Genomic DNA, 56,526 nt, shown 5'->3' on the forward strand with positions numbered 1-56,526 from the left:
CAGGGGACTGAGTCCGCGCGTGCCGGGCCAGGGCGCCCCTCCCCACATCACCCCGGCCAGCGTTGCAGAACTGGGGGAATGGGGCGTCCATTCGCCCACTTCTGTCACGCTCGGTGGGGCATCTGGGCGGTTCCCTTTCCGCGGCCCCTCGCACGGAGCGCCGTGGCAGGATCATCTCGTGACCGATGACGCCCCCACCCGCCCGGACCCCCTCGCCGCAGCTCCCGTCGTGGGAGCTCCCGAGCCCGCAGTGTCCGATCCCGCAGCGCCCGCAGCAGCGTCCGACGCCGCAGATCCCGTCGTGGTCTCCTATGCCGCGCACCGCGACCGGGTCCACGCCGTGGCACGCGCGATCCACGCCGACCCCGAGACGGCCTTCGAGGAGCACCGCGCCCACGACCGCAGCGCCGACCTGCTCGAGGAGGCCGGGTTCACCCTCGAGCGCGGCATCGCCGAGCTGCCCACCGCCTTCCGTGCCACGCTCGGCACCGGCTCCCTGGTGGCCTCGCTGTGCGTCGAGTACGACGCGCTGCCCGGGGTCGGCCACGGCTGCGGGCACAACCTCATCGCCGGCGCCTCCCTCGGCGCGGCCCTCGCGCTGGCCGGCGCGGTGGACGAGCTGGATCTGACGCTCCAGGTCATCGGCACCCCCGCTGAGGAGCACGGCGGAGGCAAGCAGCTCCTCATCGAGCGGGGCATCTTCGACGGGATCCACCTGTCGCTGATGACCCACCCCACCCCGCACACCGACACCTATGACGTGCTCGGCTCGACCAGCCAGGCCGTCGGCCGCTGGCGCGCGACCTACACCGGGCGCGGCGCCCACGCCGCCGCCAACCCCACCGACGGCATCAACGCCAACGACGCCGCGGTGATCGCGCAGGTCGCGGCCGGTCTGCTGCGCCAACGGATCAAGGACGGCCAGCGCCTGGCCCTCGTCCCGCAGCAGAGCGGGGTCACCAACATCGTCCCCGAGACCGCCGTGATCGACCTCGAGTGCCGGGCGCTGACGATGCCCGAGTTCGAGCAGCTGCGCGATGCGCTGTTCGCCTGCCTCGAGGGCGGGGCCGTCGCGACCGGTGCGTCGCTCGCGATCGAGCAGACCGAGCCCGTCTACGAGCCGCTGCGCCAGGACGAGGTGCTCGGCGCGGCCTGGAACGCGGCGATGCAGCGCCTGGGCAGGCCGCTGAACGGCTCCCTCGGCGTCATGGCCGCCTCGACCGACATGGGCAACGTGACCCAGCGGGTGCCCGGCCTGCACCCCTTCGTCGGCATCACCGGCGCCGGCGGCGCGCTGCACACCCGCGAGTTCGCCACCCATGCGGGATCCGAGCAGGGCTACCGCCTGATGGACGATGCCGCGATCGCGATGGCCTGGGTGATCCGCGAGGTCGCCGCCACGGCGGAGTCCCGCGCCGCGATCCTGGACCGCGCCGCGCAGCTCGCGCAGGCGATGGGCGGGCCGACGGGGGAGAGGGCCTGAGCCTCTGACGAGCAGTCCGGGCGGCGCCCGGTCGAAATGCCGCCACCACCAGGCCGAGGCGGGACCTGGGTCCCGCCGGCGCGGGCCTGCGCATACCTATCGTGGGCTCTGCGCCTCCTCCCGGGAACGGGAGTCGAGGCCCGCGGGACCCGGGTCGGCAGGGGAGAGCGGACTCGGAAACAGGGCGGCGGGCTCGGTCCGCCGCCCTGTGCCCGTGGACCCGCGCGGTTCGGCGCGGGGCGGGAACGGCTGGCCGCCGACGAGTACTGGTGTCATACGACGTGCTCTGCCGATATCGGCAGAGCGTGACGCTGGGCACCAGTAGCCGTCACGCACAGCGCGCCGCCCCATGAGCCACCCCACAGACCCTAATGGTTGAACTTTCTATCAACATGGGGGAGGGTGGTGCCATCAGACGCTTCGCGAAAGGATCGCCATGACCTCTCCTCTCACCGTGCCCGGCCCGTCCGCCGTCGGCGACCAGCACCTGTCGGCCGATCTCGCGATGGACGCCGTCACCCTGCGGGTCGGCGACCTCGAGCTGATGAGCTCCTACTATGAGAACGCCTTCGCCCTCACCCCGATCGAGGAGAAGGCGCGCACCAGTGGCGAGATCCACCGCGTGCTCGGTCGCGGCGGCGTCCCCTTCGTGCGGCTGGTCGCAACCCCCGGTCTGCCCGCCGTGGACCCCGGCCAGGCCGGCCTCTTCCACACCGCCTTCCTCTTCGAGGACCAGGCCTCGCTCGCCGGCACCGTGCTGCGCGCCGCCGAGGACCCCCGCTCCCGCTTCGCGGGCACCGGCGACCACCTCGTCTCGGAGGCCTTCTACTTCACCGACCCCGAGGGCAACGGCATCGAGCTGTACTGGGACCGCCCCCGCGACCAGTGGCAGTGGACCAACGGCGAGGTCGCCATGGACACCACGTTCATCGACCCGAACCGCTACCTCGGCGAGCACCTCACCGAGGAGGTCCAGGCCGATCCGGGCCTCCGTCCCGGGATCGTCGGCCACGTCCACCTGCAGGTCGGTGACGTGGACGTCGCCCGCCAGTTCTACATCGACACCCTCGGCTTCGAGGTCACCGTCGGCAACCATCCCGGTGCCCTCTTCGCCGCGGCCGGCGGCTACCACCACCACGTCGCGATGAACACCTGGAACAGCCGCGGCGCGGGCCCGCGCGCCGCCGGCCTGGGTCTCGCGGACGTCGCCATCAGCCTGCCCGCGCGCGAGGATCTGGACGCGCTCACCGGACGTCTGCGCATGGCCGGGCTGAGCTTCGCCGACGACGGTCGCTCCGTCTCCGTGAAGGACCCGTGGGGCACCCCGGTCACCTTCAGCCTGCCCGGCACCAGCACCGAGGAGCTGCTCACCCGCTGAGCACGCACCTCGCACGGCACGAGCCCGGGCGCACCGTCATGGTGCGCCCGGGCTCGTGCATCGGCGGGAGGCTGCGGCGCCGGCAGTCAGGCCGCGGCACCGCCGTCGCTCAGACGCGATTCAATCGCAGACGCCGTCCGGCCCGCAGGTCGCGCCGCCCTCGAAGGAGCCGCCCAGCAGGGAGGTGAGAGACGTCAGCGGGGCGGGGGAGTCTGTCTGCGCCGTGCTCGCCGGTGCATCCGAGGTCGCGTTCGTCGCCGTGCCGTCGGCCGCTGCGGTGCTGCGCGCCGCGGCGCTGTCCGTGTGCGCCCCGGACTTGACGGCCCCGTCGGCCGCGCCGTGCCGCTCGCCGCTCATGCCTGCTCCCGCTCGGCCCGCGCCTCCTCGGCGATCTGCCGCAGCGCCTGGCGGAACGCCTCAGCGGGCAGCGCGCCGGGCGCGGTGTACTTGTCGTTGAACAGGAAGAACGGCACCCCGCGAGCGCCCAGGGCGGCGGCCTCGCGCACGTCCTCGTCCACCTGTGCGTCGTGGGTGTCACCGGCGTGAGCGGCGCGAGCCACTGACTCCTCGAGCCCGGCCTCGACGGCCCGGGCGATCACCACCTCCGCGTCGAAGGGGTCGAGGGCACCGGTGAAGTAGCCGCGCTGCAGGACGAGGAAGAAGTCCGTGGCCGCGTCGACGCCCTGCGCCTCACCCACGGCCTGCATCACCCGGTGCACACCGCGGGTGTTCGCCATCGGACGCCCGGTCACGTACTCGCGCCCCATCTCCTGCGCCATCTGCTGGATCTGCGACTCCATCTCGCGCACCTTCGCCTCGTCCATCCCCTTCGCTTCGACGAGATGGGTGACGTTGTCCTTCACGCTGTCGGTGGGGGAGGTGGGGTCCAGCTCGAAGGAGTGGGCGCGCAGATGCACCTGGCCGGTCAGGCCCTCCGCCTCGATCGCGTCCAGCAGGCGGGACTCGCCGATGTAGCACCAGGGGCACACCACGTCGGTCCACACGTCGACGGTGATCAGGGGCGTGGTGGGATCGCTCGGGGCGGCCCGGTGGCCCGGGGTCTGGGTCATCGTGCTCTCCGTCGGTCGGCGGGGCCCGGTGGCTCCCACCGGTATCATTGAAAACTGTACTGCGGAGCGGTCGCGAGGGGTGGCGCACCGGGCGGTTTCCGCTCACGGCGCAGGCTGAGGAAGTCCTCATCGTCGTCTCACCGGCAGTTCACCTGCACAGGGGATGATGGACCCGTAAGGAACGGTGCCAGACTGGAGCGCTGCCACCTCGTGGCGGCCGCGCCCGGCGCCGGACCCCGCCCCGCCCTCTCGACGTCCAGGACCGCCATGATCATCACGAGCCACCCGGCCGAACGCCCGGGCGCCGCCCTCGCCGCGCCGCGCAGGGTCGGCCCGCAACGCCAGGAGGAGCAGAGCGCATGACCTCGAGAGCCACCCCCGAGACCCCCGTCGAGGACGCCGCCGAGAACGTCGCGGCCGGCGCCGAGCCCGCGTGGATCGAGGTCGGATCGCCCAAGCGCCGCACCGGGCCGCCCGCGTGGTCGGATGAGATCCCGCGCGATGCCTGGGGCGGCCGGGACTCCGCCGACCAGCCCGAGCAGTCGGACGCACCGGCCCGCTTCGAGGTGATGGAGGTCCAGGAATCGGCCGACGGCGGCTCCGCGCAGGCGCCCGAGGGCGCCACTGCGGCCGACGGGGATGACGCCGACAGGGATGACGCGACGGCCGACGAGGTCGTCGATGCAGCCGACGAGGACGTGTCGGGTGGTGCGCAGGCCCCCGCGTCGGACTTCGACGTCTGGGTCCAGGAGGCCGCCGAGGCGGCCGAACCCGACGAGCCCGCCGAACCCGCGGAGCACACCGAGAACACTGCACCCGCCGAGCCCGCCGACCAGGCTCCGCCCGCCGCGCCCGGTGAGGACCCCGAGTCCGGGGACCGCTGGCAGGTCGTCTCCGAGCAGGCACCCGCGCAGCCGTCGGACGAGACCGCGGTGTTCTCTCCCACCGCCGCCGCCGCGCAGAGCCCCCTGGATCTCGCCGAGGACTCGTCGGCACCGGCGGAGACTGCGCCCACCGCGCCGATCCCGCTCGCCGACGATCCCGCATCCCGCTCCGAGCGCTCGCAGCCGCACGCCCCTCGCACCGAGCCCCGCACCAAGGCGTTCCCGGTGCCGATCGATGATCTGAAGACGATGCCGAAGGCGTCGCCGACCATGCCGAACAACGCCGTGGTGGCCGATGCTCCGCAGGCCGACGCGCAGGAGCCCCCGCACTCGCAGTCTCCCCCTGCGCAGGCTCCGCACTCGCCGGTGGCGCAGCCGCAGGTCGCGCCCGTCCGCGAGACCACCGTGAGCGACGAGACCGACGGAACCGACTCCGCAGCTCCCACCACCTCCGCCGAGGCCGCCGAGCCTCGCAAGGCCGGCACCCTCAGCGGCGCCCTGGACCTCGTGCTCCCGCACCTCGCGCCCTACCGCGGCTCGCTCATCGCGGGCCTGATCGCGCTGGTGCTCAGCGTGTGGTCCCTGGTCGCGCTGCCCTTCCCGCTGAAGTACTCGATCGATGCCGCGCTCGCCGCCGCCGGTGCGGGATCCACCGCGCCCGACGGCATCGGCGCCGACCCGAGCACCGCCCTGTTCCTCGCCGCCGGAGCGCTCGCCGTCCTGGTCGCGGCCCAGGCCGGGTTCCGTGCTCTGTCCGTCTCCGCTCTGAACCGCATGGGCGCTAGGGTGGCGACCGACCTGCGCGGCAGGCTCCTGAACCACCTCCACCGCCTCAGCCCCGGCCGCGACATCGACGACCTCGGCCGCAGCGCCTCCCCGCTCATCGAGGACGTCGCCCGCCTGCGCGACCTGGTCTCCCACACCGGCCCGCGGATCGTGACCGGGCTGCTTGCGCTCGCCTCGCTGCTGATCATGCTGCTCGTGATCGAGCCGCTCGCCGCCGCGATAGTGCTGGTCACCGCCGCGCTCACGGCGCTGGCGGCCCGCGCCGCGCTCGCCCACCAGCGCCGTCGCGAGGCCGCCGCCGCTGCGGACGAGCTGCTGCTGGCCGAGACTGCCGACGAGCTGCTCTCCGCCACCCGCACCATCCAGTCCTACGGCCTCGAGGAGCGCGCCGCGCAGAGCCTCGGTGAGCTCGGCGCCCGCACCGGGGGCTCCCGCTCCGCGGCTCGGCGCAGCGCGGCCGTGGGCAGCTTCCTCACCGAGCTGATCACCGGCCTCGGCGTAGGAGCCGCACTGCTGTTGGGCGGCTGGCGGATGAACGCCGGCACCATGACCCCCGGCGAGCTGACCATGGTGGTCGCCGCCGTGCTGATCGCCGTGCTCCTCGCACGCGAGGTGGTGCGGCACTCCGTGGGCCTGCGTGCCACCATCGCCGCCGGCGACCGGGTGGGCGAGCTGCTCGAGCACCGCGCCGCGATCACCGAGCCCGGCCGCTCCCAGCAGATCGGCGCCCTGCGCGGCGAGGTCGTGTACTCGGCGCTGAGCGCCCAGGGCCGGCGCGGCCCGCTGTTCGACGGGGTGTCCCTGGTGATCCCCGCTGGCCAGCACGTGGCCCTGGTGGGCCGCGACGGGGACGAGGCCTCCGCCCTGCTGTCCTACCTGCTGCGCTTCGACCAGCCCGACTCCGGCCGCGTGCTGCTGGACCGCTACGACACCCGCGAGCTCTCCCTCGCCGACCTGCGCCGCGGCCTCGCCGTGGTGCAGCGTGAATCGGCGCTGTTCAGCGAGAGCGTGCGCGAGAACATCCGAGTGGGTCGGCCGGGCGCCACCGACGACGAGATCGTCGAGGCCGCACGCCGCAGCGGAGCCGATGAGTTCATCACCCTGCTCCCCGACGGCTACGACACCCACCTGTCCCGCCGCGGCGCCGCCCTGACCGATGGGCAGCGGCGTGCCATCGCGATCACCCGCGCCCTGCTGCGGGACGCCCCCGTGGTGCTGCTCGACGATGCCGACGCCGACCTCGCCCCCGCCGAGCGGGACCTCGTCCAGCGGGCGCTCGCGGCGCTGACCGACGGCCGCACCACGCTGCTCAGCAGCCAGGAGCCCGAGACGATCCTCGCCGCCGACAGGGTGCTGTGCTTCGAGTCCGGGGTGCTCGCGGAGGACGCCGCGCCTGCGCAGCTCGCCGAGGATCCCGACAGCTGGCTCTCCGTCTGGCTCCACACCGCAGCGGAGACCGCAGGCTGAGAAGGCCGGGGTGGACCGGCGTGGACCGGCGTGCCGGTTCGGTCGCGGTGACGCGGGCTGCCGGCTGCCGGGTGCCGGGTGCCGGGGCTGGCGTGCGGGCGCCGGGCGCCGGGGCTGGCGTGCGGGTGCCGGGGCTGGCGTGCGGGTGCCGAAGTTCAGCCTGGGCGTTCGTCGGGTTCAGCATTGCCTGCCCAGCCTGGGCGTTTTCTGCGTCCCGCGCGGCCTCTGCGACCTTTGCGGCCTGTTGGTGGTCGAGTACTGGCGTATGGGCGATATGTATGCCGATATCTCCGCAGAGGTCGCCAGAGCGCCAGTACTCGTGAGCACCTCTGACCTGCCCGGCCCAGATCGGTCCGGCCCGGTCTCGGCCCTGCTGAGCCCAGCCCGGCTGCGGCTTCGCTGAGCCCGGTCCAGCCTTTGCCCCGCTGAGCCCCAGCCCGGCGGCGGCCTCGCCGAGCCCGGCCCGGTCTCGGCCAGCCCCGGCACGGCCTCGGCCAGCGGGGACCTGACCGGGACGGCCGGGCTCAGGTGTCATCGTGGACTGCCAGGTGAGCTGCTTGAGGGTCGATCACTGGACTGAGCGGTCAGCACGCCCGTGGGGGCCTGTTGGTGGTCAGGTACTGGTGCATGGGCGATGGGTATGCCGATATCTCCGCAGAGGTCGCCAGGACGCCAGCACTCGTCAGCTCCTCAGGCCGGCCCCGATCAGCACACCCTGGCGCGCCCCGATCAGTCCTCCCCAGCCCGGTCCACCCCAGCCACCCCTACCCGCGATGAGAGGCGTCTCATCGACGCCTCATGGCCACCTCATCGCCACTTGGCACCCTTCTGATCGTCACCGAACGACCAGGAGGCCCCGATGGACACTACGATCGCGCTGTACTCCCACGACTCCGTGGGTCTGGGCCACGCGCGGCGCAATCGCGCCCTCGCCTATGCGCTGGCGGAGCACCTTCCCGCCCTGACCGGTGGCAGCGTGGGCGGCCTGCTCATCGCCGGCCACGCCGATGCCAGCCGTGACCCGCTCCCCGAGGGCTGGGACTGGCTGGTGCTGCCGGGCATGACCCGCGTGCGCGGCGGCTACGGCCCCCGCACCCTCGGCATGGACGCCGAGGCCCTGCGCGACCTGCGCAGCGCCACCATCGACGCGGCCCTCACCGCGCTGAACCCGGACCTGTTCATCGCCGATCGCCACCCCTTCGGCATCGACGGCGAGCTGCGCCCGGTGCTCGCGAACCTCCGCGCCCGCGGCACCGCCACCGTGTTGGGCCTGCGCGACGTGCTCGACACCCCGCGCGTCGCCGCCGCGGAATGGGACGCGCTGGGCGGGGCCGAGCACGTGGCCTCCTACCTCGACAAGGTGTGGATCTACGGCGACGACCGCGTCTACGACCTCCGCCTGACCGGCGAGCTGCCCCCGGCGCTGGCCCGCCTGGCCACTGCCACCGGGTTCCTCGCCCACGGCCGCCCCGCGGCGCGCGTCTCCACGATGCCCCGCGCCTCCCTCAAGCCGCCGCCCCCTTACGTGCTGACCGTTCTCGGCGGCGGCTCCGACGGGGCGGACCTCGCCCGTCTCGCCGCGGTCTCCCATCTGCCCGGGGGGCACAGCCACCTGCTGATCACCGGCCCCCAGATGCCCGATCACCAGATCGACGAGATCCGTGAGCTGGCCGCCGCGACCAGCGAGGCGACCCGTGTGGTGCGCAGCGCCCCGGATGTTCCCGAGCTGATCGCCGAGGCCGCCTCGGTGGTGTGCATGGGCGGGTACAACACGATGGCCGAGGTCATGGCCACTGATACGCCCGCGCTCGTGGTGCCCCGCAGCCGTCGGCGCCAGGAGCAGCCCCGCCGCGCCCGCGCCCTCGCCGCCCTCGGTGCCGTCGAGACCCGTGACGCGGGAGAGGTCACCGCCGAGCAGATCACCGACTGGTGGGCCCGCTCGGTCACCGGCCGCACCTCCCGCAGCCACATCGACCTGGGCGGCCTGGGCGTGGTCGCCCACCTCGCCGCGCAGCTCCTGCCCGCCGCCGCCCCCGCCCCCGTGTCCGTCACCGCTCTCCAGGAGGTGTCACGCCATGTCGGCTGACCGTCCCCACCGCATCGGCTACGTGCTGAAGATGTACCCCCGCTTCTCGGAGACGTTCATCGTCTCGGAGATCCTCGCCCGCGAGGCGGCGGGGGAGGAGATCGTGATCTTCTCGCTGCGCCCGCCGAATGATGCCCGCTTCCACCCGGAGCTGGCCAGGGTGCAGGCCCCCGTGATCCAGGTGGGCCGCTCCTCGAGCCCGCGCCGCCTGTGGGAGGTGTGGGGTAGGGCGATGTCCGCCCCGGACCTGGCCCGCGGCCTGTCCGCGCAGCTCGATGAGCTGGTGGGCGCCGGCGTGGACGATGCCGAGCAGGCGCTCGAGGTGGCGATGCTCGCCCGCGAGCACGGCGTCACCCACCTCCACGCCCACTTCGCCTCGATGGCCACCACCGTGGCGCGCCTCGCCGCGCTCGTGACCGGCCTGCCCTACTCCTTCACCGCGCACGCCAAGGACATCTTCCACCGCGACGTGGAGGATGCGGACCTGGCCCGCAAGCTGCGCGACGCCGACCACGCCGTCACCATCAGCGAGTACAACCGCCACCACCTGGTCGAGCGCTTCGGCGCCACCACCACGGCCCGTCTCGAGCTGGTGCGCAACGGGCTCGAGCTCGAGCGCTTCCCCTTCCGCGGCCACGCCGAGATCGGCGAGGTGCCGCGCCTGCTCGGCGTGGGCCGCCTGGTCGAGAAGAAGGGCTTCGACCAGCTCATCGACACCGTCCACGCGCTGCGCGCCGAGGGCCGCGAGGTGCACGCCGACATCATCGGCGACGGACCCCTGCGCGAGGACCTCGCCGCCCGCATCCAGCAGCTCGGGCTCACCGAGCACGTGCGCCTGCTGGGCCCCCGCACGCAGGAGGAGGTGCGCGGCCTGCTCACGCAGGCGGATCTGTTCGTCGCCCCCTTCGTGATCGGGGCCGACGGCAACGCCGACGGCCTGCCCACCGTGCTGCTCGAGGCGATGGCCACCGGCATCCCGTGCGTGGCCGCCGCGGTCACCGCCGTCGGCGAGGTGATCATCGACGGCACCACCGGCTGGCTGGTCCCCACCGGCGACACCCCCGCCCTGATCGACGCCGTGCGCGAGGCGCTCGACCCCGCCACCGACCGTCTCGCCCGCACCACCGCGGCCCGCGAGCTGGTCGCCGCGCACTACGACTCCCGCGGCCAGGCCCGAGCCCTGCGTGCGCTCGCCGAGCGCTCCGCCCACCGCAACATCCTCACCGAGCCGATCGCACTCGCCGACCTCGATGCGGCACAGGCCGTCACGGGCCAGGCCCCCAAGGGCCGGCGCCCCTCCGCGCCGACGCTCTCGCCGGCGGCATCCCCGTCGGCCGGCGTCGCCACCGCCCCCACCGGAAGGAGCCGCTCATGAGGATCGCCTACGCACTGCTGGACCCCGGCATCGGCGTGTTCGGCACCAAGGGCGCCTCCGTGCACGTCCAGGAGGTCATCCGCGCACTGCGGGCCGACGGGCACGACGTGACCGTGTTCTGCGTGCGCACCGACGACGCCGTCCCCGCCGACCTCGCCGACCTCGACGTGCGCCGCCACCGCCTGCCGCGCGGGCTCGACGCGGGCGAGCGCGAGCAGGCCGTCGCCGCGGCCTCCCGGGAGATCGCCGACGAGATCGCGCGCGGCGGCTTCGACCTCGTCTACGAGCGGTACTCCCTGTTCGCCGATGTCTCCGCACGCCTGTCCGTCCCGCAGGGGGCGGCCGACGGGACCACCCCGTTTTCGCCGATCCCCTCGATCCTCGAGGTCAACGCGCCGCTGATCGCCGAGCAGCGCCAACACCGCAGCCTGATCGACGAATCAGCGGCCCTCGCCGCGACCCTCCGCCAGCTGCACGGCGCGAGCCTCGTCTCCTGCGTGAGCCGGGCCGTGGCCGAATGGGTGCTCGACGAGGGCGCCGACCCCGCCCACGTGGTCGTCACCCCCAACGGCGTGAACCCCCGCCGCATCACCCCCGGCCGCAGGCCCGTGACCGCTCCAGGCCCGGAGGCGCCCGTGACCGTCGGCTTTGTGGGCACCCTGAAGCCCTGGCACGGCACCGACCTGCTGCTGCGTGCGCTGGCCCGTACCCGGGAGAACCTGCGCCTGGACATCTGCGGCACCGGCCCGCAGCAGGAGGAGCTCGAGCAGCTCGCCGCCGAGCTCGGCATCGCGCAACGGGTCCGCTTCCGCGGCGCCGTCGCGCCCGAGCAGGTGCCCGCCGTGCTGCACGAGATCGACATCGCCGCCGCCCCCTACCCGGCCGGCGAGCACTACTTCTCCCCGCTGAAGGTGTACGAGTACCTCGCCGCGGGCCTGCCCACCATCGCCTCCCGGATCGGCACCATCCCCGCGCTGCTCGAGGACGGGCAGCTCGGCGTGCTGGTCGCGCCCGGGGACGTGGTGGACCTCGCGCGCTCGCTCGACGAACTCGCCGCGGACACCGCCCACCGCGCCCGCCTCGGCGCGGCCGCCCGCGAGGCCGCCGTGCGCGAGCACGACTGGCGGATCCGCTGCCGCGAGCTGCTGCAGCGTCTGGAGGAACCGGCGGAGGTGCTGACCTGATGGCCGTCGGCACGTCCCGCACCGGCACCTCCTCCGACACCGACCGCCCCTCGCTGCTGCGCCGGCTCGTCGGCACCTCCGCCGTGCCGAAGAAGGAGCGCCTGGACCCGTCGGCCCTGCGCCGCACCCTCCAGGTGGCGCGCCCGCACCTGCCCCGCCACCTGCTGCTGTGCCTGGTGGGGATGGTGGGGCTGCTGCTCGACGTCGCCTTCCGGGTGCTCGAGCCGTGGCCGCTGAAGTACGCGGTGGACGCCGTGACCTCGGCGCTCGGCGCGGACCTCCCCGCCGACGCCTCGCCCTTCGGGCTGAACATCGAGCAGACCGTGATCGCGGCGGCGCTCGGCCTCGCGGTGATCATCGCGGGCCGCGCCGGCTCGAACTACCTGGCCACCGTATCCTTCGCGAAGGTCGGTGCGCGCATCGCCACCGAGCTGCGCACCCGCGTGTTCGACCACGTCCAGGCGCTCTCGCTGCGTTACCACTCGCGCGCCTCGATCGGCGACACCTCCCAGCGCCTGGTGGGCGACGTGGGCCGGCTGCAGGACGTCGCCGTCACCGCCGGGCTGCCGCTGATCGGCAACCTCATCACCCTCTCGGTGCTGCTGGTGGTGATGGTGATCCTGGACCCGATCCTCTCCGCGATCGTGATCGCCACGGGACTGGTCTACCTGCTCCTCTCACGCCGCTCCTCGCCGAAGATCGTGCGCGCCTCCCGCTCCACCCGCAAGGGCGAGGGCTCCCTCGTGGGCGCGGCCGCCGAGGCGCTCGGCGCGATCCGCGTGGTCCAGTCCTACGGCCTCGAGAAGACTGTCGCCCACGAGTTCGCCGGCGGCAACGAGCGCGCCATGAAGGCCGGGGTGAAGGCCAAGAAGCTCGCCGCCGGCCTCGAGCGCGCCACCGACGTGCTCGTGGGCATCGCCCAGGGCGCCGTGCTGGTCGCGGGCAGCCTCCAGGTGCTGCGCGGCGCGATGACCCCCGGCGACATGGTGCTGTTCCTGACCTACCTGAAGATCTCGATGAAGCCGCTGCGCGACATGGCCAAGTACACCGGCCGCATCGCCCGCGCCTCCGCCTCCGGGGAGCGCATCGCCGACCTCCTCGATGAGGAGATCGAGATCCGCGGCCCCGAGTCGCCGGTGCCGATGCGGAAGGTGCGCGGCACCGTCGAGTTCTGCGGCATCACCTCGCCTGACGGCCACGGCCGCCCCCTGTTCCAGGACCTGTCGCTGCGGATCCCCGCCGGTCAGCACCTGGGCATCCTCGGCCCCTCCGGCGGCGGCAAGTCCACGCTCGTGTCCTACCTGCTGCGCCTGAACGAGCCGCAGCAGGGACGGATCCGAATCGGCGGGTACGACACCCGCTCGGTGAGCCTCGACGACCTGCGCCGCCACGTCGCGATCCTGCCCCAGGAATCGGTGCTGTTCACCGAATCGGTGCGGGACAACATCCGCTTCGGCCGGCGCGACGCCTCCGACGCCGAGATCGAGGAGGCCGCCCGCCGCGCCGGCGCGCACGACTTCATCATGGGCCTGCCCGAGGGCTACGACACCGTGCTCGGCAACCGCGGCGACACCCTCTCGGGCGGGCAGCGCCAACGGATCGCGATCGCCCGCGCGATGATCCGCCGCGCCCCCGTGGTCGTGCTCGACGAGGCCACCACCGGCCTCGACCCCTCGGCGAAGGCCCAGGTCAACGAGTCCCTCAGCGAGCTCGCCCGCGCCCGCACCACCATCTCGATCACCCACGACGCCACCACCGTGGCGGGCCTGGACCGGGTGCTGTGGCTCGAGGACGGCCAGATCCTCGAGGACGGCAGCCCCGCCGAGCTCGCCGCCGATCCCGACTCCCGCTACTCGCGCTGGATCATCGAGCAGCGCGCCGCAGAGCAGGACGACGACACCCCGCAGCCCCTCGACCAGGAGGTCCGGTGATGGAGACGACCCCCACCGCCCTGCAGCTCCTCCACGACCACGCCCGCCTGCCGGGCGCCGGCGCCGTGCTGGAGGCCCAGCAGCTGTCCGCCCTGCTCGGCAGGGACGTCCACCTGGACCGGGTGCGGATCAAGCCCGGCGCCTCGGTGCTGGTCTCCCACCGCGCCCCCGCGCGTGAGCACGGGCCCGACGGCGCCGGCCGCGCGGTCGCCGACGTCGGCTGGGCCCAGCTGGTCGCCTCCGCCGACAAGCGCGAGAACGCGCTGCGACGCGCCGCCCGCAGCGGCGTGCGGATCGACGAGCACACGATCGCACCCGAGGGCCCGTACCTGCTCAGCGGCGGCCTGGACTCCGATCCGCAGCTGGGCCGCGAGATCCACCGCCTGCTCGGGCGCCTGCGCGGCGCCCCGCTGCGGGTGCTCAGCTACAACCCCGCCCGCCACGCCGTGCTGCTGCTGCCCGGCAGCCGCGAGGTGCTGCGGGTCTCCGCGCAGCCCCTGGACGACCTGCTGAGGGTGGAGGGCTGCTGGCGCGAGCTGGGCCTGCCCACCGTCCCTCAGCGCCGCTGGCGCGATCGCCCCGGCGTGCTGATCGGGGAGCAGTGGGGCCACGGCGACCTCGCCCGGCTCGCGCACCACCCCCTGTCCATGCCCGCTGCGACCCGGCTCGGCGGGATCATAGCCCGCCTCCACGCGGCCGACGTCACCGGCCGCGACCTGCCCGAGGCGCGAGTGGGCGAGCTGATCCCGGTGACCAGCCGGGCCGTCGCCGACCTTCTCCCCGCCAGCGCGCACCGCATCGAGCGGCTCTCGCAGCGACTGCGCGAGATGCTCGAGACGGGCGGTGACCGGGTGCTGATCCACGGAGACCTCTCACCCGACCAGGTGCTCGTCTCCGTCGACGAGACCGCCGTGCCCGGCGAGGGCCACCTGCCGCTGCGCGTGGTGGACCTGGACCGCTCGGGACTGGGGCCGCGCGGCGCCGACCTCGGTACCTGGATCGCCTCCTGCCTGCTCGCCGGCGTGGAGGAGCAGGCCACCGCCTTCCTGCGCGGCTACGCCCGCCACCTCGACCTGCCGCCGCGCACCGAGCTCGCCGCCTGGACCGCCCGCGCCCTGCTCTCCTCCGCCCTGGACCCTATGCGCCGCTACAGCGCGGACTGGCCCGAGAAGGTCGCCCGCCGCCTCGCGCTCGCCGAGATCGTGCTCGAGCGGCCCGGCCGCCTGCCCCTGCCCGCCCCGGATGCCGTCGAGGTGCGCCGCGGCGCGCAGATCCCGCTGGTCCCCGCCACGGTCGAGCATGCAGGACGCCTGCTCACCGTGGGCCGTGCCTGGGCGGACGACGGCCGCGGCCTGCCCCTCGAGCTCACCGACCCCGGCGCCGAGAGCGCCGGGCAGCGACTGCGCGCGGCCCGCCTCGACCCCGCCACCGGCGAGGTCACCGTGCTCGAGTCCGGCACCGATCCGCGCCTGCCGGGCCTGGCCCGCATGCTCGCCCAGCACCCGGGCGCCGCCGTGGTCTCCCACCGGCCCGGCAAACGCGCCGTGGTGCGGATCGACGCGGCCGCTGACGGCGAGCCGGGGGCGAGCGGCGAGAGGTTCGTGAAGATCGTCCGCCCCGGCCGCGCCGAGCGTCTGCTGCGCGCGATCGACCGCTCCAGCGCCTTCGACGGCCCCTTCCGCACCGCCGAGGTGCTCGCCGCCGACGAGGACACCGTCACCTTCGCCGCGCTCGAGGGCCGCCTCCTGCACGACGGGCTGAGCGTGCAGGACGGCACCTGGCGACGCGCCTGGCGCGAGACGCTGAGCGCCTGGGCCGAGGCGGTGGACGCCTCCCGTCGGGACCTCAACGCCGCGCTGCCCGCCGGCGCCGAGATAGCGGACCTCCACGGCCCCTCCGCCGAGCTCGCCGTGCTCGGGGACTGGGCGGGCCGTGCCGCCGCCGTCGACCCCGCCGGCACCGCCGTGCGCGGGCGCGCGCTCCGCCTCGCCGACCGGGCTCTGCGCGGCCTCGGCGAGGTCGAGCGGCCCGCCCTGATCCACCGAGACCTGCACGACAAGCAGGTCCTGTGGTCTCCGGTGACAGGACCCGCGCTGCTGGACGTGGACACCGCGACCCTCGGCGATCCCGCCCTCGACGCCGCGAACCTCCGCGCCCATGCCACCTGGCGGGAGCTGCAGGGGATCTGGACCGAGGAGCAGGCCGCGGTGGTGCGCGAGGAGGTGGACCGCGTCGCGGCCCTCGGCGGGATCCGCCCCGAGACCCTCGCCGCCTACGAGAGCGGGACCATCGCCCGCCTTGCCTGCGTGTACGCCTTCCGGCCCCGTTGGCGCGGTGCGGCCCACGCCTTCGCCGCGACCCTTGACCCCACCGGCACCTCCGCTGCGGACGGCACGGCCGGCGGGGCCGGGCGTCCTGGCGGGGCCGGTGAGGCCTGCGTGGCCGGTGAGGTCTGCGTGTCCGGTGTGGACGGCACGGTGGGCGGGAGGGACGGTCGAGTACTGGCGCCATGACGAGGCGTATGCCGATATCTCCGTAGTCATCGCCCCTCGTCCCGTACTCGACCACCGGTCCCGTACTCGGCGACCCCGGACCGGGGTCTGAGCACCCGGACCTCTCCTCCCCGACCACGGTCCGTCCACAAAGCCGCTCCCTCACTCCCGCCCCGGCCCAGTTTCGCCTGTACTGCTCGGATGAAGATCCCGGGAGTCGCGCACAGGTCGGACCTCGCCGGGCTCGGCATCAGTGATGCCGATCGCCGGCGTCTGCTCCGCCGAGGACGAATGTCGCGGACCGGTACCTGGTACGTCACCGATGAAGCGCCCGCGGACCTCGTCCGCCTGCTCGCTCGCGGGGTGCGCCCCACCTGTGTCTCCGCGGCTCAGCATCACGGACTCTGGGTGCCGCTGCACGAGGGTGACCACGTGTACCGCCCCCGCGGGCTCGCAGCCGTGGAGCCGCGCCGGGACGCCGAGGTGACCGGTGGCGGAGCAGCGATGACAGGCGGGGACGCCGTGGTGACCGGCGGCGGAGCAGTGATGACGGGCGCGCTCGCAGCGGCGAGCGGCGGGGGAGCCGCGGCGATCGGTGGGGACGCCCTGGTGACAGGTGGGGACCTGGTCATGCACGGCTCCGCGATGAGGAGCTGGCCGGACCGCGATCCGATCGCCGACCTGCCTCTCGCTCTCGAGCACGCGATGCGCTGCCTGTCCGTCCGGGACGCCGCGATCCTGCTCGAATCCGCGCTGAACCGGCGGAAGATCTCGAGGAGCGAGGTGGTACGACTCCTCGCGTCGCTGCCCGCGGCGCTTCGCGCGCAGCTCTCGAGGGTCACCCCGCTGTCCGAATCGGGAACCGAGACCGCGGTGAGGTGGTGGCTGGAGTCGCTGCACGTGCCGGTCACCCCGCAGGTGCGGATCCCCGGGGTGGGTCGTGTCGACCTCAAGCTCGGCACGAGCTGGATCATCGAGTGCGACAGCACCACCTATCACGACAATCCCGAGCAGTACCACCGGGACCGGGCCCGTGATCTGCGCCTCCAGGCTCGTCGCTACATGGTCACCCGACTCACCTGGGAGCAGGTCTTCCTCGACTGGGAGGAGACCAAGGCACAGCTCCTCACGATCCTCCGCCGCCGCGACCACCGGCGCCCCCTCGCCGGCTGACGGCCGTGGCAGGTCGGGCCGGAGCCCTATCACCTTCCCGGTGGTTGGTCGAGTACTGGCGCTCTGGCGAGGCGTACGCCGATATCTCCGTACTCATCGCCCCAGGACCAGAAGGCGACCGTGGTCCGTGGTCCGTGGTCCGTGGTCCGTGGTCCGTGGTCCGTGGTCCGTGGTCCGTGTGCTGGGTGCTGGGTGCTGGGTGCTGGGTGCTGGGTGCCGGGTGCCGCGTGCCGGGCCGAAGCCGTGTCACCGCGAGGGCGGATGGTCGAGTACTGGCGCTATGACGAGGCGTATGCCGATATCGCCGTAGTCATCGCTCCTGGTCCTGTACCCGATCGGCGGTGAGGGCTCGGCGGCGCTGGACGACGGCGCCGGCCAGACCCAGGGCGAGGCCGAGCACGAGCCAGCCGCCCAGCCACAGCAGATCTCCGGTCGGGTCGATCCAACCTCCGCCTATCGCGCCGCGGAAGGCGTCCACGGCGTGAGTCATCGGCAGGAACGGGTGGATCACCTGGAAGAACTGCGGCAGGGTCGGGACCGGATAGGTGCCGCCCGCCCCCGAGATCTGCATCGCGATCAGCACCAGCGCCACGAACTTCCCGACCGGTCCGAACAGGGCGCCGAAGCCATGGTTCAGGGCCACGAACACTGCGGAGGTGAGGGCGGCCAGGCCCATCATCAGCGGCAGATCGTCCACCGAGACCCCAACGAGCCAGTGGAGGGCGCTCACGGCGATGGCGGTCTGCACCAGCCCCAGCAGCTGTGCGGGCAGCAGACCGCCGGCCAGCAACCGCACCGGGCCCACGCCGCGGGCTGCGGCCGCGGCGGAGAACGGCGGCATCATCAGGAAGATCGCCATACCGCCCACCCACAGGCTGATCGCCAGGAACAGCGGCGCGAGGCCCTCCCCGAAGCGGCCGAGCTCGTGCTCGCGCTCGAAGCTCATCTTCACGGGCTCTGCGGCGGTCTCCGAGAGGGTGTCGCTCTCGTCGTCGTTGTAGGCGGGGATGTCGTCCTGGGATTCGGCGAGCCCGTCGCGCAGCTCCTCCGCACCGTCCGCGAGCTCGCCGGCTCCGTCGTCGAGGCTGACCGCGCCTTCGGCCAGGTCGCCCGCACCGTCATCGACGCGCTCAGCCCCGTCGTGCAGGCGCGTGGCGCCGTCCTCGAGCTGCCCGGCGCCGTCAGCAAGCCGCTGGGCACCCTCGCCCGCCTCTGCGGTGCCGTCGGCCAGCTGCCTGGCGCCGTCCTTGAGGGCACCGGTGCCTCCGGCGAGCTGCTCGGCGCCGCCGCGGGCGGTGCTCACGCCGTCCGTGTAGCGGGTGACGCCGCCGGAGAGGGTCTGTGCGCCCTCGCTCGCGGTGCCGCTCGCCTCGGCGAGACGGTCCGCGCCCGAGGCGACCTCCTGAGCGCCGGTGTTCAGGCGGCGCGCGTCCTGTGCACCCTGTTCGAGTGCACCGTAGGCCTCAGGCAGCGCCTCTGCGGCGGTGCGGGCCTGTTCGGCGAGATCAGCGGCGAGGTCGGAGGCGTTCGTGCTCGATTCGGGGGCGGGTGCGGCCGTGACGGCCTCATCGCGCAGGCCGGTGAGGTCCTGTTCGAGGGTCGAGGCGCTCTCGGCGAGGGTGCCGGTGCGCTCAGTGACGGAGGAGGTGGTGCCGGCGAGAGTCGAGGTGGTCTCCGAGAGTCCCTCGAGATAGGTGACCATCGAGTCCGCGGAGTCGCTCATGCCGGAGGCGGTCTCGGCGATCTCCGTCGACCGCTCGGACGCGGCACCCGTGGCCTCTGCGGTCGCGCGCGCGTCGGTGGAGGCCTGCGTGGCGTCCTCGCGCACCTGCGGCGAGGAATCCGCGATGCGCGTGAGCTCCTCGCAGAAGGCGGCGTCGGCGCCGGATTCCTCGCAGCGTGCGGCGAGGTCGTCGACCTGCCCGGTGTATTCGCGCACGCTCTCCTCGGCGGTGGCCGCGCTGCCGGAGGCGGTGGTGGCGGCCTCGTCCGCGGTCTGGATCTCCTCGTCCGATGCGGTGGCGTCCTCGCCGATCGTGGCGGCGCCGTCGCGCAGCGTACGAGCGTCCTCAGTGCGGTCGGCGGCGGACCTGTCGAGGTTCTGCGCGGTCTCGTCCAGCCCGGTCGCGGTCTCGTCGAGCGCGGTGGCGGTCTCGGAGAGGGTGCCGGCGGTGGTGACCGGGCCTTCGAGTCGCCCGGGGAGGTCCGTGGCGATCTCCTCGAGCGTATCGATCGCGGTGACGAGGTCCTCGCTCGTGCGCTGGACGCTCTGCGAGGTCACGCCCAGCTCCTCTGCGCGCTGCTGCGCGGCGGTGACGCTCTCGTCGAGCCGACGGGTGCCCTGGGCGACCTGCCCCGCGCCGTCGGCGAGGGTGCCCGCGCCGGTGGCCAGTTCCGATGTGCCGGTGGCGAGCTGTTGGGCGCCGCTGCGCAGCGGCTGTCCGTTCTCGTCGAGGGTCACCAGGCCCGTGCGCAGCTCCTGGGCACCGGCGTCGAGTCGCGCGGTGCCGTCACGCAGGGTCACCGCACCGGCGCTGAGCTGGTCCAGGCCCACCACGAGGTCGAGTCCGCCGGTGTGCAGGGCGCCGGCCCCGTCGGCCAGGTCCGCGCTGCCGTCCACCAGCTGTCCCGTGCCGTCGGCGAGCTCGGCGCTGCCGTCGACGAGGTCCCCGGTGCCGTCGTGCAGGGTGGTGGCGCCGTCGGTGAGCTCGCCCGCTCCGTCCACGGCGTCGCCGAGGCCGTCGTGGATGGTCGTGAAGCCCACGTAGATCTGGCCCAGGTACTGCTCGAGCACGCTCGAGCGCAGTGAATCGGTCAGTGCCGTGCCCACCGACTTGGTGAAGTTGCCGCCCACATAGTTGATCGAGTCGTTGGTGGTCACGGTCAGCAGGGCGGGGGCGGCCTCCTCGGCGTCCCCGCCGAGGGAGGCGATGTTCGCGGAGAAGTCGGAGGGGATCTCGACGGTCGCACCGTAGGTGCCGTCGGCGAGCCCCCGTTGTGCCTCTCCGGGGGATACCTCGACAAAGCGGTAGACGGTCTCCTTGTCCAGGTCAAGCAGCGTCTCCGTGAACTCCGCGCCCACCTCCAGCTCGGTCTCCTGGCCGTCCGGGGCGGTGGCGGTGGCGCCCTCGTCCTCGTTCACCACGGCGGCGGTGACCTGGTCGAGATTGTTGCTCGGGTCGAGGAACGACCAGGTCATGTTGCCAGAGTAGACCAGGGGGACCGTGGCGAGGCCTGCGACGAACAGGGCCGCGATCGGCTTCTTCCACTCTCCCGGCAGCAGCGCCACGAACCCGCGCCCGAGAGCGGAGAGTCCTTGACCCGTCGCCTCGAGGCTGCGGGAGAGCACATCGAACGTGGCGCGTGCGGCCGAGGAGACGGTGGAGAGCAGTGCACGGAGGAGGGACATCACAGCGCACACGATACATTCGCGTATCGAGAGGCGTCAGAGGTTGGAGAGAAATGTGGTAAGACCGACGAGGCTGACGTTGCCCGTCGGTCTCAGTCCGGCAGATCGACCGTCCAGGGGTGCCTCGGCAACGTGGCCGGGTCCCAGCGGTCGAGCAGGTCGCGTGCGCTGCGAGCGCCGACGACCCCTAACGAACGCCCGATCCGCTCGACGACCTCCTCCGCCGTCTCCCCGCGGTCACGTCGATCCCGCAGCGTGACCGCGCCGTCGCGCTTGGCCAGGCGCGTGCCGTGCGCGTTCACCGCGAGCGGCACGTGCGCGTAGCCCGGCTCGGGCAGGCCCAGCAGCTGCGCGAGGTGCGCCTGCCGCGGTGCGGAGCTGAGCAGATCATCGGCCCGCACCACCTGGTCCACACCAGCGGCCGCGTCATCGACCACCACGGCCAGGTTGTAGGCGACCACGCCGTCGCCGCGCTGCAGCACCAGATCATCGACGGCCCCGGTCACCTCGCCGGCCCACAGGTCCTGCACCTGCCAGGACGTCACATCGGACCGCAGCCGCAGGGCAGGCTCCCGGCGCAGCTCCCGCATGCGAGCCCGGCCCTGCTCACGCTTCGCGGCGCTCAGGTCACGGCAGGTGCCGGGATAGGCGCCGGGTGGGGCGTGCGGGGCGCTGGGCGCCTCGAGGATCTCGCGCCGCGTGCAGTAGCACTCGAACACCCGGTCCTGCGCCTCGAGCTTCGTGATCGCCTGCTGGTGGGCGGGGCCGCGCCCGCTCTGGCGCACCACCTCGCCGTCCCAGTCCAGGCCGACGGCGGCGAGGTCCTCGAGCTGGCGCTGCTCGGAGCCCTCCTTCACCCGGTCCAGATCCTCGACGCGCAGGTGGAATGCGCGGCCGGTGCGTCGGGCGAGCACCCAGGCGAGGATCGCGGTGCGCAGGTTCCCCAGGTGCAGGTCGCCGCTGGGAGAGGGGGCGTAACGGCCTGCGCCGGGCGTGGTGGGAGCGGTGGACATGCTCGCCAGTCTAGGAATCGGAGGGAGCGGGACGCACCAGCAGCACATCGCCCGCTCGCCCGCCTGGAACGCTCCGTCGGGAGGGAGCGGGGCGGAAGCCGAGGCGGGCGGCGAGGGTGCGGGAGGACAGGTTGCGGGCGGCCGTCACCGCGATCACCTCGCGGCGCGGCGCCCCGCAGCGCGGGTCGGCGAGCACGGCCCGCATCGCCTCATAGGCGACGCCCCGGCCGGTGACCTCGGGCCGCAGCCGCCAGTACGCGCTCAGCGGCGCACCCTCCTCGGCGGGCAGCGCGGTGAGGCCGACCACCCCCAGCAGGCCCGCCGGCAGCGGAGTCTCCAGAGCGAGATCCTCGCGGGCCCGCACCGTGAAGTACCCCTGCCCGTGCTCCACCCAGGCCCGGCACCACTGCACCAGCACGTGCCGCATCTGGGCGCGCTGACGCAGCGGCGGGGTGGAGTCCCGTTCGAAGGCCCGGGGATCGGAGTGCAGCGCGAACAGCGCGTCGAGGTCGTCGCCGCGCACCGGGGTCAGCACCAGACGGGCGGTGCGGATCCGCGGCAGGGTCCTGCGCGGCGGCACGACGTCAGCGCGGCGGTCACCGTCCGGGGACGGGACCGCCGCGCTGTACGGCACGGGCTCCTCCGTGCGGCGCCGAGGGCGCTGGGTCAGGAGTCGTTGCGGTGGGTGCCGCGCTTCTCGTCGTCGGCCGAGGCCTCCGGATCGGAATCGACCTTGACCTCCTTGGGCTCCACGTCGGAGGCGCGGTCCTCGCCCTTCAGGGCGGAGGCCACGTCACCGGCGTCGGCCGAACCGACGGTGTCTGAGACGGTCGAGGAGTCGGACTCGTTCGCAGCAGACGCGGGGTAGTGCGCACGGGCGAAGTCGGCGGGCGGAGCCCACGGATCCTCGACCGGACGGGTCTTCTGCCAGACCACGTAGCCGGCGGCGGCACCCGCTGCGGCCAGGCCCAGGATCAGCAGCACCTTGCCGGCGCGGCCCTTCTTGGGCTGCGGGGTGGGCTCGAGGACGGCCGAGCGGATGTCGCCCTGGCCCTTGTCGAGCTCCTTGCGGGCGGCGTCCACGGCCGCCTTCAGGACGGTGCCGGTGGTCTCGGCGGTCTTGCGGGCGCGCGGGAGGTAGTCGTCCTGCACGTCGTGGCGGAGCTTGTCCGCGCGGGGGCCGAGGTTCTGGGTGAGCTTGTCGGACTGCTCGCGAAGCTTCGCCTGGGCCTCGGGGGCGTACTGGTCGTAGAGCTCAGTGGCCTTGGTGCGGGCTTCGCGTGCACCCTCGGACACCACAGGACCCACCTGCGCGGCGAGCTTCTGCAGCTCCTCGACGGCCTTCTCGGCCTTCTGCGCGGTCGAGCCGGCGGCGTCGGTGACCTTCTCCGCCTGCTTCGCGGCCTTCTTGGCCTTCCGCTTGGTGGACAGCGCCATGGGGTTCCCCTCTCGGTCGAATCCGTCGGGTCGGGCCGACGGTGGTCCCTGGGCCGACGCAGCCGTGGCTGCGCGGACCCGTGTGTCTCAACTCTAACGCGATCGGGCCCACCCGCTCACAGGCGATGTGAAGAAGGTGGGCACGGACTGGCCCGTCCGTTCGGTCAGGTCGCCGTATGCGAGGATGACGCCATGTTCGCAACTCTTCACACCAACCACGGGGACATCCGTCTCGAGCTGTTCCCCCACCACGCCCCCAAGACCGTCGAGAACTTCGTGGGCCTCGCCGAGGGCTCCAAGGAGTTCTCGGACCCGGAGACCGGCGAGAAGGTCACCCGTCCGTTCTACGACGGCGTCATCTTCCACCGCATCATCGCGGGCTTCATGCTGCAGGGCGGTGACCCGCTGGGCACCGGCACCGGCGGCCCCGGCTACACCTTCGACGACGAGATCTCGGAGAAGAACTTCAACGAGCCCTACGTGCTGGCGATGGCCAATGCGGGCAAGCGCCGCAACGCGCTGACCGGCCGCCCCTCGGGCACCAACGGCTCGCAGTTCTTCATCACCGTGGGCCCCACCCCGCACCTGCAGGGCAAGCACACCGTGTTCGGTCAGGTCGCCGACGAGGACTCCAAGAAGGTCGTCGACGCGATCGAGCAGGTCAAGACCGATATGCGCGACCGTCCCCTCGAGGACGTCGTCATCAACTCGGTGACCATCGAGAAGTGATCCCACACGGGCCGTCGCCGCGCTGAGTGGCCGGTCCGACGCGACGAGCAGCCCGTCCCCGGTTCCCGGGGGCGGGCTGCTTCGCTGTGCGTCGACGCAGTGCGGGGCGCGGCGGGGCCCCGGCGTCCCCGGTCAGGGGAAGGTCAGCGTCGCAGTGACCGGGTCCTCGACCTGCTCGAAGTCCTCGTCCAGCACCTGGCCGAAGCGGGGCATGACCTTCACCGTCGCCGTGTCCAGATCGGCGGGGATGGTGAAGGTCGCGATCGGCTGGCTGTGAGCGCTCCGGAACATCGTCCTCTGGTCCTGAGCGGGGCGCAGCTCAGTGCCGTCGGGCAGCACCAGCACGACCTCGGTGAGCTCCTTGACGTTGGAGGAGAAATCACGGTCCCAGGTCAGCGGGATCACCAGGTGGATCTCGTCCTCGCTCGCCCAGCCCAGGCTGCCTCCGTAATCGAGACCGGCGCTCACGTACGGGGAGAGGTAGGCCTCCTCGACCGTGCCGTGGAGGGTCATGAAGTCCTGACCGAGACCGTCGGGGACCTTCGTATCGAGCGTCGTCGCCTCGGAGATCTCCACCTCGAGGCCGCGGTCGTACATCCGCGGGGCTGGGGTGGTGAGGATCGTGCCGTCGACCAGGGACAGCTCCTGCACGCCGTTCCCCATCTCGGCGCGCAGCGCGACGGTGCCGGCATCGGGTGTGGCATCGACGATCGCGAGCACGGTGCCGCTGCGCTCGGCGTCCCCGTCGCTGGTGGAGTCCAGGCGGATGCTCTGGTTCCCCGCGTAGGTGATGTGCAGCTCGGTGTAGGTGGGGTCCACCGCGGGGGCCCACTCAGGATCGGTCGATTCCCACGCCGTGAGCAGGAACTTCTTCATCTCCCCGGGCAGGATCACGGTGGCGAGCTGCTCTTCGTCGACGTCCGGGTCCGGGCTGTCCACCTCGGGGACCTCCTCGCCGGTCAGGGCGGTGAACTGCTCGGCGGTGAGGCTGTCGAGCAGGGTCGTGGCGATCACGGTGGCCTGGGCGTAGGGGTGGATCATGGTCTCGGAGTCCTCGACACGGGACATGAGTCGTCCCGCGGCGGTCTCGTCCTCCACCTCGAGCACGTCGAAGTCGGCGGTGGCGACGGTGTCGGCCGGAGGCGCGGACTCCTCCTGCGGCGCCTCCTCGGCCTCGGCCGCGTCGTCTGCGCCGTCAGCCGCGCTGCCGTCCTCCTCGCCGCCGGGGAGCATCCCGCACCCGGCCAGCAGCAGTGCCGGGCCAGCGACCAGCACGCCGCGACGCGCGATCTCGGAGGTGGTCGAGGAACGGTGGGCGGGGCGTCGGGACGTCATGGGGTGCTTTCTGCGAGGAGGGGATTGCCTGGCCACGCTAGCTATTCGGCGGGGATCGGAGAAAGCGGCCGGGAAGAGTGCCGGGGAGATCACACCCCGCACCGCGCCACGTGCGCAGAAGGGGCATCGCCTGCTCGGGTCGGGCACAGCTGTGCGTGGTGGAATGGACTCCATGGATCGACCCAGCTACGGCTACAGCGCCGAGAACTCCCCGGAGCCGCAGGCACAGCCCGTCTGCCCCCGCCACACGGACCGGGTGAGCTATGTGCGCTGCAAGCGCTGTGAGCGTCCGGCGTGCCCCGACTGCCAGCGCCCCACCCCGGTGGGCGTGCTGTGCGCGGACTGCGAGCGCGAGGTGATGCGTCAGCAGGCCTCCACCCGCCCCCGCAACGCGATGGGCGGCCGCATGGGGCAGAGCACCCCGTACGTGACCTATGCGCTGATCGCGCTGAGCGTCGTGACGTACGTGGGCCAGATGCTGGTGCCCCAGATCGTCGAGCAGCTGGGACTGTTCGTCCCGATCCGCGCGGTGATGATGCCGTGGACCTTCTTCAGCGCCGGCTTCCTGCACGGCAGCCTCGTGCACCTCGCGCTGAACATGATCGCGCTGTGGCTGGTGGGTCAGCATCTCGAGCGCGTGCTCGGTCACATCCGCTACGCCGCGCTGTTCCTGGTCTCCGTGCTCGGCGGTCACACGGCCATCTACCTCCTGGCCGATCCGTTCGGCATGGCATGGGTCTCCGGCACGCTCGGCGCCAGCGGCGGTGTGTTCGGCCTGTTCGCCGCGATGCTCATCGTGACCCGCCAGCTGGGCGGGCAGACCGCCAGCATCCTGGTGCTCATCGGCCTGAATCTCGTCATCACCTTCACCGTCCCCGGCATCTCCTGGCAGGGGCACCTGGGCGGCCTGGTGCTGGGAGGGATCGTCACCGCGGCGATGTTCGCGCTGCGGCCCAAGGCCTCGCCCGGTGCGGACCGTCAGGCTCTCGCGCGGCGCTCCGCGCTCGTGCACACGGGAGTCTTCGTCGGTGCGACGGTGCTGTGCGTGGTGCTGATCGTCGTCAAGACGATGATGGTGCTGGCCCTCTGAGGGCCCTCCTCGCGCCCGCGCGGGCCTGGCTCGCGCGGGCCTGGCTCGCGCGGTCCCGCATCGCGAGGGCCTGAGTCGCACGGACTCGAAGCCCGCAGACCTGAGTCGCCGCGCCGCCCCCTACACCTCGTCCCTATACCTCCCCGCGCGCCCGTTCGCGGACGTCCCGGCGAACTACATGCGTGTGGTTTTCCCCAGCTGTGGACGAAAATGGGGATAACTCGTGGCGTCGATGGGGATTGCAGGCACTTGCTGTGGATAACCACAGATCTGTTGTGGACGGACGGTGGGGAGAACTTGGCGGCCCCGAGGAGGAGACGCCGCTGCTGTCGGTCATCCCACAGTCCCGCAGTCTGCGGCGATGCCGCGCGAGCTCGCGCGTGAGACTCGCACTCCACCCGGCAGCATCGATCTGACCTGCAGAAATAGCGTCGTCGTCGTGAGAGGACGTCTCAGGCGGCGGAGGGAGGGGCGTCAGGGCGCCATGGCACCGCCCCGGGCGCGACACGCCCGACGTCCTCGCGGGACCTGCGGAACTACACGAATGTCATTCGTCCACGCCTGTGGACAACGATGTGGATAACTGGTCCTGTGGTGTGGAGAACCGGTCCGAGAATGGGGATGACAGCCTCGACGCACCGGTTGTGCACAGCGACCGAGCCGCCAGGAGCGCAGGCCTGTCCACGCCTCCCTCTCAGGGTGGACAGCAGTGCTCCTCAGTGCTCCGCGCCGCCTGCGAGCGGGGCATCCGCCTGGGTGCGCAGGGCGACCTCGACCAGCCGCACCAGGGCTCGGGCGGCACTGCGGGCGTCGACCACATCGGCTGACGGCACGTGGACGAACCCGCCCCGGATCCCACCGAGCGCCGCATCCGTGGCCAGCCGATGCTGCAGCTGGAAGAACACGTCGTTGCACACGTAGGTCCCTGCGGTCTGGGAGACCGAGCCCGGCGTCCCGTCGGTCGCGAGCGCGGCGACCATCGCCTTGATCGGCAGAGTGGAGAAGTAGCCGACCGGCGCGCCGGGCACCACGGGCTCGTCGATCGGGCTCGCGCCGGCGTTGTCGGGGATGCGCGCGTCGCGCACGTTGATCGCGACCCGCTCGGGGGTGATGGCGGTGCGCCCTGCGGCGAGGCCCGTCGCGATCACCACGCGCGGGCGATGTGCGCTCAGCGCCTCCAGCAGCAGCGCACCCGCGCGGCCGAACTCGACCGGGAGCTCGACCTCCACCACATCCAGGCCCTGCTCGCGCAGCATGGGCGAGGCGAGCACGACGGCGTCCCACGACTCGTTACGCGCCGCTCCGGCGAAGGGGGAGAAGCCGGTCAGCAGCACGTCGATCGTCATGGTCCCAGCGTAAGTGGGGAGCTGCGGGTGCTGGCCGACGCAGGCGCAGGCGCAGGCGCTCGCGCGCGCGGCGGGCTCAGTCGGGGAGCGGGCTCAGGCGGGCACCGAGATCAGTCGGGGAGCGAGATCACCAGAGGACGGCGATCGCCATGTTGATCAGGGCGAGGCCGCCGACGGCGTGGGCGAGGCCCTTGGAGACCTCCTCGCCGCGGGCGATCTTGCGGCGACCGATCACCGCGGCCACCACGATGCCGATCACGATCAGCAGCTTGATGCCGATCTTCATGTGGTTCACGGTGCCGTCGCCCATCTCGAGCAGACCGACCAGCAGCAGCCCGGTGACCAGCTGGATCCAGGCGCCGTAGTGCTGCCAGACACCGACCGTAGGGGTGCGGAAGGTGGCCAGCCAGCCGCCGACCAGAGCGGCGGTGCCGAAGATGTGGGCGAGCAGGATGACGGTGTGCAGGACGCTCATGAGGCGGAGCCTACAAGATTCTGACAGGGTGTCGTCTGGGAGCCGGCTGTGTCTCGGCTGGTCATGGCGAAGTGCGTGGCACGCGTCTCCTCCGCGGTGGAGGTGGCCGGTCGTCCGGCGCCCTCGGCACCCGAGTGCCGCGGTCTATCCTGTGGCGATGACCGAACGCCCGGACCTCGCGCTCCTGCACCCGCCCTTCGGTCTCGTCCTGCGCGCCGGGGACCTGACCCTGCGCACGCTGAGGGATGCGGACCTGCCCGAGTACGCCGAGCTCCTGCGTCGGCCGATCTTCGAGGACCCGCAGTCCCCGGCGGTGTTCCACTGGTATCGCGCCGAGCCCGAGGAAAGGGTGCGCAATGCGCTGAGCTTCCAGTGGCAGCTGCGCAGCGCGGTCGGCCCCGAGAAGTGGACGCTCCCCTTCGGGATCTGGGCGCAGGGCCGGCTGATCGGCTGCCAGGACGTCTCCGCGGAGCGATTCGCCGAGCGCCGCACCGTCAGCTCCGGCTCCTGGCTCACCCTCGAGGCGCACGGCAGGGGCTACGGCACCCTGATGCGCCAGGCGATGCTGGTGCTCGCCTTCGACCACCTCGGCGCCGAGCGCGCGGAATCCTCCGCGGTGCTCGGGAACGACGCCTCGTTCGGGGTCTCCCGTGCCTGCGGCTACGTCGAGAACGGCACCCAGATCTCCGCTCTGCCCGGCCGCGTCGAGCCCGAGCAGCGCTTCCTGGTCACGCCCGAGTCGTTCCGACGGCCGAGCGTGGGTGTCGAGGTCGAGGGGCTCACGCCGCAGCTGCGCGCCATGCTCGGCGCCTGAGCGGTCCCCGTCAGGGCCGCGGCCTCAGCAGAACGCCGTGGTCGTGGTGGTGCGCACCGACTTCTTCGTCGCCTTCTTGTGGGTGCCGCCCTTGTAGGCGCAGGACTCCAGCAGCTTGCCCTTGTTCGAGTACAGCCGGGCGGTGTCGCCGGTGTTGTTCCAGATGTAGCTCGACTTGCCCCAGTACAGCGTGCTCGAGCTGCTCTTGCCCTTGCCGGAGCGGAGGGTGAGAGTCTTGCCGGGTTTGAGCTTCGTCCCCTTGGGGAAGGTGAACTTCTGCGGACCGTTGTCGCGGATCGTGTATCCGGTCAGCGTCAACGTCTTCTTCCCCGTGTTCTTCACCTGGATGTACTCCTTGGTGTAGTCGGAGTTCTTCGAGTGGTCCTTGCCGGGCGGATCGTAGTAGACCTTCACGATGTCCAGCGGCTTCTTCACTGCGGCGTCCGCAGCGGGCGGAGCGATCGCCAGGAGAGAGGCCACCAGGACGGCGGCGAGCAGGGCGACCAGGAACCGGGCGCGCGGGGCGAGGGCGAGGGACATGGTGATCCTGAGGGTGTGAGAGGGATCCGCGGGTGGCCGGCCGCAGGAGCGGCAGCGCTCCTCTGGCTCCTCAGGATCGAGGTGGGTGGTTCTGAGAGGAATGTAGCGCGGGATCCGCTCCGGCAGAAGGGACTTCCGGCCCCGGCTGCGACGGCTCGCTCACACCGCCCGCGCCGCCCACCGCTGACCGCATGCGGCCCTCAGCTCACATCGAGTCCTGCCACGCCTGGTACAGCGCGGCGAAACGCCCCCCGGCGGCGACCAGCTCGGTGGGGGAGCCGTCCTCGACCACCTCGCCGCCGTGCACCACCAGCACCCGATCCGCGATCATCACCGTGGTCAGACGGTGCGCGATGATCAGCGAGGTGCGCTGGCCGAGCAGCTTCGTCAGGCCCTCCTGGACCATCCGCTCGGAGGGGATGTCCAGGGAGCTGGTGGCCTCGTCGAGGATCAGCACCCGCGGATCGGCGAGGAAGGCGCGCGCGAAGGAGATCAGCTGGCGCTGCCCTGCGCTGACCCTCCCGCCGCGCTTGCTCACGTCGGTGTCGTAGCCGTAGGGGAGCTTCTCGATGAACTCATCCGCACCGATCGCGCGGGCCGCCGCTTCGATCTCCTCCCGGCTCGCACCGGGCTTGCCGAGCGCGATGTTGTCCGCGACGGTGCCGGAGAAAAGGTACGCCTCCTGGGTGACCATCACGATGTTGCGGGTCAGATCGGTCATCGAGATGTCCCGCAGGTCCACGCCGTCGAGCGTCACCGCTCCCTCGGTCGCGTCGTAGAAGCGGGCGATGAGCTTCGCGACCGTGGACTTCCCGGCGCCCGTCTGCCCCACCAGGGCGACGGTCTGACCGGCGGGGATGTGCAGATCCAGTGGTTTGAGGACGAGCGGACCGTCCTCGGTGTACCGGAAGGACACGTTCTCGAAGTCAACCTGCCCATCGGAGCTGGGCAGCGGGGTGGGGGTGCGGGACTCCTTGACGTGCGGCTGGACCGCGAGGAGGTTCGCGATCTTCTCGAGCGCCGCCACCGCGGACTGGAAGGCGTTGTAGAAGTTCGCGATCTCATCGACGGGTTGGAAGAAGCGCCGCGAGTAGAGCACGAGCGCGACCAGCACGCCCACCTGCAGGTTCCCCTCGAGCACGCGGAAGCCGCCCACCACCAGCACGGCGGCGATGGTGATGTTGGCGAGCACGCGCAGCGCCGGCTGGTAGATGCCGAAGACGTTGATCGAGCGCATCGAGGCGTCGCGGTAGTCCTGGGCGAGGGTGTCGAACTCCGCCTGGTTGCGCTCCTCCTTGCGGAACGCCTTGACGGCGCGGATCCCGGCCATCGCCTCGACGAAGTGGACGATCAGCCGTGCGGAGTGGGTGCGGATCGCGCGGTACTCGATGCGAGAGCGCTTCTGGAACCACACGGTGAGCATCACACAGGGGATCAGCATCAGCAGCATGACCAGGCCTGTCACCGGGTCCATGGTCACGATCAGCACGATCGTGAACACCATCGACAGCGAGGCGCCGACCATCACGTTCACGCCCGAGTCCAGCAGCTCGCGCAGCGCCTCCATGTCGGAGGTCTGGCGGGAGACGATCCGGCCCGAGGTGTAGGACTCGTGGAACTCGAGGTCCTGCTTCTGGGTGAAGCGGAAGACCTTCCGGCGCAGCGCCAGCAGCATCCGCTGCCCCACCACCACCGACTGGCGCACGTACCCGTAGGTGAGCACGCCGCCGATGATCGCGGCGCCGACGGCGAGGCCCGCGGCCTGGTAGGCCGGGACGGGATCGCCGGCCATCAGCGAGGGCAGTCCGTGGTCGATGCCCCAGGCGATGATCGCGGGGCCGGCCACCACGGCGAGCTGCGCGATGACGACCATGATCGCCATCAGCACGAACTGGCCCTTGACCGGGGAGATCAGCTCTCCGAGCAGCGCGAAGGAGCGCTTGCGGGAGGCCTTGTTCTCGGCGGCGGTGAAGGTCTGGTGCTCCGGATCGTTCTGATCCGGCTGCTGGTTCGTGGCGGGAGCGGTGCTCATCGGCCCTCCTCCTGGATCGCACGAAGCTCGAGCTCACCGGTGAGGGTCTCGATGTCCTGGTCGCGGCGTCTCTCCTCGGCCTGGTGGGCGATCACCCACCGGTACCGGGCGGAGCTCTCCATGAGCTCCGCGTGGGTGCCGACGGCGACGACGCGGCCGCCCTCGAGCAGGGCGACGCGGTCCGCGAGGGCGACGGTCGAGGTGCGGTGGGCGACGATCAGCGTGGTGGTGCCCTCGAGCACCTCGCGCAGACGCCCCGTGACGGTCTCCTCGGTCTTGGTGTCCAGCGCCGAGAGCGGATCATCCAGCAGCAGCACCGCGGGCTTCGCGGCGATCGAACGGGCCAGGGCCAGGCGCTGGCGCTGGCCGCCGGAGAGGCTCATGCCCTCCTCGCCGATGCGGGTGTCCACTCCCTCGGGCAGCTCGAGGGCGAAGCTCGCATCGGCGGTGCGCAGCGCGAGGTGCAGCAGCTCCTCGGCCTCCGCGTCGCTGAGCGAGGGGTCCGCACCCAGCAACACGTTGTCGCGCACCGAGTCGGAGAACAGGGTCGCGTCCTCGAAGGCGACCGCGGTGAGGGAGCGCAGGTCCAGCAGGCTCATCTCGCGGATGTCCACGCCGTCGATGGTGATGGCGCCGGAGGTGACGTCGTACAGACGCGGCACCAGCTGCAGCAGGGTGGACTTGCCGCTGCCGGTCACGCCCACCAGGGCCATGGTCTCGCCGGGGCGGATCTCGAGGTTCACCCCGTCGATGACGTCCAGGACGTGGTCCGGCGCATCCTGGTAGCGGAAGTGGACGCCCTCGAAGCGCACGGCGCCCTTCGCGGCCGCGCGGTCGATCGGGGCGGCGTCCTCGAGGGAGGTGATCTCGTTGGCGGTGTCCATCACCTCGTAGTGGCGGTCAAGGGCGGTGGTGGCGTTGACGGCCTGGCCCAGCAGCATCCCGAGCATGCGCACCGGCCCCACCACCAGGGTGGCGGTCGCGAAGTAGGAGGCGAGCTGGCCGGTGGTGATCTGGCCCGAGGCGGTCAGGTGCAGGCCCACCAGCAGCGCCACGCCGAGCGCGAGCTCGGGCAGCATGAACATGAACATGTCGAAACGCGCGATCGCTGTGGCCTTGCGCACCTCGGTGCGGCGCAGCTCCTCGGCCTGCTCGGTGAACCCCTCGAGGGCCGACGGGCCGCGGCCGAAGGCCTTGAGCACGCGGATGCCCTGCACGGACTGCTCGATGGTGGTGGCCAGATCGCCGTTCTGGTCCTGGGAGAGGCGCGAGAGCACGGAGAAGCTGCGGTTGAAGCGGTAGGCGATGATCGTCACCGGCACGGCGGCCAGGAAGAAGATCAGCGCCAGGGCCGCGGAGGAGCGGATCAGCAGCACCATGCCCACCGAGATGGTGACCACGTTGGTGACCGCCATGATCATGCCGAAGGCGATCCAGCGGCGGATCTGGTTGATGTCGCTCATCATGCGCGAGAGCAGCTGGCCGGAGCCCCACCCGTCGTGGAAGGAGACGGGGAGGTTCTGGACCTTCTCGTAGAAGTTCACCCGGATCTGCTTCTCGACGGTGGTCGAGGGCGCGACCGCGAAGGTGCGGCGCAGCCAGATCAGGGAGGCCTCGACGATGCCGAGGGCGAGCACGATCGCGCCCCCGGTCCAGATGGTGGCGGCGGTGGCGTCGGTGCCGAGGCGGTTGACGATGAACTCGAGGACCTGCGGGATCATCAGCGCGACGATCGAGGCCGTCATGGCGCTCAGCAGGCCGAGGTAGAGACGGAAGCGAATCGGACGGACCGTCTGCCAGAGACGGCGCATGGTGCCGAGCATGGGGAGAGTGAACCTCGGGGGGACTGGGAGGCTCCGACGATCGGAGTCAGAGGTTTAGCCTAGTCAACTATCCGGACGATCGAAAGTGGATAAGCGCATTCCGGGCCGGTTGAGTGAACGTGCCCGGCACGCGGTTCCGCGGCGACAGGGGTGCCGCCCAGGCGTGGGCGTGGCCCGCCGCGCGAGCGTCAGCCTTCGCCGTCGGCGGGGGACCAGTCGCTGTAGGCGGCGTCGGAGAGCACAGCGGCGGCACCGGCCGCCGCGGCGGTGACCGTGAGCACCGCGGGCCAGGCACCGATCTTCTTCGCGAGCGGGTGGGAGAGCCCGAAGCCCACCACGTAGGTCGCGCCGAGCACGGCGGTGGTGGCGGGGCCTCGGCGCGCGAGCCAGGTGCGGCCCGCGTAGAGCCCGGCCGCGGCGAGCACCACGCCGCCGAGCGGGCGGATCCCCGTCTCGCGGGCGGTCAGCCAGCCGCCGACCAGGCCGAGGGCCACGACGGGGGCGGTGTTCACAGACGCTGCAGGCTTGATCGCGGTACTCATGGTCCAGAGCCTACGACGTGCTCGCCGGGGGCGGATGGTCGGTGGGCCCGGTCCGCGAGCCCGGTCCGCGAGCCCGGTCCGCGAGCACGGTCCGCGCGCACGGCCCCGCGCGGGCGCTCTCGCGGGAACATGTGCGGCGGGGTCAGTGGTCGACTCTGCCGCTCACCGCAGCACGGCGATGCCGTGCGCGGGCACCAGGCCCGCCTCGGAAGGGCCGACGCCGTCGAGCATGTCCGCGCCGCTGACCGCCTCGAGCACCTCGCCCGGCGCCGGGCGAGCCTCGTCCCCGAGGTTCAGGACCAGGGTGAGCGGCGCGGGCGCTGCGTCGTCGCCCCCGTCGGCGCCGTCGCCCCCGTCGGCGCCGTCGGCCCCGTCGGCCCCACCGCCGCCCGCCCGCGGGGTGAGCACGATCTGCGCCCAGGTGTTCTCGAGCGAGTCCTCGTCCACCCGCACCGAGGCGGTCGCGAGCCACCGCTCGCGCCTGCGCAGCGAGAACAGCCGCTGGTGCACCTCGAGGATGCGGCCGGCGGCCTCGGGCTTCAGCAGCTCGAGAGGATGCGGGCCGCCCGGAGCGCTCTGGCCTGCAGAGGCCGCGGCGACCACCTCGTCGGGGCTGTCGGGGAACCAGGGCCGGATCGCATCGTCCCCGCCCGCACGCTCCTCCTTGAGCGCCGCGGCACCGAACTCATCCCCGGCGTAGATCGCGGGGATGCCGGGCAGCAGGGCCAGCAGCGCGTAGGCCGCTGCGAGATCCCGCCCGTCGGGCAGCTGGGTGGCGATGCGCGTGGTGTCGTGATTGCCGAGGAAGGTGAGCGGATGCGCCCCGCCCGCGGCGTCGAGGAACTCCTGGTGCCGGCCCAGCGCGTGGGCGAGCTCGAAGAGGTTGTGGTCGTGCAGGCTCGACCAGATCGCCTTCCACAGCTCGTACTGGGTGATCGAATCCGCCCCGGAGCCCTCGGCGATACCGGGATAGTCGCCGTGGATGACCTCCCCGAGGATCCACGCCTCCGGATGCGCGGCGCGCACCCTCTGCAGGATCGGCGCCCAGGCGTCGGTGCCCGCGGCGTACATCGCATCCAGCCGCCACCCGTCGGCCCCGCGCTCGAGCCAGCGCCCCATGATCTCCACGATCCGGTCCTGCACCACCAAGTCGGTCAGATCCAGCTCGATCAGGTCCGCGTTGCCCTCGAAACCGTACGGACTGCCCTCCGACCAACGGATCCGGGCGCCGTCCTGACTGTCAGGACCGGCGGCGATCGCGGCGCGCGCCACCGGGTGACGGTCCGAGACGTGGTTGAACACCCCGTCCAGCACCACCCGGATGCCCCGCGCGTGGCAGGCGGCGATGAGGGCGTCGACGTCCCGATCATCGCCGAGCCGTGGGTCGAGGCGGCGATGCTCGAGGGTGTCATAGCCGTGGGAGACGGAGTCGAAGATCGGGTTCAGCAGCAGCACGTTCGCACCCAGGCCCAGCAGATGGTCGAGCCAGCCGTGCAGGCGTCCCAGGCGGTGCACCACATTCTCCCCGGCGGCCCCGCCGTAGCCCTGACCGGTCAGGTCCTCGCGCCGCTGCGGCGCCCCGCAGAAGCCCAGCGGATAGACCTGCCAGCAGATCGCATCGCGGATCCAGGACGGCGTCGTCACGGTGTTCATCCCGCCATCGTAGGCGCGGCGGTGTTCAATGGACACGACCCCCGCAGCCCCGCCACCAGGAGCCACCGATGATCCGTATGCGCACCGACTTCTTCGCCGAGTCCCTCGGGATGGGCACCTCGATGGTGGTGCTGATGCCGCAGGCCGCTGCCGGGATCGGGATGGAGGGCACAGACGCTGCCGCCGGCGCGGCGCCGGAGCGCGGTGTGCCGGTGCTCTACCTGCTGCACGGGCTCAGCGATGACTGCACCATCTGGGAGCGCCGCACCTCGATCGAGCGCTACGCCAGCGAGAAGGGCATCGCGGTGGTGATGCCCGAGGTGCGCCGCTCCTTCTACACCGACGAGGCGGTGGGGGAGCAGTACTGGACATTCGTCGCCGAGGAGCTGCCGCAGCTGATCGCCCGCACCTTCCGCGTCTCCACCGCCCGCGAGGACACCTTCGTGGCGGGGCTGTCGATGGGCGGCTTCGGCGCGTTCAAGCTCGCGCTGAACCACCCGGAGCGCTTCGCCGCCGCCGCGAGCCTCTCCGGGGCGCTGGACGTCGCGGCGCTCGATCTGGACTGGGCCGGCACCCTCGGGCAGCGCGTGTGGGACGGTCGCGACACCGCCGGTACCGCCGACGACCTGCTGGGCCTGCTCGCCGCCTCCGATCCAGCCGCACTGCCTGCCCTGTTCCTGGACTGCGGCACCGAGGACCAGCTGCTGGACCACAACCGCCGCTTCCTCGCCGTCGCCGATGAGCGGGGCGTGGAGCTCGCCTCGCGGCTGCGACCCGGCGCGCACACCTGGGAGTTCTGGGACCAGGGCATCCAGGACGTGCTGGACTGGCTGCCGCTGCGCGGCTGAGGCGCGCGGGCCGCACGGGTCAGCCGGCGACCAGGGCGATCCCCAGCAGCAGGAGGAAGCCGGCCGCCTCGCCTCCCATGCTGAGCTTCCCGGGCGGCTGCATCCGGGCGGCCTCGCGCTCCGTCGGCCCCGCGGGCGCCTCGCTCACCAGCAGCCGCCGGCAGGCGACCACGACGCCGGCCACGAGCGCCCCGGCCATCAGCCAGGGAGCCCACCACAGGACTGCCGGGACCGCCCCGACCAGGCTCATCAGCGCCAGGACGGTCGCTGCGCTCAGCGCCTGGGTGAGGATCCGCCACGGGTGCTGGCGGTGCCGGAAGAGACCGGACGCCGTGATCGCCAGCCCGATCGTCAGAACGGCGCCGACGATCCAGGGCAGCCACTGCATCACAGCGCCACCTCTCCGGTGAGGATCCCGATCGCGAGAGCGTCGACGCTGCGGGCGGTGTCGGTGAGGATCACGATCCCCCGGCCCGTCTCGGGCACGAATCCCGCGAACGCGGCATAACCGCCGGTCATCCCGTTGTGGAAGGTGCTCCAGACGCCGTCCCCGATGTCCTGCTGGAACCAGTTCATCGCGTGGCGACTCTCGGCGCCGTCCTCGAACAGCACCTCGCTCGCGGCGGCCGCACCGGGTGCCGTGCCGCTCGCCGTGCCGGCGATGTAGGCGGCCATGTCGGCGGCGGTCGAGCGGATCCCGCCCGCCGGGGCGCTGCCGTTCATCGCCCACGCCGCCTGGGACAGGCCGTTGGTGCCCTGCCCCGTGCGGGCGCTCTCGCGCAGGTTCTCCGCCGTGATCGGGGCGTAGGTGCTGCTCAGGCCGAGCGGCTCGAGGATCCGCTGGTTCAGCAGCGAGGCGTAGTCGGTGCCGGCCGCTCGGGCGAGCAGCTGGCCCTGCAGGGCCACGGCGAGGTTCGAGTACGCGTAGCTGCCGCGGCCTGAAAGGCTGCTGCCCAGCGCATCGGCGATCACCTGCTCCGCATCACGGCCCGCGTAGGGATCCTTGCGCAGGAAGCCTGCCACGAGGGAGCCGCCGAGGCCCTTGAGGGAGAGACGCGGCAGCCCCGAGGTGTGCGTGGCGAGCTCGGCGAGGGTGATCTCCGCGGCCTCGCTGCCGCTGGCCTGCTCGCCGAGCACCTCGGCGACGGTGGTCTCGAGCGTGACCTCACCGCGCTCGACCGCCTCGGCCAGCAGCGCGCCGGTGAAGGTCTTCGAGACCGAGCCGATCTCGAACTCGGTGCTCTCATCCGCCCCGAAGCCGGCGAAGCGCGGGGCGCCCTGACCGTCGAGAAGGGCGACGGCTACGCGGCGGTGGCGCGTCAGATGCGGGGCGAGAGCGTCGGTGAGCTGCTGATCTCCCATGGGATCTCCCAGGATCGCGGGGCGGGGGCTGGTCGCGGCGGCCATGCCGAGCAGGGCCGCCGCGGCGGGCACACCGGCGGCGAGCACGGTGCGCCGGGTGAACGGCGGGGGCGGGGTCTGCTGGTCGGGATCGGGCAGGGCGTCAGCGTCGAGAGCTGTGGGCTGGTCGGGATCGTCGGCCGGGTTCATTGTCATCCCTTCTCGAGGGCGATGAGGATGGTCAGCAGCGGGATCACGCGGGGGGCGGGCAGCTCCCAGGTGCCGCGGCGGGGGGAGTGGACCCAGCCGCCCGTCTGGAGGGCGGCGAGGTGGTGATAGGCGACGCCGGTGGAGCCGAGCTCGAGCTCCTCGACCAGCTCGGCGACGGTGTGCCCTCCGTCCAGCAGCCGGCGCAGCATCGCCATCCGCAGCGGATGGCCGAGCGCGGCGATCGAGTCCGCATGCTGCTGCCAGTCCACCTCCAGCAGGTGCTCGGTGGGACGCGCCCACTGGTACTCGAGGTGCCCGGCGCCGACGTCGACCGCTCCGGCCAGCAGCACTCCGCCGGGCGCCGGGATGCGCTCCTTGAGGGAGGTCAGCGCCCAGAACGGGTCATCTGGGTCGCTCGGCGACGGGGCCTGCGAGGCAGCGGGTCCTGTGGTCGAGGGGATGGCCGGTGCGGGGGTCGCCTCGAGGTCCGCGATGCGCGCCTCGAGGGCATCGAGACGCGCCAGCAGCTCGGCAGGCGCGGGGTCCGTGGATGCGGGATCGGCGTGTGCGGGATCGGTGGGCAACGCGGGTCTCCTCTCGGCCGACGGGCGCTCCGGGTCGGCCCGAGGATCATATTATCCGTAATTCCGGAAGGGCGGAAGAGTGGATCCGACGGACGTCCCGCCCTCGGCGCGACCGATGCGGCACGATGGGCGCAGACCAGAGGGCCGCGCCGACGTCGGCCCCACGCATTCAGGGAGACACCGTGGCCACCTACGCCGTCCAGTACACCTACACCGATGACGCCGCACGGGTCGCGACCTTCCGGCCCGAGCATCGCGAGCACCTCGCCGAGCTGCACCGCGAGGGCACGCTGCTGCTGTCCGGGCCGCTCGGCGGCGCACCGGGCGCGCTGCTGATCGTCGAGGCGGAGTCCGAGGACGCGGCGCTCGCCGCGCTCGACGGCGACCCCTTCCAGCGCGAGCGCGTGATCGTGGACCGCAGCGTGCGGGAGTGGACCGTCGTGATCGGGCAGCTGCCCGGCGCCTGAGCGGTGCGGTCTCGCGCGGGGCTCAGCGCTCGGTGTCGGTCCCGTCGTCGGCCTGCCCCTGATCGCGCCGCACGGACGCCTGCAGATCCAGCAGCTGACCGGCGGTGGCGTTCACCATCGTCTGCTCGCCCACCATCACCAGCGGCAGGGCACCCTTGCCGCCGTGGGAGGTCAGCACCTCCTGGGCGTGCGGGTCACGGAACACGTTCACCCACACCACGTCCTCACGAGGGCCGCGGATCGCCGCCTGCAGCCGGGCCGAGAGCGGATCGCCCGGTGCCCAGAGGATGATCGCGGTGTCCGCACCGCGGGTGCGCGCCTGGGCGAGCGGTGTGTGCGGGCCCGAGCGCAGAGGGCTCGTCCAGTACGCCATGAACAGGGAGAAGAGCGAGACCGCGATCGCGGCGATCAGCTGATCGGCCAGGAACAGCAGCACGGCCAGCAGCCCTCCGCCCACCAGCAGCAGGACGGGACGCACCCAGGCGCTCGCAGGGACACCGCTCCGGGAGGCGCTCACATCATCACCGCGGTCGCGAGGCGAGCAGTGGTCTCGGCCACGAGCGCATCGCGCAGCGCGCCCACGGCCGGGATCGCGAGAGCGCCGCGACGGTTCAGCAGGCCGATCATGCGGTTGTCGAGATCGGGCAGCGCGCGCACCACCAGATCGGCCGGCGGGGCGGCCTCGAGCGCGATCTCCGGGATCAGCGCGACGCCGCCGCCGTGCATGATCAGCTGCTGCACCACGATCGTGTCGTCGGTCGAGTGGCGCACCGTGGGGGAGAAGCCTGCCGTACGGGCGCTCGAGATGAGGTTCGCCCGGCACCGCTCGCAGCCCGCGATCCACGGATCGGTGGCGAGGTCGGCGAGGGTGAGATTCGGGTCCTGGGCGCGAGGATGGTCATGCGGCAGCACCGCCATCACCCGGTCCTCCATCAGCGGGGTCCACTCCAGGGTGCCCTCGTCGCCGATGTCGCTGCAGGGGTAGCGGAACACCAGGGCGAGGTCGAGATCGCCCTCGCGCAGCGCCGTCACGGCATCCGGCGGCTCGAGCTCGGCGAAGGTGACGTCCAGCTCCGGCGCGGACTCCGAGAGCCGCTTGAGCATCGGCGGCAGCAGCACCGCGGCCGCCGACGGGAAGGTTCCGAACTTCACCGTGCCGCGGCGCAGAGCCGTGATGTCCGCGAGCTCCTCCTCGGCCGCGTGCAGCTGCGCCGCGATCGCCTCGGCGTGCGCGGCGAGCCGACCGCCCGCCTCGGTGGGCGTGACACCGGAGGAGGAGCGCAACAGCAGCTGGGTGCCCACCTCCTTCTCGAGCGCCGCGAGGTGCTGGGAGACGGCGGGCTGCGTCCAGCCCAGCTCACGGGCGCCGGCGCCGATCGAGCCGTTGCGCACCACCGTGCGGAAGATGAGAAGCCTGCGAGGATCCATGTCTCCATCCTAGGCGCGCGTTGCAAGCCAGGCTTATGGGTCGGGCTCGGGCACCCACCCCCACACCCTGGGCCGACCCCTCCTCCGAGTCCCCTAGAGCCCCAGGTTCTCCCGCAGTGTCTCTCCCGCGTACTCGTCCGGATACACACCCCGCTCCTGCAGGCGGGGGATCAGCTCGTCCACGATGTCGTCCAGCCCCGAAGGGATCAGCCAGGGCGTGATGTTCAGCCCGTCGATCGCACCGAGTCGTGCGTACTCGGCGAGACGGTCGGCGACCGTCTCGTAGCTGCCGGAGAAGCTGCCGCGCCGAGCACCGGCCTTGACCCGTGCGAACTCGAGGATCGTCTGTCCCTTCTCCGCGGCCTCCTCCCGCCAGCTGCGGGTGAGCTCCTCCGCCTTGGCGAACTGGAAGCCGGCACCGCGGGTCACCCCGGACTCGGACACCTCCGGCGGGACGTCCGGCAGGGGCCCGTCGGGGTCGAACTCCGACAGATCCCGGCCCCAGTACTGCTCGAGCAGCGCGATCGCCTGCTCGGGCCCGATCTGCAGGTCCCGCACCCAGCGGATCTTCTCCTCCGCCTCGGCCTCGGTGGGGGCCAGCACGATCTCGGCGCCCGGCAGGATCTTCACCGCGTTCGCATCGCGGCCCGCGGCGATCGTGCGCTCGACCACGCTGCGTCGGAACTCGACCGCCGCCTCGAGACCGCCGTGCGGGGAGAAGATGACATCCGCGGTACGGGCGGCGAAGTCCTGCCCTGCGGGGGAGGCCCCGGCCTGGAACAGCACGGGACGGCCCTGCGCGGAGCGGGGCAGATCCCCCTGGGCGCGCACGCTGTAGTGGGCGCCGTCGTGGTGGATCTGCTCCCCGGCCCAGAACTGCTCGGCCACGCGCACGAACGCCTCGGCGTGGATGTAGCGATCCGCGTGATCGAGGTAGCCGCCGCGGCGGAAGTTCTCCCCGGTCCAGGCGTTGTCGGTGGTCACGATGTTCCACCCGGCGCGCCCGCCGGAGAGCAGGTCGAGGGTCTGCAGGCGCCGCGCCAGGTCCACCGGGTCGTTGTAGGTGGTGTTCTGGGTGGCGACCAGCCCGATCTTCTCCGTGACCGCGGCCAGCGCCGCGAGCAGGGTCTGCGCGTCGGGGCGCCCGGCCACATCGAGCTCGAAGGGCACCCCGCGATGCTCCCGCAGCCGCAGCCCCTCCCCGAGGAAGAAAGCCGCGAACTTCCCGCGCTCCGCAGTGCGGATCAGGGACTCGAAGGACTCCCACGCCACCTGGTCGCCACTCTCGGGCAGGCGCCAGATGGTCGAGGAGTTCACACCCTGGAAGAACACCCCGAAGGAGAGCTGCCCGGTGGGGGCGTGCGCAGGATGCAGGGGGTGCTCGGCGGGGCCGGTCGCGAGTGCCGCCGCCTCGGCCGAGAGCGGGGTGGGGGAGGTGCCGGTGCTGGTCACGAGTGGTCCTCACGGGTCAGGCGGGCGCGGTCGGCGCGGCGCACGGGATCGAGATGATGGGGCGCGGGCGGCAGGCCCAGCTGCTCGCGCAGGCTGGTCCCGACCACCGGTGCGGGGGCGATCAGGCCCTGCTCCCGCAGGGCGTCGATGAGCTCGGGGACCGGCCCCAGGGGATCGGCTCCGAGGTCGAGGCCCACCACGCGCACCAGGCGCACGACGGGCCCGTCGGCCTCTTCACGTGCCGCCGCGACCGCCTCGAGCGCGCCGTCGGCGCCGGAGCGGAGATCGAGATCCAGCACCCGCCCGTCGGCCAGCTCCGAGGCGACGCGCTCACCGGCTGCGGCACGATCCGCGTCCGCGACCAGCACCGGCAACAGCCCCTGCGGAGAGCGCGGGGTGATCGCGGGGCCGCGCACCGAGAACGTCTCCGCCTCGACGTCGGCGTACTGCAGGCGCGAGGCGTCGAGATACTTCCCGCCGGCGGTGTCGCGCACCACCGCGTCGGGCGCCCAGGAGTCCCAGATCAGGCGGGACGTCTCGAGCACGTCGGCCGCCTCGCGGGCGGTGGCTGCGCGGTCCAGCGGCGAGCGGCCCACGGTCGCGGGGACCGACGGATCGGTCTGCGCATGCACCAGCCAGCCGGCGCGGCCGTGGCTGATGTGATCCAGGCTCATCAGCTGCGTGGCCAGATGGAACGGTTCGACGTAGACCGCGTCGGTGCGCGGCAGCAGACCCACCGCACGCGTGACGGGCGCGAGGTGCGCGGCGACGTGGATCGGGTGCAGACCGCCGTCGCTCAGGGTCAGCGCCCCGGCGCCGGCCTCCTCGAGGCGGCGGGCGAGCGCCGCGAACCGTCCCACGAACGCGGGATCGGTGACGAGGTCGACCGCGAGCACGGGCCGCGTCGGGCCGGGGGCTGCGGTCTCGGCGCGGGTGACGGTCTGTGGGGTGGTGGTGCTCACGGGTTCTCCTGGGTGTGGGCGCGGGATTCGGCGAGTGCCTCGTCGGAGATCTGCCAGCGCTCGAGCACCTGCGCGTAGGTGCCGTCAGCGATCAGGGCGTTCAGTGCCGCGGCGTAGGGCTCGGCCAGCCCGCTGCCCGCGGCGAAGGTGCCCGCGACCAGGGTCTCGTCCGGCCAGCCGGCGTTGATCCGCCCCTGCAGCTCGAAGTCGTCGCGGCGGGCGGCGATGAAGCTCAGCGAGGCGTAGGGGGAGAGGTAGCCGTCCACGCGTCCCGCGCCGAGGGCGAGCAGGGTGTCGGCATCGCTCGAGTAGTGCTTGAGCTCGGCGGGCTCCTTGCCCGCGGCCTCGAGCTCGGCGTTCCAGTCGGTGAGGATCCGCTCCTGGTTGGTCGCAGCGCCCACAGCGATGATCCTGCCGCTGAGGGAGTCGGGATCCTCGAGCCAGCCCTCCGCGCCCTTCTTCACGAGGAAGGACATGTAGGCGGCGCGGTAGGAGGCGAAGTCGAACTTCTGCAGCCGCTCGGCGTTGATGCCGACGTTCGCGTGGACCACGTCGAACTCCCCGGCCTCGAGCTTGAGCGGCCAGTTCTCCCAGGTGGTCAGCTTCAGCTCGAACTCGAGGCCGAGCTTGTCCGCCACGATCCGGGCGATGTCGATCTCGGAGCCGATGTAGGTCTGGTTGTCGTCGGCGAGGAAGGACAGCGGGGCGGCGCTGGTGCCGTTGATGCCCACGCGCAGCACGCCGGAGTCGGCGATCTCCGCAGGCAGCTGCGCGGCGATCTCCGGATCGGACTCGGCACGGATCAGCTCCTGGGTGCCGGAGGTGTCGATCCCCGAGGCAGGCGCGCCGCCTCCGTCGGACGCCCCGGAGCCGGAGGTCCCGCTTCCTGTGCCCCCGCCCGGGGCCGCACTCGCCGAGGGGGCGGGGTCGGAGCAGGCGGCGAGCAGCCCGACGGGCAGCAGCAGACCGGCGGCCGCGAGGGTGCGGCGGCTCAGGAGGTGGCGGCTCGGGGAGCGAAGGTGGGGTGGGCGGTGGAGGCCCGTGGTCGGGTGGTGGCGCAGGGGCGATGGGTACGGAGATATCGGCATACTCATCGCTCAGCCGCCAGTACCCGACCATCGGGCGGCGGGCCGGCAGGTCCGGCGGAGCCGGGAGCGGTGGCAGGTCCGGCGGAGCCGACAGGGCTGGCAGGGCCGGCAGGGCCGGCGGAGCCGGGAGCGACGGCAGGGCTGGCAGGGCCGGCAGAGTCGATAGGGCTGCCAGGGCCGGCAGCCGCCGACCCCGGCTCCGTGCCCGTGCGCACCCGCTGCAGGAAGGCCTGGGTGCGCTCATGGGAGGGACGGTCGAGGACCTCGGCGGGCGGGCCCTGCTCGACGATCCGGCCGCGGTCCATGAACACGACCGTGTCCGCCACGTCCCGGGCGAAGGAGATCTCGTGGGTGACGATCACCAGTGTGGTGCCGGCCCGCGCCAGGGAGCGGATCACCGTGAGCACCTCTTCGACCAGCTCGGGGTCCAGCGCGCTGGTGGGCTCGTCGAACAGCAGCACCTTCGGCCGCAGGGCCAGGGCTCGGGCGATCGCGACGCGCTGCTGCTGACCGCCCGAGAGCTGCCGCGGGTACACCGAGGCCTTCTCGGACAGGCCCACGAGGCCCAGCTGCTCGCGCGCATGCTCCTCGGCCTCCCGCCGCGGCACACCGAGGGCCCGCCGGGGTGCTTCGGCGACGTTCGCGAGGGCCGTCATGTGGGCGAAGAGGTTGAAGCTCTGGAACACCATGCCGATCGCGGTGCGCTGGCGCAGTACCTCGCGCTCGTGCAGCTCGTGCAGCAGGTCCCCCTCGCGGCGGTATCCGATCACCTCGCCGTCCACGCTGATCAGCCCCTGGGTGACCGGTTCGAGGTGGTTGATCGCGCGCAGCAGCGTGGACTTGCCCGAGCCCGAGGGGCCCAGGATCACGGTGACCGAGCCCGGTGCGATGGTCAGGTCGATGCCGCGCAGCACCTCGAGGTCCCCGAAAGACTTGTGCACGCCGCGGATCTCGACCAGTCCGTCGGACTTTGCGTCGGCGGCGGGGGTCGAGGCGCTCCGGGCGGTGTCAGGGCGCCGCGCGGCGGGGTGCTCGATGCTCGCCTCGCGGGAGGGGCGGGTCAGTCGGTTCAGCAGGCTCATGCGGTGGCTCCTGTCGGGGTGGGGCGCAGTCGGGCCAGGCGCGCCCGGAGCTTCTGCAGCGGGGTGGGCGGCAGGGTGCGCAGCGCCCCCTTGGAGTAGTGGCGTTCGATGTAGTACTGCCCGATGGACAGTGCCGAGGTGATCACCACGTACCAGAGCGTCGCGACCAGCAGCATCGGCAGCACCTGCTGGGTGCGGCCGTAGATCAGCTGGATGGTGAAGAACAGCTCCGCGTGGGCGAGGACGTACACGATCGAGGTGCCCTTGACCAGGCCGATGATCTCGTTGAAGGCGGGCGGGAGGATCGCCCGCATCGCCTGCGGCAGCACGATCCGCAGCGAGCGGTCCCGGGCCGGGATGCCCAGGGCGCTGGCCGCCTCGAGCTGTCCCTGATCCACCGAGAGGATGCCGCCGCGGATCAGCTCGGCGGCGTAGGCGGCCTGGTGCAGACCCAGGCCCAGCACGGCCGCGAGCATCGGGGTCATCAGATCGCTCGTGCGCGCATCGAGGAAGGTCACCTCGGTCAGCGGGATGCCGAGGGTGATGCGCTCGTAAAGATAGCCGAGGTTGTACCAGAGCAATAGCTGCACCAGCAGCGGCGTGGAGCGGAAGATCCAGGAGAACGTCCAGCTCACACCGCTGATGAGGGGTGACTTCGACAGTCGCATCAGGGCGAGCACGAGGCCTAGGCCGAAGCCGACGGCCCCGGCCGTCACCGTGAGCTTCAGCGTCTCCCACAGGCCGCGCAGGATCGATTCGGCGAGGAACCACTGCGCCACGACGCCCCACTCCCAGCGCGGGTTGGTGACGAAGGAGTACAGCACCGCCGCGACCACGAGGCCCGCGGCGACGGCGAGCACCACGCGTCCGGGATGGCGGGCCGGGACCACACGAAGGTGGGAGAGGTCCTCCGGCGGTGCGGGTGCGGTGCGGCACGCGGTCCGCTGCGCTTCCGGCACGGGGGTGTGCCCGGCGGCCGTGGCGGCGGCGGGCAGGCGGCGGTCGGTCTCGGGGGAGACGACGGAGGAGGTCATGGGAGTGCCTTCCGTGACGGGGCGTGAACCGCGATGCGGTCCCGGCTTGCAGGACCAGACGGTATAAGCCATTCTAATGAAGATGCAAGGCGGCGACTATGGGTCGTCATGATGCGACACAGAGGCACCTCGGAAGGGACACCTCGATGAACTCCTCGGATGTGACACCTCGTGCACAGCTGGTGATCGTCGGCGGCGGGCCGCGCGCGATCGGCGTGCTCGAGCGCCTCGGCGCACACGCCTCACTGCCCGGCAACCAGGCCGCCCTGCGCCAGGTGCCGCTCGAGGTGCACGTCGTGGATCCGCACATGCCGGGCGCGGGCCGGATCTGGCGCGCCGAGGAGAGCCCGCTGCTGCTGATGAACTCCCGCGCCGCGGACGTCTCGATCTTCACCGACGAGACCGTCGAGGCCGAGGGGCCCGTCGTCGCCGGCCCGTCGCTGGCCGAATGGGCCGACGGGATCCGACGCGGCACCATCGCCGCGCCCACCGCGGGCACCGTTCGCCTCGCCGAGATCCACGCGCTGCAGCCCACCGATTTCGCCTCCCGCCGTGTCCAGGCCCTCTACCTCGAGTGGTTCTTCGGCCAGGTCCTCGCGGCCCTGCCCGCCACGGTCACGGTGACCGTGCACCGCACCACGGCGACCGCGGTGCGTGCGCTCGGCGCGGACACCTGGCAGATCGAGCTCGAGGACCGCGCCCCGCTCACCGCCGACCTGCTCCTGCTCGCCGCCGGCCACACCGACGCCCGCCCCTCCGCGGCCCGTCACGAGCTGGCCGCCTTCGCCCGCCGTCACGGCGCCGCCTACCTCGGCCCCTCGCAGGCCTCCGACGCGCAGCTCGACCTGCTCGGCGGCGGCCAGGACGTGATCGTGCGCGGCATGGGGCTCGCCTTCGTGGACCTCATGGCGCTGCTGACCGAGGGGCGCGGCGGCCGCTTCGTCCCCGCCGACGGGGACCGCGGGACCGCGACGCCCGGGCGCCTGACCTACCTGCCCTCCGGGCGCGAGCCCCGGCTCTGGGTGGGATCCCGCCGCGGCGTGCCGTACCACTCGAAGGTGCGCGACGAGGGTGCCCCGACCGGCCTGGGCGAGCTCGTGCACGTCACCGCCGAGAACCTCCGCGCCCGCGAGGACGAGCACGGACTGCTCGACTTCCGCACCGACGTGGTGCCGCTGATCGCCGCCGAGATCGCCCACCAGGTCCCCGGAGCCCCCTCGCCGCAGCCCGGGGAGGAGCCGCTGGCCTGGCTCGACGAGCCGCTCGCCGGACTCGGTGCGACGGTCCTGCCGCAGTACGCCGAGCAGGCGACCCGCGACGCCGTCGTCGGCCACATCGAGGCGGATCTGCGCGAGCGCACCCAGGGCGACGTCACCGCCGCCCGCACCCTGTTCCAGCTGCTGCTGCGGGTGCACGGCGTGCTCGTGGACCAGCTGCCCGCCGCACGTCTCCGCGGCGGTGCGACCAGCGGCTACCCCCGCTGGTGGCACTCGCTGTTCAGCTTCGTCGACTCCGGCCCGCCGCCCCACCGCCTGCACCAGCTGCTGGCTCTCGAGCGCGCCGGCGTGGTCCGCTTCCTCGGTCCCGGAGTCTCGATCACGGCCGACGAGGGGGCCGGATGCTTCCGTGCGCGCGGCGCCACCGGGATCGAGGTGGCCGCCGACGCCCTCGTCGATGCCTTCCTGCCCGAGCCGTCCCTGGCCGAGTCGACCAATCCTCTGCTGCGCGACCTCATCGCCGCCGATGCGGAGCCCGCAGGCCGGGAGCCCGTGGGCCGGGAGTCGGCCTCCTCACCCGGGACCCTCGACGTCGACGCCCGCCATCGGGTGCTCGGTCCCGACGGGACCCCGCGCGGAAGGCTGTGGGCCGTTGGCCCCTGGACCTCCGAGCTGCCCATCGGTGCCTTCGCCCGCCCGCACACCAACGCGCCCTGCCACCGCCGCAACGACGCCCTCGCTCGCGACCTGCTCGCGGCGGCGCGGGATCGCCGCGCGCCCCGGCCCAGGAGCGGGGACGCCGCTGGCGCGCCGGCCCACACCCTGCCTGTCGCGGAGGTCGGTGCCCTGCCCGCGCGCCGCCCCGTGGATCTCGCCGTGCGCGCGACGCGCAGCCTGCGGCTCGGCCTGCTCGGCCCGGGCAAGATCGGCTCCGCCCTCACCCGCGCGGCGCTGCGGCGCGGGCTCGAGGTCTCCGTGACCGGCCGCGCCGCCCCGAGCGAGCTCGCCGCAAGGCTCCCGGGCGCTCGCCCCGTCGGGCTCCCCGATCTCGTCGCGACCAGCGATGTCATTGCCGTGACCGTGCCGCTGCACGTGGCGCTCTGCCTCGATCCGAGCACCCTGCACGGCGCCGTCGTGATCGATGCGACCAACCCCTGGGGCGAGGCCGACGCCGCGGCGGTCGACGCCGTCCGCGCCGAGCTCGGCAACCGCGCCGGTGAGCTGTCCACGAGCGAACTGCTCGCCGCACGCCTGCCCGGCGCGCACGTGGTGAAGACCCTGAACCACATCGGCTACCACGACGTCGAGGAGCACGGTCGCGACCAGAGCGACCCGTCCCGTCGGGCGATCGCGCTCGCCGCCGACGACGACCGGGCCGCGGAGCTCGTGGGCGCGCTGCTGCATCGCCTCGGCTACGAGCCCGTGCACCTCGGCGCCCTCGCCGCAGGCCGCGACCTCGAGCCCGGGGAGGTGCTGTTCAGCGGATGGAGCACGAGCGAGGAGCTCGGCCTGCGCCGCGCCTCCCAGGTCCGCGCTGCCTGAGGGGCGGTTCGGCGCCGGCGGGTGCGGTGGGATGATGCCGTGATGAGCGGCGCCTGCCTCGACCGGATCCTGCCCCTGCTCGGCGAGGACGGCTGGCGGATCGACACCTCGCTGTTCGAGGATCCGGACGCGGTGCGCGCGACCTTCGAGGTGCCCAGGCACAGCAGCGACTTCGAGGCGCTCGTGATGCTTCCGGACTCCACCGCCGACGTCACCGCAGAGCTCTCGGTCGCTCGCTGAGCAGCGCCTCGGTCCCCTCGTCGAGTGGGACGGTGCGCAGGTGGATCACGCCTCGACGCCGTGCCGTGCCCGCTCCACGTGGGAGCGGGCATGCTCGAGCGCGCTGTCGAAGTCGACGAAGAGATGCTTGTGGTGGCGCAGCGCGGCGAGCACCCCGACGCGTCGGAACAGCGGCTCGTGCACGCTCTGCACCCCCTTGATCAGCACCGTCACGCCGCGTCGTTCGAGGCCGCGAACGATTTCGGCGAGGACCTGCGCGCCGCTTGCGTCGACCCGTTCGAGGCGGGCGAGCCGCAGGATCACCACCGTCGGCCGGCCCACGTCCATCACGGTCTCGAACACCCGCTCGGCCGAGACGAAGAACAGCGGCCCCTGGAAGCGGACCGCGACGATCGCGTCGTCGAGCTCGCTGGGCTCGGCGGCCTCGATCCGCTCGAGGCTCACGCCGGTCGAGCGGGAGGCGGCGCGCAGCGCGACCACCGCGGCGAGCACCACCCCGATCAGCACCGCCCAGATCAGGTCGAAGGACACCGTGATCAGCGCAGTGATCGCGAAGATCCAGGCGTCCGAGCGGGTCGAGGCCATGATCGAGCGGACGGTCGCCACCCTCACCATCCGGATCGCGGTCATGAACAGCACCCCGGCGAGCGCCGCGAGCGGGATCATCCCGACCACCCCTGCCGCGACGTAGACGACGGCGAGCAGCACCAGCGCGTGCACGATCGAGGCCAGGCGCGTGCGGGCCCCGGCCCGGATCGAGACAGAGGTGCGGGCGATCGCGCCGGTCGCGGGCATGCCGCCGAACATCGATGCGCCGATCGAGGCGATGCCCTGGCCCACCAGCTCCCGGTCCGGATCGAAGGCGCCGGTGTCGGCCATGGAGCCGGCCACGCGCGCGGAGAGCAGCGACTCGATCGCCGCGAGCGCCGCGACGGTCGCCGCAGCCGGCAGCAGCACGGTCAGCAGCTCCGGGTCGATCGTGGGCAGGGACGGCGCCGGCAGCGAGGCGGGGATCGCGCCGATCGTGGCCAGCGGCGTCGGCAGCAGCACGGCGAGCACCGCGACGACGCCGATCCCGATCAGCGAGCCGGGGACGGAGGGATGGATCCGCGGGGCGAGCACCATCACCGCGGCGACGATCAGCACCGCGCCGATCGCCCACGCCAGGTGTGCGGCATCGGCGCGAGCCAGCGACTGCCCCGCTGCGATCAGCGCGTTCGAGCTCAGCTCGCCCGGGGCAGCCGGCGAGGCGGAGGTGATCTGGGGGATCTGCTGCAGGAAGATGATGCAGGCGATTCCGAGGGTGAACCCCTCGATCACCGGCCAGGGGATGATCGAGACGACCTTCCCCAGTCGCAGCAGCCCGGTGACCAGCACGATCAGTCCGGCGAGCAGGGTCACAGCGGCGATCGCGCCCACGCCGTAGTTCGCGACGATCGGTACGAGCACCACGACCATCGCGCCGGTGGGCCCGGAGACCTGCACGTTCGAGCCGCCGAACACGGCCGCGAGCAGCCCGGCGACGATCGCGGTGATCAGGCCCTGCTCAGCGGTGAGCCCGGAGCTGACGCCGAAGCCGAGGGCGAGCGGCAGCGCGACGATGCCGACGGTCGAGCCCGCGACGAGGTCCTTCCGCCAGGTCCTCGGCAGCAGGCGGTAGTCCTCGCGCGTGGGCCACAGATCCCGTGAGCGCATGAGCGCGCCGCGCAGTCTCTGCGCAGCGGACGGGGCGGCCGACGGGGAAGTGTGGGACGTGCGACTCGTGATCACCGGCTCCCTCCCGCGATCGCGGGGAGGCTCTGGGCGGCGTCGAGCCGGGTGCGGTCCTCGCTCAGCATCCCCAGCAGGAGGGCGCGTGCCACGGCCAGCAGCTCGCGGATCCGCGGATCGGCCAGGCGGTAGTAGACGTGGCTCGCCCGCCGCTGGGAGACCACCAGGTGATGGCGGCGCAGCACGGACAGGTGCTGGGAGAGATGGGAGGCCTCGAGCTCCGTCTCGGCCTGGAGCGCGGCGACGGAGACCTCCTCGGCGTCGGCCAGGAGCTCGAGCAGCCGGATGCGGTACGGGTGGGCGAGGCCTTTGAACAGATTGGCCTTGACCTCGTAGAGGGGACGCTGACTCTGAGATAGTGGCATGATGAAAACATCATATCGAGAAGATGTGCAGGTCGCACGGGAATGTGTCCGAGATGCTGGCACGATGTCACCGTGACTGACGCCCTCATCGACCAGGTGATGCCCTCGCTCGGCGAGAACGGGGTGCTCGGACTGGGCGAGCCCACGCACGGCAGCGCGAACGCCTTCGCCTGGAAGCTCGAGCTGATCTGCGAGCTGGCCCGACGGGGCGTGCTCGCGGCCCTCGCGTTCGAGGAGTCCTTCACCGTCGGCCTCGAGGTGGATGCGGTGCTGCGCGAGGGCGGTGACCTCGGCCGGGCCTGGGCGAAGGGCAGCTCGATCTGGCGCACGGCGACGATCCTCGAGGGGCTGCGCACCCTGCAGCGGATCAGCGCGACCCTCTCGCCCGAGCGGCGGCCCCGCTTCCTGGGCGTCGATGTCTCCAAGCCCTATCGCACGGCACGGGCCCTGCTCGAGCGCGGGCATGACGCCTCGCTGCTGCGAGCGGTCGCCGATCGAGCACACCTCTCGATCGCCGACGCCGCAGACCTCGAACTGCTCTGCCGGTCCCTCGAGGACGAGGCGGACCCGACCGCCTCCGCCCTGGCGCGGAACCTCCGCCGCTGGGCCGACGCCTACCCGGCGGCCCCTGATCTCTCCCGTCTGCACCTCCGGGACAGCCATATGGCGCACACGCTGCTCGAGAACCTTCCCGATCGCGGGATCACCGTGCTCTGGGCGCACAACGAGCACCTCGCTCGGAACCCGGAGGGCTGGGGCGGGCCGACGATGGGGCACGTGCTCCGCGCATCGCTCGGCTCGCGCTACTACCCCGTCGGCATGCTCTGCGGAGACGGGGAGTGCCGGGCCGTGGACCCCTCCACCGGCGGCGATGACCACACCGCCGTGCCCCTGCCGCCGCTGCGCCTCGGCACCACCGATGCGGCGCTGCGCGAGCTCGGCCGCACCTTCGTGACCGGCGAGGAGTTCGATCATCCCGGACCGCGCCGCTTCATCGGCTGGCAGGTGGACACCTCCCTGTTCGGCGACGCCCGGGAAGTCGCCGACACCTTCGAGGTGGCACGTCCGTCCTCGGACTTCGCGGCGCTCGCCTTCCTGCCCGAGAGTACCGCCGACATCGGGTACGAGCCCGCCTAGGATGGGTGCATGGCACGTCACTGGGGGAACAGAAACGACCATGAACCAGGCGGGGACCCGTCCTGGCTGGGCGGGAAGGACCGAGGCCCGGACCCGCGGAGTTCGAGCGGCTGGTCCTCGGACTTCGCGCCGCAGCGGCCGTCCTCGGACTTCGACGACCAGCCTGCTCCGTCCGCCGATTCTCCTGCGCAGGATGCCGACAGCATGGCCCCGCGCTTCGGGGAGAGCGGGGGCAGGAGCGTGAGCCGTCAGGACTCCGCACAATGGACCTCGGACTTCAGCAGCTCGAGGCGGGGCGGGCGCAACGGCGGCGGTCGCTCCTCACGCTCGGTCAAAGCCCAGGTGACCGGTCTGCTCGGCTCGGTCGTCGGACTGATCGTGTTCGCGGTCTTCGCGTACCGGGCGGGGATGGACATGTGGTGGGCGCTGCTGGTGGTCGGCGTGCCGCTGATCAACCGGGGTGCACGGATCCTGCGGCGCAGCATGCATGGGTGACGCCGCTGTCACGCCGTGAGGGGATCGTGCCGGCCATCAAGGTGCATGGACGGATGCACGACGGGCCCAACGGGGCCGGTCTCTCCCGCGAGGCGCTCCTGGCCGAGGTCGAGCTGCTCGCCAAGGACCCGGTGGTCTCACCGATCGTCGGTGCGACCAGCACCGGCCATATCGATCGGGCCCTCGGCGCGCTCGATCTCGAGCTCAGCGCCGAGGAGATCGCCGCGCTCGAGGCGCCGTACGTCCCGCATCGCGTCGTCGGCGCGCAGTGGCCGCTCCGTCCACGGTGGGTGGGCTCTGAGACAGCTCCGGCCGGGTCAGGCGGGCCGCGCGAGCCGGTAGACGGCACCGTCGGCCGAGCGCGTCAGCACCCCCGCGTCCACGGCATCGCGCCGCACCAGCGCCACGTCGGCGGCGAACATCGCGATCGCCGCGTTCAGCTCGGATTCGGTCAGGGCCCGATCCTCGCCGAGCCGCTCGAACACGATCCGCGCGATCCGTGCGCTGACCTCGCGGGACTCCTCGGTCTTCACCGGCATCCCGTCCAGGCGGCCCACCTCGAGGATCGCCTGATCCGAGCGCATCAGGCTCAGCGCCGCGGTGGTCTCGCGCAGGGACTCGAGCTGTACCTCGCCATTGTCCTGCAGCCAGTCCAGCTGGGAGAGCGGCCCGCGCACCGAGGGCTCTGCCGGAGCGCCCTCGCCGAGCAGCATCCGCGCCACGCCCTCGCGCAGCGCTGGAGCGGAGAGCATCGCGAACAGCATCCGGGCGCGGCCCAGCGGCTGGGCGAGATCGGAGGAGGAAGGCATCGTTCATCCTGCTTTCGTCGGGCGGGACTGCACCCAGCCTGGCATGCCGTCACCGGGTGCGAGACCTCAGCGCCGCCGGGCGCGCATCAGGTGGCGTGTGGAATGGGCGACGAAGACTCCCTCACTTCGCAGGATCTCATCCATCTCCAGCAGGCGTTCGCTGTAGCGGTTCACGTCGAAGTCCGGCACCCACCACACGCACTTGCGCAGGATCCACACCACGGCGCCGACGTCGAAGAACTCCATCCGCAGCCGTGCGGTGCGCAGCTCGACCACCTCCAGCCCGGCCGCCTCCGCAGCGGCGACCTCGATGTCCGGGTGTCGGCCCCGTCGCTGCTGCGCGGTGGTGGGGCCGATGAAATGCTCGATCAGCTCGAAGGCGGAGGCCGGGCCGACGTGCTGGGCGAGGTACTCACCGCCCGGCACGAGCACGCGCGCGATCTCCGACCAGTCGGGGGCGACCGGGTGGCGGGAGGTGACCAGGTCAGCGGAGCCGTCGGCGAGCGGCATCGGCGCGCCCGGGGACGTCTCATGGACCTGCACCCCGCGCGGACCCAGCAGCTCCCGGGCTCTCTCGGCGTTCGGCGGCCACGACTCCGTGGCGTGCTGCTGTGCCGCGAACACCGGGCACTCGGCGAGCACCTCGCCGCCTCCGGTGTCGAGATCCACCGCGACCTGCGCCTCCGCCACCGCGCGGGCGAGCAGGTGCGCGTAGCCCCACGGAGGGCGCTCCTCGGTGGCCCGGCCCTCGAGGGCGTCGAAGCCCCAGCCGGTGACATCCGCCGCAGCGGCCTGGGCGATCAGCTGTTCAGCGGAATGCATGGAGACCATAGTGCCGGGCTGCGGGCCTCCGGGACCAGCGGAGAATGCGCGGCTTCGACGACAGCCGCGGGCAGGGACTTGGCAGGATCTTTCATGGTCATGACATCGCTCCGTGGTTCTCCGTGGGGTGCGGCACCCGCACCGCGATCGTCACCGGCCCGCCGGCGGCGTCCTGCCGGGCGGTGGCCTCTCCGCCGAGCTGTTCGGCCAGGACGCGCACGATCGACAGGCCGAGCCCGCTGGTGCGGGCGGTGCGAGAGGAGTCCGCGGTGTAGAAACGGTCGAACATCCTCGCGGCCTCGAGCCGATGCTCGCCCTCCACACCGTTGGTGACCTGCAGCAGCGCCTCCCCGTCGTTCATCGAGAGAGCGATGTGGAGCCGGTCCTGTCCGTGCTGGACGGCGTTGCGCAGCAGGTTCTGGACGATCCGGGTGAGCTTCTCGCGATCGGTTGCGATGACCAGCTGCGTCGGCGGATCGAACTCCACCTCGAGCCCGGCCGCCTCGATCGGCCCCGCCATCCCCAGCAGACATTCGCCGGTCAGCACTCCGAGATCGACCTGCTCCACCTCGAGCTCCGCCTGCGCATCCAGCAAGTAGGCGTACTCGTACAGTCGGTCCACGAGGGCTCCGAGCTCGACCGTCTGCCGGTGCGCGACCGCGAGGCGTTCCCGCTGGAGCTCATCGAGGTCGGTGCGCTCCAGCAGCTGCAGGTAACCGCGCACCGTGGTCAGCGGAGTGCGAAGGTCATGGGAGATGTCCGCGATGAAGGAGCGGATCCGCCGCTCCTCCTGCCGGGTGCGGGTCGAGGCCTCCCGAGCCTGACGCACCGTGTCGTTGACCCTCGAGGCGAGCCGCTCGAGCTGCGGCGTCACCAGAGACAGCGTGACGACAGCCTGGGAATCCTCCGCCAGGCGCCGCTCGAGCTGCCGGCGCACCTGCACGATCTGCCGGAGCACGATCAGCAGGTAGGCGAGCGTGGCCAGCCACAGCACAGCCAGCACCACGAGGAGGACGATCACCCTGGTGAGCCTACGTCCAGGATGCCAGCACTGACGTGACGGAGTATTGCTGGGTGGGTGGAAAGGCGCCTCCAGCGTCCACCTAGAGAGCTAGTTGAGGAGCCTCGTCAGGGCCTTCACTCCGGCTCCGACGAACTGGACCTCGAGTCGTACCCAGCACCTGTTGCCTATGGATGCCGACCATGAAATGTAGCGCACCCAACTGGCGGAGGGTGGTCCTCGTAGGTTGACGTCTATCGCAACCTGTGCCTAACGTGAGAGTTGTCATAGCCGAAACGTTGGCCTCGGGGCGACAGCCGATTCGCGGCGACGGCGTATTTTGAGGAGGATATTGTGCGCCGCAGGAATTTTGGTCGCGTTGCTCTGCTGGGGGCGGTAGCCGTCACCGCATCGATCGCGGGTGGTTCGAGTGCACTTGCTGAGCCTGGGCGGTCGAAGGTGCTTGAGGAAGTGTTTGGCGCCGACGATCTCGAGTATCTCGACTCTCGCCCTGAATTGAGGTCGATTGTTGAAGAAGACATGGAGGGCGCCTCTAATGAGAGTCTACGAGGCGCATTGGCCGAGTTGAGACGACTTGAGGATGCGGGAGACGCCGCTCCTTCAGGCGGAACTAGGGGCTCCAGGGATGGTGGTGACATTCGTCCCGCAGGTGGAGTCTGCGTGACCGTCTACAAGTGGATGATCATTGCGTTGAGCTGGGAGATGAGGCTCAGGGGCGCGGTCATGGGTGTCGGGGCTGGCCTCGTTGCTTTCACCGTTGCTGGGCTTCCTGCCGCCGCAGTCCTTGGGTCGCTGGGTGTCGGCGTTGGAATGACCGGCGAAGGTCTCAAGAACTGGGCGAATGAACGGACTTGGCCAAAGAACGTTTGTCTCACCGTGAGCTAAGTTTGGGAGGTTGATGGATATGCTTGCTGATGTATTCGGAAGTGTAGTAGTTGCCATTCCTTTTCTGGCAATGGCGTTCATAGGTGGTGTTGCTGCAGAGCGCCATCGCGCTCAAGGTCGCAAAGGCTCTCGGGAGTTATCCGATCTGTAGTGCACATATCACTGGGCATGAGCGCCGGG

The 56,526-nt window shown here is 72.1% G+C and carries 48 protein-coding genes and 1 pseudogene (1 of these 49 cut by a window edge); 20 read left to right on the plus strand and 29 right to left on the minus strand.

Annotated features, from left to right (window positions below; genetic code table 11):
- From BN4251_RS03260 to BN4251_RS03270, 3 genes are all read left to right on the plus strand, one after another.
- A protein-coding gene (locus tag BN4251_RS03260) for an NUDIX hydrolase (protein ID WP_087483723.1) crosses the window boundary here: on the plus strand, nt 1-11 show its 3' end. Its footprint begins 709 nt before the window's first position; the window shows 11 of its 720 coding nt (coding positions 710-720); the start codon falls outside the window, past its left edge; the stop codon is at nt 9-11.
- A gap of 167 nt (nt 12-178) precedes the next feature.
- Entirely contained in the window at nt 179-1,483 is a 1,305-nt protein-coding gene (locus BN4251_RS03265; protein WP_245810173.1) for a M20 family metallopeptidase, read from the plus strand.
- A 436-nt stretch (nt 1,484-1,919) separates the two neighbouring features.
- On the plus strand, nt 1,920-2,861 hold the full coding sequence (locus BN4251_RS03270) for a VOC family protein (RefSeq protein ID WP_087483724.1): 942 nt from the start codon (nt 1,920-1,922) through the stop codon (nt 2,859-2,861).
- A gap of 120 nt (nt 2,862-2,981) precedes the next feature.
- Here the strand turns inward: BN4251_RS03270 and BN4251_RS03275 are convergent, their stop codons facing one another.
- The gene (locus BN4251_RS03275) at nt 2,982-3,218 is read right to left on the minus strand and encodes a hypothetical protein (protein ID WP_087483725.1); all 237 of its coding nucleotides are present in this window, start codon (nt 3,216-3,218) and stop codon (nt 2,982-2,984) included.
- Entirely contained in the window at nt 3,215-3,931 is a 717-nt protein-coding gene (locus tag BN4251_RS03280; protein ID WP_087483726.1) for a DsbA family oxidoreductase, read from the minus strand. Before BN4251_RS03280 ends, BN4251_RS03275 begins: the two co-directional genes overlap by 4 nt.
- 359 nt (nt 3,932-4,290) lie before the next feature.
- Here BN4251_RS03280 and BN4251_RS03285 point away from each other — a divergent pair, with 359 nt between their 5' ends.
- The 7 genes from BN4251_RS03285 to BN4251_RS03315 all read left to right on the plus strand — a co-directional run bounded on the left by BN4251_RS03285 (nt 4,291) and on the right by BN4251_RS03315 (nt 17,309).
- A complete protein-coding gene (locus BN4251_RS03285) occupies nt 4,291-7,068 on the plus strand; it encodes an ABC transporter ATP-binding protein (protein ID WP_087483727.1) in 2,778 nt (925 codons plus the stop codon).
- An 859-nt stretch (nt 7,069-7,927) separates the two neighbouring features.
- Entirely contained in the window at nt 7,928-9,154 is a 1,227-nt protein-coding gene (locus BN4251_RS03290) for a glycosyltransferase family protein (protein ID WP_087483728.1), read from the plus strand.
- Entirely contained in the window at nt 9,144-10,529 is a 1,386-nt protein-coding gene (locus BN4251_RS03295) for a glycosyltransferase (RefSeq protein WP_087483729.1), read from the plus strand. The genes BN4251_RS03290 and BN4251_RS03295 overlap by 11 nt, the downstream gene beginning before the upstream one ends.
- Nucleotides 10,526-11,713, plus strand: coding sequence for a glycosyltransferase family 4 protein (locus tag BN4251_RS03300; RefSeq protein ID WP_087483730.1), 1,188 nt, complete (start codon nt 10,526-10,528; stop codon nt 11,711-11,713). Before BN4251_RS03295 ends, BN4251_RS03300 begins: the two co-directional genes overlap by 4 nt.
- Nucleotides 11,713-13,644, plus strand: a complete 1,932-nt coding sequence (locus tag BN4251_RS03305) for an ABC transporter ATP-binding protein (RefSeq protein WP_170931811.1) — start codon at nt 11,713-11,715, stop codon at nt 13,642-13,644. The genes BN4251_RS03300 and BN4251_RS03305 overlap by 1 nt, the downstream gene beginning before the upstream one ends.
- Nucleotides 13,644-16,157, plus strand: coding sequence for an aminoglycoside phosphotransferase family protein (locus BN4251_RS03310; protein WP_087483731.1), 2,514 nt, complete (start codon nt 13,644-13,646; stop codon nt 16,155-16,157). Before BN4251_RS03305 ends, BN4251_RS03310 begins: the two co-directional genes overlap by 1 nt.
- Nucleotides 16,158-16,427: 270 nt before the next feature.
- Nucleotides 16,428-17,309, plus strand: coding sequence for an endonuclease domain-containing protein (locus tag BN4251_RS03315; protein ID WP_245810174.1), 882 nt, complete (start codon nt 16,428-16,430; stop codon nt 17,307-17,309).
- A 310-nt stretch (nt 17,310-17,619) separates the two neighbouring features.
- Here BN4251_RS03315 and BN4251_RS03320 read toward each other — a convergent pair whose 3' ends face one another.
- The 4 genes from BN4251_RS03320 to BN4251_RS03335 form a co-directional block, all read right to left on the minus strand.
- Nucleotides 17,620-20,718 carry a YhgE/Pip domain-containing protein gene (locus BN4251_RS03320; protein WP_170931812.1) on the minus strand — a complete coding sequence of 1,033 codons (3,099 nt, stop codon included), beginning with the start codon at nt 20,716-20,718 and terminating at the stop codon, nt 17,620-17,622.
- Nucleotides 20,719-20,810: 92 nt separating this feature from the next.
- Nucleotides 20,811-21,731, minus strand: a complete 921-nt coding sequence (gluQRS, locus tag BN4251_RS03325; protein ID WP_087483733.1) for a tRNA glutamyl-Q(34) synthetase GluQRS — start codon at nt 21,729-21,731, stop codon at nt 20,811-20,813.
- A 10-nt stretch (nt 21,732-21,741) separates the two neighbouring features.
- Nucleotides 21,742-22,365 (minus strand): GNAT family N-acetyltransferase, encoded by a 624-nt coding sequence (locus tag BN4251_RS03330; RefSeq protein ID WP_087483734.1) that lies wholly within the window; start codon nt 22,363-22,365, stop codon nt 21,742-21,744.
- A gap of 32 nt (nt 22,366-22,397) precedes the next feature.
- The gene (locus tag BN4251_RS03335) at nt 22,398-23,168 is read right to left on the minus strand and encodes a hypothetical protein (protein ID WP_087483735.1); all 771 of its coding nucleotides are present in this window, start codon (nt 23,166-23,168) and stop codon (nt 22,398-22,400) included.
- Nucleotides 23,169-23,360: 192 nt separating this feature from the next.
- On the opposite strand from BN4251_RS03335, the gene BN4251_RS03340 reads away from it, so the two are divergent.
- Complete coding sequence (locus BN4251_RS03340) at nt 23,361-23,897, plus strand: peptidylprolyl isomerase (protein WP_087483736.1); 537 nt, start codon at nt 23,361-23,363, stop codon at nt 23,895-23,897.
- A gap of 132 nt (nt 23,898-24,029) precedes the next feature.
- Here the strand turns inward: BN4251_RS03340 and BN4251_RS03345 are convergent, their stop codons facing one another.
- Nucleotides 24,030-25,232: a hypothetical protein gene (locus tag BN4251_RS03345; RefSeq protein WP_087483737.1), complete on the minus strand. Its 1,203-nt coding sequence runs from the start codon at nt 25,230-25,232 to the stop codon at nt 24,030-24,032.
- Between the two features lie 172 nt (nt 25,233-25,404).
- Here BN4251_RS03345 and BN4251_RS03350 point away from each other — a divergent pair, with 172 nt between their 5' ends.
- The gene (locus tag BN4251_RS03350) at nt 25,405-26,322 is read left to right on the plus strand and encodes a rhomboid family intramembrane serine protease (protein WP_087483902.1); all 918 of its coding nucleotides are present in this window, start codon (nt 25,405-25,407) and stop codon (nt 26,320-26,322) included.
- A 716-nt stretch (nt 26,323-27,038) separates the two neighbouring features.
- On the opposite strand, the gene BN4251_RS03355 is transcribed toward BN4251_RS03350, so the two are convergent.
- Nucleotides 27,039-27,668 carry a pyroglutamyl-peptidase I gene (locus BN4251_RS03355; protein ID WP_087483738.1) on the minus strand — a complete coding sequence of 210 codons (630 nt, stop codon included), beginning with the start codon at nt 27,666-27,668 and terminating at the stop codon, nt 27,039-27,041.
- A 127-nt stretch (nt 27,669-27,795) separates the two neighbouring features.
- Nucleotides 27,796-28,143, minus strand: coding sequence for a hypothetical protein (locus BN4251_RS03360; protein ID WP_087483739.1), 348 nt, complete (start codon nt 28,141-28,143; stop codon nt 27,796-27,798).
- 157 nt (nt 28,144-28,300) lie between these two features.
- Between BN4251_RS03360 and BN4251_RS03365 the strand changes: the two genes are divergently transcribed.
- The gene (locus BN4251_RS03365; protein ID WP_087483903.1) at nt 28,301-28,957 is read left to right on the plus strand and encodes a GNAT family N-acetyltransferase; all 657 of its coding nucleotides are present in this window, start codon (nt 28,301-28,303) and stop codon (nt 28,955-28,957) included.
- A 24-nt stretch (nt 28,958-28,981) separates the two neighbouring features.
- On the opposite strand, the gene BN4251_RS03370 is transcribed toward BN4251_RS03365, so the two are convergent.
- From BN4251_RS03370 to BN4251_RS03390, 5 genes are all read right to left on the minus strand, one after another.
- Nucleotides 28,982-29,497, minus strand: a complete 516-nt coding sequence (locus BN4251_RS03370; RefSeq protein WP_087483740.1) for a lamin tail domain-containing protein — start codon at nt 29,495-29,497, stop codon at nt 28,982-28,984.
- 205 nt (nt 29,498-29,702) lie between these two features.
- Nucleotides 29,703-31,529 (minus strand): ABC transporter ATP-binding protein, encoded by a 1,827-nt coding sequence (locus BN4251_RS03375; protein WP_087483741.1) that lies wholly within the window; start codon nt 31,527-31,529, stop codon nt 29,703-29,705.
- Nucleotides 31,526-33,352 (minus strand): ABC transporter ATP-binding protein, encoded by a 1,827-nt coding sequence (locus BN4251_RS03380; protein WP_087483742.1) that lies wholly within the window; start codon nt 33,350-33,352, stop codon nt 31,526-31,528. Before BN4251_RS03380 ends, BN4251_RS03375 begins: the two co-directional genes overlap by 4 nt.
- Nucleotides 33,353-33,540: 188 nt before the next feature.
- Nucleotides 33,541-33,894: a hypothetical protein gene (locus BN4251_RS03385; RefSeq protein WP_087483743.1), complete on the minus strand. Its 354-nt coding sequence runs from the start codon at nt 33,892-33,894 to the stop codon at nt 33,541-33,543.
- Between the two features lie 162 nt (nt 33,895-34,056).
- Nucleotides 34,057-35,547 carry an alpha-amylase family glycosyl hydrolase gene (locus BN4251_RS03390; RefSeq protein WP_087483744.1) on the minus strand — a complete coding sequence of 497 codons (1,491 nt, stop codon included), beginning with the start codon at nt 35,545-35,547 and terminating at the stop codon, nt 34,057-34,059.
- A gap of 68 nt (nt 35,548-35,615) precedes the next feature.
- Here BN4251_RS03390 and BN4251_RS03395 point away from each other — a divergent pair, with 68 nt between their 5' ends.
- Nucleotides 35,616-36,395 carry an alpha/beta hydrolase gene (locus tag BN4251_RS03395; protein WP_087483745.1) on the plus strand — a complete coding sequence of 260 codons (780 nt, stop codon included), beginning with the start codon at nt 35,616-35,618 and terminating at the stop codon, nt 36,393-36,395.
- A gap of 19 nt (nt 36,396-36,414) precedes the next feature.
- Here BN4251_RS03395 and BN4251_RS03400 read toward each other — a convergent pair whose 3' ends face one another.
- From BN4251_RS03400 to BN4251_RS03410, 3 genes are read right to left on the minus strand one after another with little or no spacing between them, the layout of a single operon-like run.
- On the minus strand, nt 36,415-36,783 hold the full coding sequence (locus BN4251_RS03400; RefSeq protein WP_087483746.1) for a hypothetical protein: 369 nt from the start codon (nt 36,781-36,783) through the stop codon (nt 36,415-36,417).
- Nucleotides 36,783-37,952 carry a serine hydrolase domain-containing protein gene (locus BN4251_RS03405; RefSeq protein WP_087483747.1) on the minus strand — a complete coding sequence of 390 codons (1,170 nt, stop codon included), beginning with the start codon at nt 37,950-37,952 and terminating at the stop codon, nt 36,783-36,785. The genes BN4251_RS03400 and BN4251_RS03405 overlap by 1 nt, the downstream gene beginning before the upstream one ends.
- The gene (locus BN4251_RS03410; protein WP_170931813.1) at nt 37,949-38,530 is read right to left on the minus strand and encodes a helix-turn-helix domain-containing protein; all 582 of its coding nucleotides are present in this window, start codon (nt 38,528-38,530) and stop codon (nt 37,949-37,951) included. Before BN4251_RS03410 ends, BN4251_RS03405 begins: the two co-directional genes overlap by 4 nt.
- Nucleotides 38,531-38,712: 182 nt before the next feature.
- Between BN4251_RS03410 and BN4251_RS03415 the strand changes: the two genes are divergently transcribed.
- Nucleotides 38,713-38,997, plus strand: coding sequence for a YciI family protein (locus tag BN4251_RS03415; RefSeq protein WP_087483748.1), 285 nt, complete (start codon nt 38,713-38,715; stop codon nt 38,995-38,997).
- A 22-nt stretch (nt 38,998-39,019) separates the two neighbouring features.
- Here the strand turns inward: BN4251_RS03415 and BN4251_RS03420 are convergent, their stop codons facing one another.
- From BN4251_RS03420 to BN4251_RS03450, 7 genes and pseudogenes are all read right to left on the minus strand, one after another.
- Entirely contained in the window at nt 39,020-39,514 is a 495-nt protein-coding gene (locus BN4251_RS03420) for a hypothetical protein (RefSeq protein WP_245810175.1), read from the minus strand.
- Complete coding sequence (locus BN4251_RS03425; protein ID WP_087483749.1) at nt 39,511-40,425, minus strand: LysR family transcriptional regulator; 915 nt, start codon at nt 40,423-40,425, stop codon at nt 39,511-39,513. Before BN4251_RS03425 ends, BN4251_RS03420 begins: the two co-directional genes overlap by 4 nt.
- Before the next feature lie 93 nt (nt 40,426-40,518).
- Entirely contained in the window at nt 40,519-41,799 is a 1,281-nt protein-coding gene (locus BN4251_RS03430) for an LLM class flavin-dependent oxidoreductase (protein ID WP_170931823.1), read from the minus strand.
- Between the two features lie 74 nt (nt 41,800-41,873).
- Entirely contained in the window at nt 41,874-42,839 is a 966-nt protein-coding gene (locus BN4251_RS03435; RefSeq protein WP_087483751.1) for an LLM class flavin-dependent oxidoreductase, read from the minus strand.
- Nucleotides 42,836-43,927, minus strand: a complete 1,092-nt coding sequence (locus tag BN4251_RS03440; RefSeq protein WP_087483752.1) for a transporter substrate-binding domain-containing protein — start codon at nt 43,925-43,927, stop codon at nt 42,836-42,838. The genes BN4251_RS03435 and BN4251_RS03440 overlap by 4 nt, the downstream gene beginning before the upstream one ends.
- A gap of 212 nt (nt 43,928-44,139) precedes the next feature.
- A pseudogene (locus BN4251_RS03445) lies at nt 44,140-45,009 on the minus strand (amino acid ABC transporter ATP-binding protein); the annotation flags it as partial.
- Entirely contained in the window at nt 45,006-46,043 is a 1,038-nt protein-coding gene (locus BN4251_RS03450) for an amino acid ABC transporter permease (RefSeq protein ID WP_087483753.1), read from the minus strand. The gene BN4251_RS03450 and the pseudogene BN4251_RS03445, both read right to left, overlap by 4 nt.
- Before the next feature lie 146 nt (nt 46,044-46,189).
- On the opposite strand from BN4251_RS03450, the gene BN4251_RS03455 reads away from it, so the two are divergent.
- Together BN4251_RS03455 and BN4251_RS03460 are read left to right on the plus strand one after the other, a co-directional pair.
- Nucleotides 46,190-48,802, plus strand: a complete 2,613-nt coding sequence (locus BN4251_RS03455; RefSeq protein ID WP_087483754.1) for an FAD/NAD(P)-binding protein — start codon at nt 46,190-46,192, stop codon at nt 48,800-48,802.
- Nucleotides 48,803-48,844: 42 nt separating this feature from the next.
- On the plus strand, nt 48,845-49,042 hold the full coding sequence (locus BN4251_RS03460) for a hypothetical protein (protein ID WP_087483755.1): 198 nt from the start codon (nt 48,845-48,847) through the stop codon (nt 49,040-49,042).
- A gap of 45 nt (nt 49,043-49,087) precedes the next feature.
- Here BN4251_RS03460 and BN4251_RS03465 read toward each other — a convergent pair whose 3' ends face one another.
- Together BN4251_RS03465 and BN4251_RS03470 are read right to left on the minus strand one after the other, a co-directional pair.
- The gene (locus BN4251_RS03465) at nt 49,088-50,737 is read right to left on the minus strand and encodes a SulP family inorganic anion transporter (RefSeq protein WP_170931814.1); all 1,650 of its coding nucleotides are present in this window, start codon (nt 50,735-50,737) and stop codon (nt 49,088-49,090) included.
- Between the two features lie 71 nt (nt 50,738-50,808).
- Nucleotides 50,809-51,177, minus strand: coding sequence for an ArsR/SmtB family transcription factor (locus BN4251_RS03470; RefSeq protein WP_087483756.1), 369 nt, complete (start codon nt 51,175-51,177; stop codon nt 50,809-50,811).
- Nucleotides 51,178-51,249: 72 nt separating this feature from the next.
- On the opposite strand from BN4251_RS03470, the gene BN4251_RS03475 reads away from it, so the two are divergent.
- Both BN4251_RS03475 and BN4251_RS03480 read left to right on the plus strand, forming a co-directional pair.
- The gene (locus tag BN4251_RS03475) at nt 51,250-52,314 is read left to right on the plus strand and encodes an erythromycin esterase family protein (RefSeq protein ID WP_170931815.1); all 1,065 of its coding nucleotides are present in this window, start codon (nt 51,250-51,252) and stop codon (nt 52,312-52,314) included.
- A gap of 240 nt (nt 52,315-52,554) precedes the next feature.
- Nucleotides 52,555-52,809, plus strand: coding sequence for a hypothetical protein (locus BN4251_RS03480; RefSeq protein WP_140398377.1), 255 nt, complete (start codon nt 52,555-52,557; stop codon nt 52,807-52,809).
- Between the two features lie 317 nt (nt 52,810-53,126).
- Here the strand turns inward: BN4251_RS03480 and BN4251_RS03485 are convergent, their stop codons facing one another.
- The 3 genes from BN4251_RS03485 to BN4251_RS03495 form a co-directional block, all read right to left on the minus strand.
- Entirely contained in the window at nt 53,127-53,618 is a 492-nt protein-coding gene (locus BN4251_RS03485; protein ID WP_087483759.1) for a DUF2087 domain-containing protein, read from the minus strand.
- Nucleotides 53,619-53,684: 66 nt separating this feature from the next.
- Nucleotides 53,685-54,440 (minus strand): methyltransferase domain-containing protein, encoded by a 756-nt coding sequence (locus BN4251_RS03490; protein ID WP_087483907.1) that lies wholly within the window; start codon nt 54,438-54,440, stop codon nt 53,685-53,687.
- A gap of 97 nt (nt 54,441-54,537) precedes the next feature.
- Complete coding sequence (locus BN4251_RS03495) at nt 54,538-55,461, minus strand: sensor histidine kinase (protein WP_087483760.1); 924 nt, start codon at nt 55,459-55,461, stop codon at nt 54,538-54,540.
- 660 nt (nt 55,462-56,121) lie between these two features.
- On the opposite strand from BN4251_RS03495, the gene BN4251_RS17900 reads away from it, so the two are divergent.
- Complete coding sequence (locus tag BN4251_RS17900; RefSeq protein WP_140398378.1) at nt 56,122-56,346, plus strand: hypothetical protein; 225 nt, start codon at nt 56,122-56,124, stop codon at nt 56,344-56,346.
- Nucleotides 56,347-56,526 lie beyond the last annotated feature (180 nt).

The sequence above is a fragment of the Brachybacterium massiliense genome (genome assembly GCF_900184245.1).
Classification (GTDB): Bacteria; Actinomycetota; Actinomycetes; order Actinomycetales; family Dermabacteraceae; genus Brachybacterium; species Brachybacterium massiliense.

Coding starts and splice junctions, on each gene's coding strand:
- BN4251_RS03270 (WP_087483724.1), top strand. CDS start 1,920: ATGACCTCTCCTCTCACCGTGCCCGGCCCGTCCGCCGTCGGCGACCAG.
- BN4251_RS03275 (WP_087483725.1), bottom strand. CDS start 3,218: ATGAGCGGCGAGCGGCACGGCGCGGCCGACGGGGCCGTCAAGTCCGGG.
- BN4251_RS03280 (WP_087483726.1), bottom strand. CDS start 3,931: ATGACCCAGACCCCGGGCCACCGGGCCGCCCCGAGCGATCCCACCACG.
- BN4251_RS03285 (WP_087483727.1), top strand. CDS start 4,291: ATGACCTCGAGAGCCACCCCCGAGACCCCCGTCGAGGACGCCGCCGAG.
- BN4251_RS03290 (WP_087483728.1), top strand. CDS start 7,928: ATGGACACTACGATCGCGCTGTACTCCCACGACTCCGTGGGTCTGGGC.
- BN4251_RS03295 (WP_087483729.1), top strand. CDS start 9,144: ATGTCGGCTGACCGTCCCCACCGCATCGGCTACGTGCTGAAGATGTAC.
- BN4251_RS03300 (WP_087483730.1), top strand. CDS start 10,526: ATGAGGATCGCCTACGCACTGCTGGACCCCGGCATCGGCGTGTTCGGC.
- BN4251_RS03305 (WP_170931811.1), top strand. CDS start 11,713: ATGGCCGTCGGCACGTCCCGCACCGGCACCTCCTCCGACACCGACCGC.
- BN4251_RS03310 (WP_087483731.1), top strand. CDS start 13,644: ATGGAGACGACCCCCACCGCCCTGCAGCTCCTCCACGACCACGCCCGC.
- BN4251_RS03315 (WP_245810174.1), top strand. CDS start 16,428: ATGTCGCGGACCGGTACCTGGTACGTCACCGATGAAGCGCCCGCGGAC.
- BN4251_RS03320 (WP_170931812.1), bottom strand. CDS start 20,718: ATGTCCCTCCTCCGTGCACTGCTCTCCACCGTCTCCTCGGCCGCACGC.
- gluQRS (WP_087483733.1), bottom strand. CDS start 21,731: ATGTCCACCGCTCCCACCACGCCCGGCGCAGGCCGTTACGCCCCCTCT.
- BN4251_RS03335 (WP_087483735.1), bottom strand. CDS start 23,168: ATGGCGCTGTCCACCAAGCGGAAGGCCAAGAAGGCCGCGAAGCAGGCG.
- BN4251_RS03340 (WP_087483736.1), top strand. CDS start 23,361: ATGTTCGCAACTCTTCACACCAACCACGGGGACATCCGTCTCGAGCTG.
- BN4251_RS03345 (WP_087483737.1), bottom strand. CDS start 25,232: ATGACGTCCCGACGCCCCGCCCACCGTTCCTCGACCACCTCCGAGATC.
- BN4251_RS03350 (WP_087483902.1), top strand. CDS start 25,405: ATGGATCGACCCAGCTACGGCTACAGCGCCGAGAACTCCCCGGAGCCG.
- BN4251_RS03355 (WP_087483738.1), bottom strand. CDS start 27,668: ATGACGATCGACGTGCTGCTGACCGGCTTCTCCCCCTTCGCCGGAGCG.
- BN4251_RS03360 (WP_087483739.1), bottom strand. CDS start 28,143: ATGAGCGTCCTGCACACCGTCATCCTGCTCGCCCACATCTTCGGCACC.
- BN4251_RS03365 (WP_087483903.1), top strand. CDS start 28,301: ATGACCGAACGCCCGGACCTCGCGCTCCTGCACCCGCCCTTCGGTCTC.
- BN4251_RS03370 (WP_087483740.1), bottom strand. CDS start 29,497: ATGTCCCTCGCCCTCGCCCCGCGCGCCCGGTTCCTGGTCGCCCTGCTC.
- BN4251_RS03375 (WP_087483741.1), bottom strand. CDS start 31,529: ATGAGCACCGCTCCCGCCACGAACCAGCAGCCGGATCAGAACGATCCG.
- BN4251_RS03380 (WP_087483742.1), bottom strand. CDS start 33,352: ATGCTCGGCACCATGCGCCGTCTCTGGCAGACGGTCCGTCCGATTCGC.
- BN4251_RS03385 (WP_087483743.1), bottom strand. CDS start 33,894: ATGAGTACCGCGATCAAGCCTGCAGCGTCTGTGAACACCGCCCCCGTC.
- BN4251_RS03390 (WP_087483744.1), bottom strand. CDS start 35,547: ATGAACACCGTGACGACGCCGTCCTGGATCCGCGATGCGATCTGCTGG.
- BN4251_RS03395 (WP_087483745.1), top strand. CDS start 35,616: ATGATCCGTATGCGCACCGACTTCTTCGCCGAGTCCCTCGGGATGGGC.
- BN4251_RS03400 (WP_087483746.1), bottom strand. CDS start 36,783: ATGCAGTGGCTGCCCTGGATCGTCGGCGCCGTTCTGACGATCGGGCTG.
- BN4251_RS03405 (WP_087483747.1), bottom strand. CDS start 37,952: ATGACAATGAACCCGGCCGACGATCCCGACCAGCCCACAGCTCTCGAC.
- BN4251_RS03425 (WP_087483749.1), bottom strand. CDS start 40,425: ATGGATCCTCGCAGGCTTCTCATCTTCCGCACGGTGGTGCGCAACGGC.
- BN4251_RS03440 (WP_087483752.1), bottom strand. CDS start 43,927: ATGCCGATATCTCCGTACCCATCGCCCCTGCGCCACCACCCGACCACG.
- BN4251_RS03450 (WP_087483753.1), bottom strand. CDS start 46,043: ATGACCTCCTCCGTCGTCTCCCCCGAGACCGACCGCCGCCTGCCCGCC.
- BN4251_RS03455 (WP_087483754.1), top strand. CDS start 46,190: ATGAACTCCTCGGATGTGACACCTCGTGCACAGCTGGTGATCGTCGGC.
- BN4251_RS03460 (WP_087483755.1), top strand. CDS start 48,845: ATGAGCGGCGCCTGCCTCGACCGGATCCTGCCCCTGCTCGGCGAGGAC.
- BN4251_RS03465 (WP_170931814.1), bottom strand. CDS start 50,737: ATGCGCTCACGGGATCTGTGGCCCACGCGCGAGGACTACCGCCTGCTG.
- BN4251_RS03470 (WP_087483756.1), bottom strand. CDS start 51,177: ATGCCACTATCTCAGAGTCAGCGTCCCCTCTACGAGGTCAAGGCCAAT.
- BN4251_RS03485 (WP_087483759.1), bottom strand. CDS start 53,618: ATGCCTTCCTCCTCCGATCTCGCCCAGCCGCTGGGCCGCGCCCGGATG.
- BN4251_RS03490 (WP_087483907.1), bottom strand. CDS start 54,440: ATGCATTCCGCTGAACAGCTGATCGCCCAGGCCGCTGCGGCGGATGTC.